Annotated in this window: 51 protein-coding genes, 1 riboswitch and 1 other annotated feature (1 of these 53 only partly in view); of the genes, 49 read left to right on the top strand and 2 right to left on the bottom strand. The window is 33.6% G+C overall.

The window, feature by feature from the left end:
- The first annotated feature begins 260 nt into the window (after positions 1–260).
- From rsgA to EXD82_RS05705, 15 genes are all read left to right on the top strand, one after another.
- Positions 261–1142: a ribosome small subunit-dependent GTPase A gene (gene rsgA / locus EXD82_RS05775; RefSeq protein ID WP_142535970.1), complete on the top strand. Its 882-nt coding sequence runs from the start codon at positions 261–263 to the stop codon at positions 1140–1142.
- 1 nt (position 1143) lies between these two features.
- Entirely contained in the window at positions 1144–1797 is a 654-nt protein-coding gene (rpe, locus tag EXD82_RS05770; RefSeq protein WP_142535969.1) for a ribulose-phosphate 3-epimerase, read from the top strand.
- Positions 1798–1954: 157 nt separating this feature from the next.
- Complete coding sequence (locus tag EXD82_RS05765) at positions 1955–2608, top strand: thiamine diphosphokinase (protein WP_142535968.1); 654 nt, start codon at positions 1955–1957, stop codon at positions 2606–2608.
- 125 nt (positions 2609–2733) lie between these two features.
- A complete protein-coding gene (locus EXD82_RS05760; protein WP_142535967.1) occupies positions 2734–3369 on the top strand; it encodes an HAD family hydrolase in 636 nt (211 codons plus the stop codon).
- A gap of 45 nt (positions 3370–3414) precedes the next feature.
- On the top strand, positions 3415–4956 hold the full coding sequence (cls, locus tag EXD82_RS05755) for a cardiolipin synthase (protein ID WP_142535966.1): 1542 nt from the start codon (positions 3415–3417) through the stop codon (positions 4954–4956).
- 227 nt (positions 4957–5183) lie between these two features.
- Positions 5184–5891, top strand: coding sequence for a response regulator transcription factor (locus EXD82_RS05750; RefSeq protein ID WP_142535965.1), 708 nt, complete (start codon positions 5184–5186; stop codon positions 5889–5891).
- Positions 5866–8268 (top strand): sensor histidine kinase, encoded by a 2403-nt coding sequence (locus tag EXD82_RS05745; RefSeq protein ID WP_142535964.1) that lies wholly within the window; start codon positions 5866–5868, stop codon positions 8266–8268. Before EXD82_RS05750 ends, EXD82_RS05745 begins: the two co-directional genes overlap by 26 nt.
- A 99-nt stretch (positions 8269–8367) precedes the next feature.
- Positions 8368–8505: riboswitch (FMN riboswitch) on the top strand.
- Between the two features lie 150 nt (positions 8506–8655).
- Positions 8656–9306 carry an ECF transporter S component gene (locus EXD82_RS05740; protein WP_142535963.1) on the top strand — a complete coding sequence of 217 codons (651 nt, stop codon included), beginning with the start codon at positions 8656–8658 and terminating at the stop codon, positions 9304–9306.
- 84 nt (positions 9307–9390) lie between these two features.
- The gene (locus tag EXD82_RS05735; protein WP_142535962.1) at positions 9391–9717 is read left to right on the top strand and encodes a putative heavy metal-binding protein; all 327 of its coding nucleotides are present in this window, start codon (positions 9391–9393) and stop codon (positions 9715–9717) included.
- A gap of 78 nt (positions 9718–9795) precedes the next feature.
- Positions 9796–9999 (top strand) — a binding site (T-box leader).
- Between the two features lie 47 nt (positions 10000–10046).
- Positions 10047–10745: a 5'-methylthioadenosine/adenosylhomocysteine nucleosidase gene (locus tag EXD82_RS05730; RefSeq protein WP_142535961.1), complete on the top strand. Its 699-nt coding sequence runs from the start codon at positions 10047–10049 to the stop codon at positions 10743–10745.
- 115 nt (positions 10746–10860) lie between these two features.
- On the top strand, positions 10861–11862 hold the full coding sequence (gene trpS, locus EXD82_RS05725; RefSeq protein WP_142535960.1) for a tryptophan--tRNA ligase: 1002 nt from the start codon (positions 10861–10863) through the stop codon (positions 11860–11862).
- Between the two features lie 179 nt (positions 11863–12041).
- Positions 12042–12377 (top strand): PadR family transcriptional regulator, encoded by a 336-nt coding sequence (locus tag EXD82_RS05720; protein ID WP_142535959.1) that lies wholly within the window; start codon positions 12042–12044, stop codon positions 12375–12377.
- Positions 12364–13047 carry a hypothetical protein gene (locus EXD82_RS05715; RefSeq protein ID WP_142535958.1) on the top strand — a complete coding sequence of 228 codons (684 nt, stop codon included), beginning with the start codon at positions 12364–12366 and terminating at the stop codon, positions 13045–13047. The genes EXD82_RS05720 and EXD82_RS05715 overlap by 14 nt, the downstream gene beginning before the upstream one ends.
- 110 nt (positions 13048–13157) lie before the next feature.
- Positions 13158–13631: a signal peptidase II gene (gene lspA / locus EXD82_RS05710; RefSeq protein WP_142535957.1), complete on the top strand. Its 474-nt coding sequence runs from the start codon at positions 13158–13160 to the stop codon at positions 13629–13631.
- On the top strand, positions 13621–14550 hold the full coding sequence (locus EXD82_RS05705) for an RluA family pseudouridine synthase (RefSeq protein ID WP_142535956.1): 930 nt from the start codon (positions 13621–13623) through the stop codon (positions 14548–14550). Before lspA ends, EXD82_RS05705 begins: the two co-directional genes overlap by 11 nt.
- Positions 14551–14731: 181 nt before the next feature.
- On the opposite strand, the gene rpmB is transcribed toward EXD82_RS05705, so the two are convergent.
- On the bottom strand, positions 14732–14920 hold the full coding sequence (rpmB, locus tag EXD82_RS05700) for a 50S ribosomal protein L28 (protein ID WP_142535955.1): 189 nt from the start codon (positions 14918–14920) through the stop codon (positions 14732–14734).
- A gap of 320 nt (positions 14921–15240) precedes the next feature.
- On the opposite strand from rpmB, the gene EXD82_RS05695 reads away from it, so the two are divergent.
- The 9 genes from EXD82_RS05695 (at position 15241) to EXD82_RS05655 (ending at position 23709) form a co-directional block, all read left to right on the top strand.
- Complete coding sequence (locus EXD82_RS05695) at positions 15241–15591, top strand: Asp23/Gls24 family envelope stress response protein (RefSeq protein ID WP_142535954.1); 351 nt, start codon at positions 15241–15243, stop codon at positions 15589–15591.
- Positions 15592–15606: 15 nt separating this feature from the next.
- Positions 15607–17229: a DAK2 domain-containing protein gene (locus EXD82_RS05690; protein ID WP_142535953.1), complete on the top strand. Its 1623-nt coding sequence runs from the start codon at positions 15607–15609 to the stop codon at positions 17227–17229.
- 150 nt (positions 17230–17379) lie between these two features.
- Positions 17380–19443 (top strand): ATP-dependent DNA helicase RecG, encoded by a 2064-nt coding sequence (gene recG / locus EXD82_RS05685; protein ID WP_142535952.1) that lies wholly within the window; start codon positions 17380–17382, stop codon positions 19441–19443.
- Between the two features lie 58 nt (positions 19444–19501).
- Complete coding sequence (gene rsmD, locus EXD82_RS05680; protein WP_142535951.1) at positions 19502–20065, top strand: 16S rRNA (guanine(966)-N(2))-methyltransferase RsmD; 564 nt, start codon at positions 19502–19504, stop codon at positions 20063–20065.
- Complete coding sequence (gene coaD / locus EXD82_RS05675; RefSeq protein ID WP_142535950.1) at positions 20058–20561, top strand: pantetheine-phosphate adenylyltransferase; 504 nt, start codon at positions 20058–20060, stop codon at positions 20559–20561. The genes rsmD and coaD overlap by 8 nt, the downstream gene beginning before the upstream one ends.
- A gap of 2 nt (positions 20562–20563) precedes the next feature.
- Positions 20564–21052 carry a hypothetical protein gene (locus tag EXD82_RS05670; protein WP_142535949.1) on the top strand — a complete coding sequence of 163 codons (489 nt, stop codon included), beginning with the start codon at positions 20564–20566 and terminating at the stop codon, positions 21050–21052.
- A gap of 89 nt (positions 21053–21141) precedes the next feature.
- Positions 21142–22332, top strand: a complete 1191-nt coding sequence (locus EXD82_RS05665; protein WP_142535948.1) for a coenzyme F420-0:L-glutamate ligase — start codon at positions 21142–21144, stop codon at positions 22330–22332.
- Between the two features lie 150 nt (positions 22333–22482).
- On the top strand, positions 22483–23001 hold the full coding sequence (locus tag EXD82_RS05660) for a hypothetical protein (protein ID WP_142535947.1): 519 nt from the start codon (positions 22483–22485) through the stop codon (positions 22999–23001).
- 144 nt (positions 23002–23145) lie between these two features.
- Entirely contained in the window at positions 23146–23709 is a 564-nt protein-coding gene (locus EXD82_RS05655; RefSeq protein ID WP_142535946.1) for a hypothetical protein, read from the top strand.
- Positions 23710–23756: 47 nt separating this feature from the next.
- Here the strand turns inward: EXD82_RS05655 and EXD82_RS05650 are convergent, their stop codons facing one another.
- Positions 23757–25052, bottom strand: a complete 1296-nt coding sequence (locus EXD82_RS05650) for a nucleotidyltransferase (RefSeq protein ID WP_142535945.1) — start codon at positions 25050–25052, stop codon at positions 23757–23759.
- A 180-nt stretch (positions 25053–25232) separates the two neighbouring features.
- Between EXD82_RS05650 and EXD82_RS05645 the strand changes: the two genes are divergently transcribed.
- The 25 genes from EXD82_RS05645 to dxs all read left to right on the top strand — a co-directional run.
- Positions 25233–26429 carry an acetate/propionate family kinase gene (locus EXD82_RS05645; RefSeq protein WP_142535944.1) on the top strand — a complete coding sequence of 399 codons (1197 nt, stop codon included), beginning with the start codon at positions 25233–25235 and terminating at the stop codon, positions 26427–26429.
- Positions 26430–26536: 107 nt separating this feature from the next.
- Positions 26537–27070 carry a YceD family protein gene (locus EXD82_RS05640; RefSeq protein WP_142535943.1) on the top strand — a complete coding sequence of 178 codons (534 nt, stop codon included), beginning with the start codon at positions 26537–26539 and terminating at the stop codon, positions 27068–27070.
- Between the two features lie 13 nt (positions 27071–27083).
- A complete protein-coding gene (gene rpmF / locus EXD82_RS05635) occupies positions 27084–27260 on the top strand; it encodes a 50S ribosomal protein L32 (protein WP_142535942.1) in 177 nt (58 codons plus the stop codon).
- Positions 27261–27540: 280 nt separating this feature from the next.
- Positions 27541–28095 (top strand): transcription factor FapR, encoded by a 555-nt coding sequence (gene fapR, locus EXD82_RS05630; RefSeq protein WP_142535941.1) that lies wholly within the window; start codon positions 27541–27543, stop codon positions 28093–28095.
- 15 nt (positions 28096–28110) lie between these two features.
- Positions 28111–29133 (top strand): phosphate acyltransferase PlsX, encoded by a 1023-nt coding sequence (gene plsX / locus EXD82_RS05625; protein ID WP_142535940.1) that lies wholly within the window; start codon positions 28111–28113, stop codon positions 29131–29133.
- Between the two features lie 26 nt (positions 29134–29159).
- Positions 29160–30146 (top strand): beta-ketoacyl-ACP synthase III, encoded by a 987-nt coding sequence (locus EXD82_RS05620; protein WP_142535939.1) that lies wholly within the window; start codon positions 29160–29162, stop codon positions 30144–30146.
- 12 nt (positions 30147–30158) lie between these two features.
- Positions 30159–31088: an enoyl-[acyl-carrier-protein] reductase FabK gene (gene fabK, locus EXD82_RS05615; RefSeq protein WP_142535938.1), complete on the top strand. Its 930-nt coding sequence runs from the start codon at positions 30159–30161 to the stop codon at positions 31086–31088.
- 15 nt (positions 31089–31103) lie between these two features.
- Complete coding sequence (gene fabD, locus EXD82_RS05610) at positions 31104–32033, top strand: ACP S-malonyltransferase (protein ID WP_142535937.1); 930 nt, start codon at positions 31104–31106, stop codon at positions 32031–32033.
- A gap of 23 nt (positions 32034–32056) precedes the next feature.
- The gene (gene fabG, locus EXD82_RS05605; RefSeq protein ID WP_206668149.1) at positions 32057–32803 is read left to right on the top strand and encodes a 3-oxoacyl-[acyl-carrier-protein] reductase; all 747 of its coding nucleotides are present in this window, start codon (positions 32057–32059) and stop codon (positions 32801–32803) included.
- 108 nt (positions 32804–32911) lie between these two features.
- Complete coding sequence (gene acpP / locus EXD82_RS05600) at positions 32912–33136, top strand: acyl carrier protein (protein ID WP_142535936.1); 225 nt, start codon at positions 32912–32914, stop codon at positions 33134–33136.
- A 16-nt stretch (positions 33137–33152) separates the two neighbouring features.
- Complete coding sequence (fabF, locus tag EXD82_RS05595; RefSeq protein WP_142535935.1) at positions 33153–34397, top strand: beta-ketoacyl-ACP synthase II; 1245 nt, start codon at positions 33153–33155, stop codon at positions 34395–34397.
- A gap of 236 nt (positions 34398–34633) precedes the next feature.
- On the top strand, positions 34634–37012 hold the full coding sequence (locus EXD82_RS05590; RefSeq protein WP_142535934.1) for a C69 family dipeptidase: 2379 nt from the start codon (positions 34634–34636) through the stop codon (positions 37010–37012).
- Positions 37013–37265: 253 nt separating this feature from the next.
- Positions 37266–39245: a fructose-1,6-bisphosphatase gene (locus tag EXD82_RS05585; RefSeq protein WP_142535933.1), complete on the top strand. Its 1980-nt coding sequence runs from the start codon at positions 37266–37268 to the stop codon at positions 39243–39245.
- A 254-nt stretch (positions 39246–39499) separates the two neighbouring features.
- Positions 39500–40633 (top strand): DUF3798 domain-containing protein, encoded by a 1134-nt coding sequence (locus tag EXD82_RS05580; protein ID WP_246082016.1) that lies wholly within the window; start codon positions 39500–39502, stop codon positions 40631–40633.
- A 61-nt stretch (positions 40634–40694) separates the two neighbouring features.
- Entirely contained in the window at positions 40695–42278 is a 1584-nt protein-coding gene (locus EXD82_RS05575) for a sugar ABC transporter ATP-binding protein (protein ID WP_142535931.1), read from the top strand.
- Positions 42265–43329, top strand: coding sequence for an ABC transporter permease subunit (locus EXD82_RS05570; protein WP_246082015.1), 1065 nt, complete (start codon positions 42265–42267; stop codon positions 43327–43329). The genes EXD82_RS05575 and EXD82_RS05570 overlap by 14 nt, the downstream gene beginning before the upstream one ends.
- Positions 43311–44336, top strand: a complete 1026-nt coding sequence (locus EXD82_RS05565) for an ABC transporter permease subunit (protein ID WP_142535930.1) — start codon at positions 43311–43313, stop codon at positions 44334–44336. The genes EXD82_RS05570 and EXD82_RS05565 overlap by 19 nt, the downstream gene beginning before the upstream one ends.
- A gap of 180 nt (positions 44337–44516) precedes the next feature.
- Positions 44517–44858 carry an Asp23/Gls24 family envelope stress response protein gene (locus EXD82_RS05560; RefSeq protein ID WP_142535929.1) on the top strand — a complete coding sequence of 114 codons (342 nt, stop codon included), beginning with the start codon at positions 44517–44519 and terminating at the stop codon, positions 44856–44858.
- Between the two features lie 54 nt (positions 44859–44912).
- Entirely contained in the window at positions 44913–45419 is a 507-nt protein-coding gene (gene nusB, locus EXD82_RS05555; protein ID WP_142535928.1) for a transcription antitermination factor NusB, read from the top strand.
- The gene (locus tag EXD82_RS05550) at positions 45406–46368 is read left to right on the top strand and encodes a Kae1-like domain-containing protein (RefSeq protein WP_142535927.1); all 963 of its coding nucleotides are present in this window, start codon (positions 45406–45408) and stop codon (positions 46366–46368) included. Before nusB ends, EXD82_RS05550 begins: the two co-directional genes overlap by 14 nt.
- A gap of 2 nt (positions 46369–46370) precedes the next feature.
- Positions 46371–47717, top strand: a complete 1347-nt coding sequence (gene xseA / locus EXD82_RS05545; protein ID WP_142535926.1) for an exodeoxyribonuclease VII large subunit — start codon at positions 46371–46373, stop codon at positions 47715–47717.
- Positions 47717–47941 (top strand): exodeoxyribonuclease VII small subunit, encoded by a 225-nt coding sequence (gene xseB / locus EXD82_RS05540; protein WP_142535925.1) that lies wholly within the window; start codon positions 47717–47719, stop codon positions 47939–47941. Before xseA ends, xseB begins: the two co-directional genes overlap by 1 nt.
- Before the next feature lie 21 nt (positions 47942–47962).
- Positions 47963–48850, top strand: coding sequence for a polyprenyl synthetase family protein (locus tag EXD82_RS05535; protein ID WP_142535924.1), 888 nt, complete (start codon positions 47963–47965; stop codon positions 48848–48850).
- A 21-nt stretch (positions 48851–48871) separates the two neighbouring features.
- On the top strand, positions 48872–49309 hold the full coding sequence (locus EXD82_RS05530; protein WP_142535923.1) for a divergent PAP2 family protein: 438 nt from the start codon (positions 48872–48874) through the stop codon (positions 49307–49309).
- A 23-nt stretch (positions 49310–49332) separates the two neighbouring features.
- A protein-coding gene (dxs, locus tag EXD82_RS05525) for a 1-deoxy-D-xylulose-5-phosphate synthase (RefSeq protein ID WP_142535922.1) crosses the window boundary here: on the top strand, positions 49333–50984 show its 5' portion. 220 nt of this gene lie beyond the right edge of the window; the window shows 1652 of its 1872 coding nt (coding positions 1–1652); its start codon is at positions 49333–49335; the stop codon falls past the right edge of the window.

The following is a 50984-nucleotide window of genomic DNA, read 5'->3' as shown; positions in this document are numbered from 1 at the left end:
GGCAGGCAATTCCTGCCACTCTGCACTCTTTACAAATGCAGGGAGCTTTTCGTTTCTAAAAATATGTTTATATATGTACATGTTTATACATATTTGTATATATTTTTAACAACTACATAGTTGCTCCTTTATCGATATTAATAACAGCTATATTATACCATCTAAAATGAAAAAATTGTCCTATTATGTTATATAAAAGGCGACTAATACCTGAAAATGTGCTATCATATATAGAGAAAGAAATTAATTAGGAGGTATTGATGCTTAAAGGAAAAATAATAAAAGGTCTAAGCAGTTTTTATTATGTTGATACTGAAAATGGTCTATATGAATGCAAGGCCAGAGGTGTTTTCAGAAAGAAAAAGATAACCCCTCTTGTTGGAGACAATGTAAGTATAAGTATTGTCGATGAGGAGAATAAAAAAGGTGTAGTTGAGGAGATAGAAAAAAGGGATACAGAACTTGTAAGACCGCCTATTGCAAATGTTGACAAGGCTCTTATAGTGTTTGCTGTTGTAGATCCAAAGCCAAACCTTTCACTTCTCGATAGATTTATAGTGCATGCCGAAAGAGAAGGGCTTGAGATAGTCATAGTGTTTACAAAATCAGATCTGGATGACGGAAGTCTTTCAAATCTTGTTGAGATATATGAAACTACAGGATACAGAGTTATACCTGTAAGTAGTGAAAAGCATCAGAACATAGATAAGATAAGAGAAGAACTGAAGGGCAATACTGTTGTGTTTGCGGGTCCTTCAGGAGTTGGAAAATCAAGTCTACTAAACGAAATAGATGAGAGTTTCCAGTTAAAAACAGGTTCTGTCAGTGAAAAAATAGGTCGTGGAAGACATACGACAAGACATGCAGAACTTCTGAAACTTGAATGCGGAGGAATGGTTGCCGATACTCCGGGATTCAGCTCTCTTGAACTTGACGGTATAGAAGAGATGGAACTAAAGGAATATTTTATCGAATTTGACGAGTATGATGAATGTAGATTCGGTTCTAAATGTGTCCACGAAAATGAGCCTGGATGTGCTGTAAAACAGGCGGTTGAAGATGGAGAAATATCTCAGAGGAGATATGATAGTTATATACAACTACTAAATGAAATAAGACAAAAGAACAGCAGGAGGTATTAATATGGTTAAATTAGCACCATCAATATTATCAGCGGATTTCGCAAGATTACTTGAAGATGTAAAGAAAGTTGAAAAGGCAGGATGTGAGTATCTTCACATAGATGTTATGGACGGTCATTTTGTTCCAAATATAACTCTTGGACCTGGAATTGTAAAATCACTTAGAAAAGATGTAAATATGGTATTTGACGCACATCTTATGATAGAAAATCCTGACAAATACATAAAAGAGTTTGTAGATGCAGGATGTGATATAATAACAGTTCATGTTGAGGCATGTACTCATCTTCACAGAACTATACAGAACATAAAATCATACGGAATAAAAGCTGGAGTTGTTTTAAATCCTGCAACTTCTCTTGATACTATAAAATATGTTCTTGATGATGTAGATATGGTACTTTTAATGTCTGTTAACCCAGGATTCGGAGGACAGTCATATATACCATGTGTGACAGAAAAAATAAAAGAGCTTAGAAAAATGATAGACGAAAGAGGACTTAACGTTGAAATAGAGGTAGATGGTGGAGTTAAACCATCTAACATAAAAGAAGTTGTAGACGCTGGTGCAGATGTTTGTGTTGCTGGTTCTGCAATATTCGGACATGAAGATATAGACGAGGCTGTAAAAGCTCTTAGAGAAAACGCAAAATAATATCAGATAAAAATGAAATATGAAATAGAGCAGGCAGTTGATACTGCCTGTTTGATTTTATTATATTATTCAGATAGAAAACATATTAAAATTAATATCTGATATAATTAGAAAATTCTATTTGATAAGGGATTTTCCTGAAATGGAGTGAAGTATTTTGAAAACATGTATTTTTTTAAACGGAGTAATAGATGACTACTCTGTTATAAAAGAAAAAATTGAAAAAGAGGATTATTCATGTATAATATGTGCAGACGGCGGTGCAAACCATGCATATAAACTTGGTATAATTCCTGATTATATAATAGGTGATCTCGACTCTGTATCACCGGAAATAGTAGAATATTATAGAGAAAACGGTGTTGATTTTAAGGAACTTCCAGAGAAAAAGGATGAGACGGATTCAGAGATATGTATATATCTTGCAAAGACATTGGGAGCTGATAGTATAGATATATATTCTGCACTTGGTGGAAGAATTGATCATACACTTGCCAATGTAAAACTTCTTTATTATATTAAAAACTACGGTATTTTCCCTAGAATTATAAGTGAGAATGAAATAATGTATGTCATTGAAAATGAAAGATTTATACTTTCAGGAAATGCAGGAGATACAGTATCTGTGATACCGATAAAAGGTGATGCAAAAGGTATGACACTTGAAAAACTTGAATATCCACTCGATAATTTCGATATGGAATATGCAAAACCTATGGGAATTTCAAATGTTATGCTGGAAGATGAATGTATTATAGAAATAAAAGATGGTGCAGCTGTGATTGTCAGAAATACTGTACCTGTAAAATAAACCCAAGCTGTACTGGCACATAGTCAATACAGCTTTTTTATAAATAAATTATATTGAATGATTTTTCAGATGAATATGATATAATAGGCTATGTAGCTATCAGAATATATGTATTGGAGGAAACTATGAAAAAAGTAGATTCAATAATTTTTGACCTGGATGGAACTTTATGGGACACTAGAGATGCTGTTGTAAATGTATGGAATGAAGCATTCAAAGAATATGGGGTAGATCTTGTAATGACAACTGAATGGATGAACCAGCTTATGGGTTATCCATGTGGAGAGGCTATGGATATGATGCTTGAGAGCCTTTCTGATGAAATGAGAAACAGAATAAAAACAGAATGTGCAAATCTTGAAACATCAAGAATTCTTGAAAAAAGACTTGGAATAGTATTTGATGGTGTTGAAGAAGTTCTTGAAAAACTTTCAAAGGATTATAGACTTTTTATTGTAAGTAACTGCCAGTGTGGATATATAGAGGCATTCTTTGAAATAAATGGTCTTGGAAAATATTTTGAGGACTACGAAAATGCAGAGAGAACAGGTCTTAGCAAAGGTGAAAACAACAGACTTGTAATAGAAAGAAACAACCTGAAAAATCCTATATACATAGGAGATACTCCTGGAGATGCAAAAAGTGCAGAAGTAGCGGGTATTCCTTTTGTATATGCTAAATATGGATTTGGAAAGGTCGAAAAATTTGATCGGGAAATAAATGATATAAGAGATCTTCTGGAACTCGATATTATTAAATAATCCCGTTTTGAAGCAGAGGTATGTCTGCGGAGAGAAGGTGTAATAATGAAAAAACTTCTGAGAGTAATATTCGGAAGAACAACAATGACTATTATACTTATGCTTGCTCAGATTGGAGTAGTTGTATATGCATACAATGTAATGAAATACGATGTAAACTCAATACTGGGCGTATTAGATGTAGTAGCACTTTTAATGGTTGTATATATAATAAACAGAAAAAATGACAACCCAAGCTTTAAACTTGCATGGCTTCTTCTTATAATTGTATTTAAGCTTTTCGGTGCACTTATGTACATATTTGTAAGGCTTCAGCTTAGTACAAAGATAATGGCTGTAAGGATAGGAAATCTCATAGAAAAGACGAGAGGACTTCTGAAACAGAACCACCATGTAATAGAAAAACTGGAAAAGGAGAGCAGAAATATAACAAATTTTGCTCAGTATATGTATGGAATAGCAGGAGGATTTCCTGTATATAATAACTCTACAGTAAAATACTTCCCTCTTGGAGAAGATAAGTTTGAGGAGATGATAAAGCAGCTTGAAAAAGCTGAAAAATTTATATTCCTTGAATATTTTATAATAGAAGAGGGAATCATGTGGAATACTATACTTGAAATTCTGAAAAGAAAGGTTCAGGAAGGCGTAGAGGTAAGACTTATGTATGATGGAACATGCTCTATTGCACATCTTCCATATAACTATACAAAAAGAATGGAAAAACTTGGAATAAAATGCAAGATGTTCAATCCAATAAAACCAATTCTTTCAACACATCAGAACAACAGAGACCACAGAAAAATACTTGTAATAGATGGAAAGGTCGGATTTACAGGAGGAGTAAACCTGTCTGATGAATACATCAACAAAAGAGTAGTCTATGGACACTGGAAGGACAATGCAATAATGGTCAAAGGTGAAGCTGTAAAATCATTTACTGCAATGTTTCTTCAGATGTGGAATGTATCTGAAATAAACGATGAAGAGTTTGACAGATATATAGATCTTGACTATTCAGAATTTGAAGGAATAAAGGATGGTTATATAATTCCTTATGGAGATAGTCCGATGGATGGGGAAAATGTAGGTGAGCAGGTATACATAGATATACTTTATCATGCGCATAAATATGTCCATATAATGACGCCATATCTTATAATAGACAATGAAATGCTTATGGCTCTTAAATATGCATCAAAAAGAGGTGTTGATGTAAAAATAATCATGCCTCATATTCCAGACAAGGAATATGCATATGCTGTTGCAAGAACATATTATGCGGAACTTATCGAGGCAGGAGTTGAAATATATGAATATACTCCGGGATTTGTACATGCCAAAACATTTGTATCGGACGATGATACAGCCGTAGTAGGAACTATCAATCTTGACTTTAGAAGTCTGTATCTTCACTTTGAATGCGCAACATATATGTTTAAAAACAGTGAAATTATAAATATAGAAAAAGACTATCTGGCTACGCTTGAAAAATGTCAGAAAATAGATATAGAAAACTGTAGAAAACAGAATATACTAAGAAAGGTGACAGGAAGAGTCCTAAGACTTATAGCACCTCTTATGTAAAACATAGACATTATCTCTTTTGAGATAGTGTCTTTTTTTTATTTTTTTTAGAAAATCTTTAACAATATATACTGTGCGTCTTTAGGTTTAATGAATATAATGTGAATATAGAAAAGGAGGAGAGTAGATGATAAAATCATCGGCATTAAACAATTCATCTGAAACTTATATATTGTATAATGGATATAGGAAAAATTTTGAAATGACAAAACGAAGGAGTGAGACATATGGAAAGTTACAGAATATTAGTGGTTGAAGATGAAAAGGAAATAGCGGATGCAGTTGAAATATATCTGAAGAATCAGGGGTATACAGTTATGAAAGCTCCAAATGGGCTTGAGGCACTGAATATTGTTGAATCTGAAGAAATACATCTTGCAGTTGTAGATATAATGATGCCTGTAATGGACGGAATAACATTTACAATGAAAGTGAGAGAAAAATATAATTTCCCTATAATAATGCTTTCTGCAAAATCAGAAGATGTGGACAAAATAATGGGACTTAATATAGGGGCAGATGATTATATTACCAAGCCTTTCAAACCTCTTGAACTTCTGGCAAGGGTAAATTCACAGATAAGAAGATATACAAAATATATGAATATGAACTCAAAAGAAGAAACAGTAAATGAAAATATATACACTACAGGGGGGCTTGAACTGAATGACGATACAAAAGAAGTATTTGTAGACGGAAACCATGTAAAAGTTACTCCGATAGAATTTAAAATACTTAGTCTTCTTATGAGAAATCCGGGAAGAGTGTTCCCTGCAGAAGAAATATACGAAAGAGTGTGGAATGAGGCTGCAATAAGTACCGATACAGTTATGGTACATATAAGAAATATAAGAGAAAAAATAGAGGTGGATCCTAAAAATCCACGATATTTAAAGGTGGTGTGGGGAATTGGATACAAGATCGAGAAAATCTAAATCAGGAAAATTCAAACTAAATATTATACTTGTACTTATTCTATTAGTAGCATCAATAGCTATGGTTTCGTCGTATCCTAATATAAATAAGACATCTCTAATAGATAAAAGCAAGGTAGGTACAGAAGAGTTTGCAAATTATATATCAGAATTGATGTACCCAATATATTATGATATGAAGAAAGAAACGGGCGAAATGTCTGATCCGTCAGCATTTATTTTAGATGACAAGAAACTCGATGAACTCTCAAAAGATTATGAAATTTCAGATGATTTATATTATCATAATGATGAAAATTATGTTGAAAAATATGAAGAATACATGAATAAAGAAAAATCTTCTAAAATGACAGAAGAAGAGAGAACAGCTGTAGAAAAATACCTTATAAAAGGAAGTATATCTTCATTAATGGGAGATATTGTAAAATCAGATACACTTGAAAATAATGGATATAATGTTTTGAGTATAGATAGCTATAATAAGAACAATAAAAAGTCATCTTCAACAAATAATGAAATAGAGAAATTCAGAGAACTTATTCTGAATGAAAAGAAGACTAATGAAGAAGAAAATAAACTATATGAATATCAGGAAGGATATGTATTTTATGCGGTGCTGGATTTTGACCAGAGTGGAAATCTAAAAATACCATATATAAAAGGTATGAGTGCAGATACTTTAAAAGAGGTAATAGACAAGAAACAGAATAAAAATAATATATCTGTTTTAGCTCTTGAGAAAAAATATACTGGTGAAGAGTATACAACAAATCTTCCAAAAGTTAAAAATGCTGTTTTTACGATAGCATTAAAAGGTGATATAAACCTTCTTGCATCAAATCTTGGACCATATGGTGTGGGAGAAGGAAGCAATCTTTCTTCAATACTTACAAATAATATTGGAAAATCAGTAGTTGGAGTTATGATGATAGGGCTTACAATATGTGCTGTGTTGTTTGCAATAGGTCTTTTGATTTCAAGGAAAATAAGTGAAAATATAATTTTTGTAAAAAGCTTTATAAATATGCCTGTAGAATTAGCAGTATTTATAGGTATTATAATTTCGAGTATACTTGTTCAGATAGCGGCAAATCCTATAGTAATGGCTGTACCAAATGATATATCTGCATGGTTGAATATACGAGGTATATCAGAAGAGGTAATATCTACAGTAATGGTAATTGCAAATGTAGTATATTGGTTTGTTCTTTTCATGTTCTGTATAATAGCAGGTGCATATCTGAGATCATTATTCTCAAAAGATAACCGAGAGCTGGTGAAGAAAAAATCAATAATAGTAAAACCAATAAGATGGACTATAAGACAGATAAAAATGTTTGTACATTGGATTGAAAATCTAGACCTTAAAAAAGGATTAGACAAGCCACTTCTTATAATAGTCGGTATAAACCTTCTATGCATAACAATCATGTGTATATTCTGGGGATTAGGTATAATCATAGCGATTATATACTCTATACTACTATTCAGATTTATGAAATCAAAGGCTACATCTGTACACAGAGATTATCTGAGACTTGAAGAAATGACAGAAAATATAGCTGATGGAAACTTCAATATGGATACAAAAGAGGACCTTGGAATATTCAACCCGATAAAAGAAAATCTTGGAAATATACAGACAGGATTTAAACGTGCAGTAGATGAGGAAGTAAAAAGCCAGAGAATGAAGACAGAGCTTATAACAAATGTATCTCACGATCTGAAAACACCTCTTACATCTATAATCACATATGTCGATCTTCTGAAAAAAGAAGGTATTACAGATGAGGAAAAAGAAAAATACATAGATGTTATAGACAGAAAATCACAGAGACTTAAATATCTGATAGAGGATTTGTTTGAAGTAAGTCGCTCTACAAGCGGAAATATAGAACTGAATCCTGTAGATGTTGATGTTGTATCACTTGTAAAACAGACTGTGTTTGAACTTGACGACAAAATAGCAGCTTCAGGAGTTGACATAAGAACAAGATTTTCAAATGAAAAAATAATTGCAAGATTAGACAGTATGAGAACATTCAGGATATTCTCAAACCTTATATCAAACATATCAAAATATTCTATGTACGGTTCAAGAGCATATATTGAAGTTGAGGATATGGGAGATAAGGTTTCTATAGAATTCAAAAATATATCAGCAGAGGAAATAGATGGAGATGTGGAAAATCTTTCTGAAAGATTTGTCAGAGGAGACAAGTCTAGAAATACAGAGGGAAGCGGACTTGGTCTTGCAATAGCAAAAAGTTTTACAGAACTGCAGGGAGGTACATTCAAGCTTAGTTCAGATGGAGATTTGTTCAAGGTAAGAGTAGTATTTCCAAAGAAAAGCACTATAGAAAATAATAAAAAATAGTGTATCGAATAAGCGATAAATCAGAAAATGGTGAAAATTAATATTTGATTTTAATTTGAGTATGTGTTAATCTATATCTAGACAACTGAATCGAATTTAAGATGTCTTCAGGGCAGGGTGAGATTCCCGATCGGCGGTGATAGTCCGCGAGCACGTTGTGCAGGAGCTGGCAGGTTCAGCTCAGGATTTGGTGAAATTCCAAAACCGACAGTATAGTCTGGATGGAAGAAGATGTGTTAATATTGAGAGCAATACCGATTTTGATGTACTTTAAATTAAAAAGATGCTACACCATATTTGAAGATATTGAACGAGATTGACATAAATATAACACCTGAGAGACTCTTAGAGACTTTCAGGTGTTAATTTATTTTGAGGAGGTTCAATATGAACAATTTAACAACAAGAAAACTTACAACAATAGCGATGCTTTCTGCGCTTGGTTTTGCAGCAGTTGCATTTATAAGAATCCCGATGGTTCTTTTCCTTGAGTACAGTCCAAAGGACGTAATAATAGTTCTTGGAGGATTTATATGGGGGCCTTTTACAGCAATAGCAGTATCTCTTATAACTTCTCTGATAGAGCTTTTTACAATAAGTAGTGATGGTATTATAGGATTTATAATGAATGTACTTGCCAGCTGTTCTTTTGCATGTACTGCAGCTTTTATCTACAAAAAAGACAGAACACTTAGAGGTTCTATAATAGGTCTTGTTTCAGGTACACTTGCTATGACAGTTATGATGATAATATGGAACTACCTTGTAACTCCTATCTATCTTGGATATCCTAGATCTGCAGTTGTGGAGCTTCTTGTTCCAGCTATACTTCCATTCAACCTTATAAAAGGTGGACTTAACTCAGCGATAGTATTTCTTATCTACAAACCTATAGTAACAGCACTTAGAAAAACTGTTATGAAAGACGACCTTATAACTGTTGAAAAAGGTAAAGTTCATCCAGGTATGGTAATAGTTGCAGGTGTTGTAATAGTTACATGTATAATGGTTGTTCTTGCAATGAGAGGAATAATATAATAAAAAATTAAAGGATTATATAATAATATGTCGTATAGTATCCATATAGAGAATGGAATACAGTTCTCAGAAGGAGGAAAGAGTATGATAATAACTACAACGCCATCTGTAGATGGATATAGAATAGTAGACTACAAAGGTATAGTTTATGGAGAGGTAGTATCAGGAGTAAACTTCTTCAAAGATATTACTGCAGGACTTAGAAATGTGTTCGGCGGAAGATCAGGTTCATATGAAGACGAGCTTAAAAAAGCCAGAGAAGAGGCACTTTATGAACTAGAGCAGAGAGCTTCTGCAATGGGAGCAAATGCAGTTGTCGGAGTGGATACTGACTATGAGGTTCTTGGAGCAGATAATGGTATGCTTATGGTTACTGTGTCAGGAACAGCTGTTGTTATACAGAGAGATTAATACGATATAAACTATGGAGAAGATGTTTTACTTGACATCTTCTCTTTTTGAAGATACTATAAAAATATAGTATTAATATATAAGTCTGTGACGGGAAGTAGTAGTATATCCGATTCATATACAGAGAGTCGACGATGGTGAGAGTTTGGCAATGATAGGATTTATGAATGGATCCCCGAGATTCCTGGAGGAAATACAGTATTTCAGGACGCTTATGCACGTTACGCAAGAGAGGCACAATTTGTGCAATTTAGGTGGTACCACGATAATATCGTCCTATGCTTCGGCATGGGACTTTTTTATTTGGAAATTTATACAGGAGGTAGGATATGAATAAAATAGGAATAATCGGTGCTATGGATGAGGAAGTAGTACTTCTTCTTGAAAAAATAGAAGAGGCTGAGAAGATATCAAAAGGTGGACTAGACTTCTATGAGGGAAAACTTAGAGGAAAAGATGTAGTAGTTGTAAAATGTGGAGTAGGTAAAGTAAACTCTGCTATGTGTACTCAGATGCTTATAAGTGAGTTCGGAGTGGATGCACTTGTAAATATAGGTGTTGCAGGAGCTTTACATGATGAGCTTGATGTAAATGATATAGTAATATCTACAGATGCTGTTGAGTACGATATGGATACTACTGCTTTTGGAGATCCAAAAGGAGTTATACCAAGAATGGACTGTTCAGAATTCAAGGCAGACGAAAAACTTTCAGATGCAGCATACAATGCAGCTGTAAAAGAAAATAAAGGACATAAGGTTATGAGAGGTAGAATAGCGACAGGAGATTTATTTGTCGCTGATATGGCTGTCAAAGAAGAACTTGTAAATGACTTTAACGCTTACTGCTGTGAAATGGAAGGAGCAGCAATGGCACATGTATGTTATCTGAACAAAACTCCTTATGTAATAATAAGATCTATGTCAGATAAGGCAGATGGAAGTGCCGAAGTATCTTTTGATGAATTTGCCAAAATAGCGGCTGTAACATCTGCAAATATAGTAATGGATATGCTTGAAACTCTTTAATAAAAGAAAATATCTATAAAAATATTAATAAGAAAATTTCAATAAAATATAAATTATATAACTGGAAATTGATTAGCAAACAAGTATGAATAATTCATAGAAAGGAATGATACAAATGGATGAAAAGAAAATAATATTCAGTGGTGCTCAGCCATCTGGTAAGATGACACTTGGAAACTACCTTGGAGCTATAAAAAACTGGACTGAACTTCAGAACGAATACGAGTGTTTCTTCAGTGTAGTAGACCTTCATGCGATAACAGTTCCACAGGAGGCAAAAGTACTTAGAGAAAATGCAATGAAACTTCTTGCACAGTATATAGCATGTGGACTTGATCCAGAGAAAAATACTATATTTATACAGTCTCATGTAAAAGAGCATCTTGAACTTATGTGGGTTTTAAACACTATGACATATATGGGAGAGCTTAGCAGAATGACTCAGTTCAAGGACAAGTCTCAGAAATCTGAAGCTAACCTGAATGCAGGTCTGTTTACATACCCTGTTCTTATGGCAGCAGATATACTTTTATATCAGACAGATCTTGTTCCTGTTGGTGATGACCAGAAACAGCATCTTGAGCTTGCAAGAGACCTTGCAAACAGATTCAACAACAGATACTCACCTACATTCAAAATACCTGAAGGGTATTATCCAAAAGGTGGAGCAAGAGTAATGAGTCTTCAGGAACCTACAAAGAAAATGAGTAAGTCAGACAGCAACGAAAATGCGTTTATACTTCTTGAAGATGATCCAGATACAATAAGAAGAAAAATAAAAAGAAGTGTTACAGACTCTGAGGGAGTTGTAAGATATTCTCCTGAACAGCCTGGTATAAAAAACCTTCTTGATATATATTCAGCTCTTTCAGGAAAACCTGTTGATGAGATCGTAAAAATGTACGAAGGAAAAGGATATGGAGACTTCAAAACAGATACAGCAGAAGTTATAGTAGGAGCATTAGAACCTATGAGAGAAAAATATCTATATCTTTTAAACAATAAAGATTATCTTGAAAAAATATACTCAGAGGGCGCTCAGAAGGCAGAAGCAAAAGCAAGAAAAACTCTTAGAAAAGTATATAGAAAAGTTGGATTCCTTGAAAGAAAATATTAATATTTTATATGAGATTAAAGGCAGTGCATATGTTTGTGTATTGCCTTATTTTTTTTGTCTGAATATGCGGTTTAACATTCGAAAATAGAGATTTTTATGTGTTTTGAAATTTGATTTATATACTATCTTGTATTACAATATAGTTAGGTACTATGTAATACAAGATAGGTGGTGATACGATGATAACATCACAGATGCTAAAGGGAACTCTGGAAGGATGTATCCTAAAAATAATAAGCGAGAATGAAACATATGGATATGAGATATCCGAAAAATTAAAATCATACGGATTTGAAAATATTTCTGAGGGTACTATATATCCTATGCTTCTGAGACTTCAGAAAAATGGAATGATAGAGGCGGAATACAGAGAATCATCTGTAGGTCCAAAGAGAAAGTATTTTAGAATAACAGATGCAGGAATATGTGAGATAGAGAACTTTTATGAGAGTTGGAGCGAGCTTTCAAAGGCGATAAATAATCTATTTGGAGGTGTAGGTTATGAAAAAGAATAAATTAAAAGAACTTCAGTATTACAACAATAAGCTGGATGAAATGATAAGTGAGGAGAATCAGGCGGTATTTACAGATATTGTATGTTATATAAAAATTGCCGATATATCGGAGTACAACCGGGAAGTTGTCAGAAGGGATATATCAGAGATGATTATAGATGCACAGAACAGAGGTGAAAATATAGATGATGTTATAGGAGGAGATTATAAAGAGTTTTGTGACAGTATAATAGAATCGCTTCCGAAGAGGACTGCAAAAGAAAGAATCATAGAGTTTTTTGATATAGTGTGTTTGTCATTATCTATGCTTTCTTTGATAAATATATTTTTATCTCCAGATACATGGAAAATGGCAGCAGATTTTATAAAAGGTGTGAAGCCTGATTTAACTATGGAAATTTCATACGGATTTTTCGTATCGACAGCGGTTATAGTAATAGTTGCCTATATGATTATAAGATATATTTGCATGAATGTATTTGTAGAGAAAAAAGAACCAGGAAAAATGACTTCAGCTTTATATGGTGTTTTTGTAGGATTAGCTTTGGTTTTGTTTTCTATTATCGTAGATCATATTCTAAAAGGAGCAGTTTTCACTGTTAATATATTTTTATTTGCAGCTTTTGCAGCAGCTCTGTATGTCGTACATATTGTACTTGAAAGGATATAGGGTGATATATTAACATAGTAAATTCGTACAAAAACTATATGTATAAAGTTGCACAATAATAAAATATAATATAAAATCGATATATAATACTGGTAGAAAGGGGTTAAAAAGTGATATACGAGATTATAATAGCTATTCTTATAGCTATAGATCAGGTTATAAAAGTACGGGTATTAAACGGGCTTAAAACTGTAGGAACAATACCTATAATAAACGATGTTTTTCATTTGACATATGTAGAAAACAGAGGAGCAGCTTTTGGTATGCTTAAAAATCAGCAGTATTTTCTGGCATTGGTGGCACTTATAGCTACGATAATAGCACTTGGCTATCTTCACAAAAACAGAGAAAGAATAAATATAGTAGGAAAAGCTTCAATAATAATGATAGTTGCCGGTGCTATAGGAAACCTTATAGATAGAATAAGGCTGGGATTTGTAGTTGATTATTTTGACTTCAGAATAATATGGCAGTATGTTTTCAACTTTGCTGATGTACTTATAGTGTGCGGAACAATACTTTTATGTATATATGTGATATTATATTCAGATGAGAAAAAGATAGAGGTGAAGCATGGAAAATAATGATATAAAAACATTCCTTGTAACAGAGGAAGAAGAAGGGGATAGACTGGATGTTTATCTTTCTGAACAGTTTGGTGATATGTCCAGAAGCTATATACAGAAGATAATAAAAGAAAAAAAGGCTGAAGTGAACGGAAAGGTTCAGAAAGCAAAATATCAGGTAAAAGAGGACGATAGAATTTCAATAGAAATACCTGCACCAAAAGTGCTGGAGGTAGAGCCTCAGAATATACCGATAGATATAGTATACGAAGATGACGATGTAATAATAGTAAATAAACCTCAGGGAATGGTAGTGCATCCAGCTCCTGGAAATTTTGATGGGACACTTGTAAATGCGATACTTTATCATTGTGGAGAGAATCTTTCTTCTATAAATGGAGTAATAAGGCCGGGAATAGTTCATCGTATAGACAAGGATACATCGGGAATACTTATGATTGCAAAAAACAACAATGCACATAATAGTCTGGCTGAACAGCTGAAAGTACATTCAATAAAGAGAGAGTACGAATTTATATGTCATGGAGTGTTCAAGGAAGACAAGGTGACAGTTGATAGACCGATAGGAAGAAATCCAAAGGACAGACTGAAAATGGCAATAGTTCCAGATGGAAGAAATGCTGTAACGCATTTTGAAGTTATAGAAAGATTCAACGGTTATACTCATGTCAGAGCTACTCTTGAAACGGGAAGAACTCATCAGATAAGAGTTCACTCGATGTCGATAAATCATCCACTTGTTGGAGATCCTGTGTATGGACCAAAGAATCCAAAACACAAGTTCAAATTAAATGGACAGATGTTGCATGCCAAAAAACTAGGATTTATCCATCCGACTACAGGTGAGTATATAGAATTCGACTCTGAACTTCCGGATTATTTTAAGGAACTTATAGAAAAGCTTAGAAAACTATAATGATGGTTTTGAGCGAAAAACTACAGATGAAAATACTGTAGAACTGTAATTGTTAAAAGAAAAAAATAAAAGTATAGGGATTTGTGACGTCGCAGGAAACTGCGCAAACAAATCCCTATACTTTTATTAAAATACAATAAAAAATGGCCTATCAAAGATAGACCATTGAATTATCACCGAACTAAGCTCTTTCAACTTTTCCAGAACGTAAACATCTAGTACAAACTTTTACTCTTTTTGGAGTTCCGTCCACTATAGCTCTAACAGATCTTAAGTTTGCTGACCAAGTTCTTTTGTTGTGTTTATTTGAGTGTGATACTTTATTTCCTGAATGTTTTCCTTTACCACATACGCTACATACTCTTGACATTTTCCGTACACCTCCTTAAAAAATGAATAACTATATTAAAGACTAAAAACATATATATATTATCATAAAAGATAATGTATTGCAAGACAAAATTGCACAAGGCACACAATGTATTGAAGAATCTGTGCCTATAATATAAAATATTATATATATAAAATCACCTAAAGTAAAGAGCAATATTGAAAATAAAACTAAATTATACTCAACTGCTTTAAATAAGAGCGTTTTTGTAGTATTATATGTTTGTAGAGTACTATTTTGAGGTATAAAAATAAGATAGTATTGATTTATAAAATTAAAAATCAGAGGAGGTTCATAGTATGACCGCTAAAATAATAAACGAATATGGATGCATAGAGATAGATAAACATGTAATAGCACAGGTCGCATACAAGGCGGCTATGGAGAGCTACGGACTTGTAGGTCTTGCGTCTAGAACAAAGGGAATAGTTGAACTTTTAAAAGGGGAAAACGCAACAAAGGGTGTAAAAGTTGAAGAAGCAGAAGATAATGCCGTAGAAATAGAGCTTTTTGTAGTTATGCAGTACGGTGTAAATATATCAACTGTTGCAAACAACATAATAGATAAGATAAAATATACAGTTGAAAACACTGTCGGTGTAAAAGTAAACAAAATAGATATAAATGTACAGGGTATAAGAGTAAAATAGTTTAGGAGGAAAATAATGACTGAATATATAAAAGCTAAGGCATTCAGAGAGATGTTTGTTTCTGGTGCTGCTAATCTTCAGAATAATAAAGAGCTTGTAGACAAGCTTAATGTTTTCCCTGTTCCAGATGGGGATACAGGTACAAATATGTCTCTTACAATATCTTATGCAATGAAGGAACTTGCAAAAGTTGAGGAAGAAGATATAACAAAAGTTGCAAAGGCAATGTCAAAAGGTTCTCTTATGGGAGCAAGAGGAAACTCTGGTGTTATATTATCTCAGATAATAAGAGGTATAGCAAAGGCTGTAGACGGAAAAGAACAGCTTACAACTATGGATATGGCAAAAGCATTCAAAGGAGGAGCTGATACAGCATATAAAGCTGTAATCAAGCCGGTTGAAGGGACTATACTTACAGTTATAAGAGAAACTGGGGATTATGCTGTAAAACTTGCCAAAAAAGAAAAAGATATAGAAAGATTCCTTGAAAGAGTTACAAAAGAGGCAAACAGATCTCTTGATAACACTCCAAATCTTCTTAAAAATCTTAAAGATGCAGGTGTTGTAGACTCAGGGGGTAAAGGTCTTGCTCTTATAATAGAAGGTATGTATCTTTCTATAAAAGGAACGCCGGTCAAAGCTGAGTCACAGGCTGAAAAAGCTGCAGCAGCAGTTTCTGTTCCACAGGCAGGAGCTCACACTGATGAAGATATAAAATTTGGATACTGCACTGAATTTATACTTGAATCAGACAAAATAGATGATACAGGAATAAGAGATATAATGCTTGGATATGGAGATAGCCTTGCTGTAGTTGGTGATGAGGGAGTTATAAAAGTTCATGTTCATACAAATGAGCCAGGAAATGTACTTCAGGAAGCATTAAAATATGGACAGCTTCTTACAATAAAAATAGAAAACATGAGAATGCAGCATGAACATATACTTAACGAAGAAAGTGCACAGGCACCTGCAGAAGAAAAAGAATTTGCATTTATTTCTACTTCTATGGGAGATGGTCTTGCAACTATATTCAGAGATTTTGGAGTAGACCACATAATAGAAGGTGGACAGACAATGAATCCAAGTACAGAGGATTTCATGAAGGCTATAAACAGTATAAATGCAAAAAACATATTTATACTTCCAAATAACAGCAATATAATAATGGCTGCAAATCAGGCAAAAGAACTTAGTGAAAAGAATATAATAGTAATACCTACTAAAAATATTCCACAGGCGGTAAGTGCTCTTGTATCATTCAATCCTGAAGCAACAGCAGAAGAAAATGAGTCAGCAATGACAGAAGCTCTTGAATATGTTAAATCAGGACAGGTTACATTTGCGGTAAGAGATACTGTAATGAACGGAATAGAAATAAGAGAAGGTAATATAATAGGTATAGCTGAAAAAGAAATGGCAGCTGCCGGTGATGAGGTTGAAGAGGTAACAAAAGAACTTATAGAAAAGATGTCAGATGAAGATACATCTATAATAACTCTTTTCTACGGTGAAGATGTTACAGAAGAGCAGGCAGAAGCACTTAGAGAAGAACTTGAAGCAAAATATGATGATATAGATATAGAACTTTATTATGGTGGACAGCCTCTATATTATTATCTGATATCTATAGAATAATAACAGAATATATAAAAGAAATTATATCCTGTGCATAATCATTTGTATAATGAGGTTGTACAGGATTTTTCTGTGTGATAAAATCAATCATACAGGATAAAAATTATGGATAATTCAGAATAAACGTATACAGACTACGGGTGATGCAATATGATAAACTTGATAAAGGAAAATGTACAATATGTAAAGGGAATAGGCCCTAAAAGAGCTGCAAAACTGAATAGGTTGGGAATATATACAGTAAAGGATTTATTGTATTATTTTCCGAGGCAGTTTGAAGACAGAAGTACAATAAAAAAAATAATTCAGCTTGAAGATGAGGAAAAAGCCACTATAAAAGCTGTTATAACAAATATAGAGAGCTATTCTCCTAAAAAAGGAATGGTTCTTACAAGGGTTGATGTCAAAGATGACACAGGCTTTGCAAAACTTGTTTTTTTCAACAGAGAATATATAAAGAATACATTCAGAGCAGGAGATGGAATCCTTGTATTTGGAAAGGTCAAAAGAAGCGGCAATTTTGTCGAACTAACATCATGTGAGATAGAATACCGGTCAAAGGATCCAAAAACAACAGGGAAAGTAATGCCTGTTTATCCTCTTTCATATGGTATAACAAATAGAGATATAAGCGGAATGATACGAAATGTATTCGATAGCAGAGAAATAGCTATTCCAGAGTATATGCCTAAACATCTGATTGAAAAATACAGGCTTTGCAGTATAGATTACGCAATAAAAAATATACATTTTCCAAAAGATAAAGCAGCACTCAAGGTTGCTTTGTATAGATTGATATTTGAAGAGCTTCTTATACTCCAGCTTGGACTTTTTATGTTCAAAGGAGGAAAAGGAGATGAAAAAGGAATAGTATTTGAAAACAGCGAAAAAGTGGAAGAAGTACTGAAAAGACTTCCATTTAAACTTACAGCCGCACAGACAAGAGCACTGAATGAAATAAATGCGGATATGTGTTCTGATATAGTTATGAGCAGACTTGTACAGGGTGATGTTGGAAGTGGAAAGACAGTGGTAGCAATGATTGCACTTGCAAACTGTGTATTCAACGGATATCAGGGAGCGATGATGGCTCCTACAGAAATTCTGGCACAACAGCATTTTGAATCATTTTCTGAAATACTTGAACCTATGGGAATAAAAATAGCATTGCTTACAGGAAGTGTGAGTAAGAAAAACAAGGAAAAAATGCTTTATGAAATAGCTTCTGGTGAAACAGATATAGTTATAGGAACTCATGCACTTATAGAAGATAATGTCGAATTTTCAAATATAGGTCTTGTTATAACCGATGAGCAGCACAGATTCGGAGTAAGACAGAGAGGAAGACTGTCATCAAAAGGTAAAAATCCGGATATGATGGTAATGACGGCAACTCCTATTCCGAGAACTCTTGCGCTTATACTTTATGGAGATTTGGATATATCGGTGATAGATGAACTTCCACCAGGAAGACAAAAGATAGAAACCATGGCTGTCGAGAAAAAGAAAAGGGATAAAGTATACTCAACTCTTGTCAGAAAAGAAGTAGACAAGGGAAGACAGGTATATATAGTTTGTCCGCTTGTTGAAGAAAGTGAAACTCTCGATTTAAAATCAGCGACGGAGACAGTTGAGGAACTTAAACATGAATATTTTCCTGATTTGAGATTGGGGCTTCTTCATGGAAAAATGAGACCATCTGAAAAAGATGAGATAATGAATGCCTTTAAAAATAAAGAAATTGATATACTGGTATCTACTACAGTAATAGAAGTGGGAGTAAATGTTCCCAATGCAACACTTATGATAATAGAAAATGCCGAAAGATTTGGACTTGCACAGCTACATCAGCTGAGAGGACGCGTGGGAAGAGGAAAACATAAATCATACTGTGTTCTTATATACGGATCAAAAAGCGATGTATGTGCAAAAAGAATGGAAATAATGGAAGATACAAATGATGGATTCAAGATATCAGAAAAGGACCTTGAAATAAGAGGTCCAGGAGAATTTTTTGGAACAATGCAGCATGGTGTTCCTCAGCTTAAGGTAGCAAATCTTTTTAAACATATGAAGATTTTAAAGACTGTGCAGCATGAAGCCAGAATTATGATTTCTGAGGATCCAAAGCTTGAAAAAGCGGAAAATAGAATGATAAAAAATGAAATAATGGAAAAATTCAGCAATATAAATGAAGATATATATCTTAATTAAAGGAAAACGATGAAATTACATTAAAGGATATGATAGAATATACAGAGAGGGGTAGTTTATGAGAGTAGTTTCAGGTAGAGCCAGAGGACTAAAACTTGAGGCTCCTAAAGATGATAGAGTAAGACCTACGACAGATAGGGTAAAGGAATCTATGTTCAATATAATAAATGAATATATAATGGACAGCAACGTTCTTGATTTATTTGCGGGAACAGGATCTCTTGGGATAGAATGTTTATCCAGAGGCGCTGAGAAATGTGTTTTTTCGGACAAAAGCAGAGACAGTATAAAAATAGTACAAAAGAATGTGGAAAAAGCAAGATTTCAAAGCGAAAGTCAGATTATAGTTTCAGATTATAAAGATACCATAGCCCTTATGGGAAGAAAAAATGAGAAATTTGATGTAATATTTATGGATCCACCCTATTATGAAGGACTTTTTGTGGATTGTATAGAAAGAATAGAAAAAGAAAATATTTTAGATGAAGATGGAATAATAGTTGTTGAGCATGATAAAGCGGACACTCTTCCTGAAAAAATCGGAAATATAGAGATGATAAAGGAAAAGAAATACGGAATAACACTGCTTAGCTTCTATAAATGGGGAGATATAAATGGATAAATGTACTATAAAAAAAGCTATATTTGCAGGTAGTTTTGACCCTATAACCAATGGTCATCTCGACGTTATAAGAAGAGCATCGAAACTTTTTGATGAATTTCAGGTCGGAATACTTGTAAATCCAAATAAAAAGACTCTATTCACTCTTGAGGAAAGACTAAAGCTTGTGGAAGAGTGTACCAAAGATATAGAAAATGTAAAGGTTATATCTTTTGAAGGCCTTTTGGTTAAGTATTGTGAAGAGAATGGAATACACGCTCTTGTCAGAGGAATAAGAAGTGCTGCGGATGTCGACTACGAACTTCAGATGGCGCATATGAACAGGGAGCTTGATTCATCAATAGAAACAATATTCCTGCCAAGCAATACGAAATTCTCTTTTATAAGCTCATCTCTTATAAAAGAAGTTCTTTATTTTGGTGCAGATATACAGAATCTTGTTCCAAAAGAGGTTTTAAGAGAATTAAAAATAAAAATGGAAAGAAAGGAAATATAACAATGCAGATTGAAGAATCACATATTTTTGAACTTATAAACGAACTTGAGTATATGCTTGAGGAGGCTCCTGCCACAAGATTTTCTCATGGAAAGTGTACAGTTGATAAAAATGATATGATGGATATAATAAGTGATATCAAAAGAGTTCTTCCAAAAGAAATGAGACAGGCAGTAAATATCGCAGAAGAGAGAAATGATATAATAAATACAGCTATAGAAGAAGCAAAAAAAATAATAGAAGATGCTGAAGAAAAAGCTGAAGAGATAAAAAAAGATGCCGAGGATGCTGTAAAAGAGTATATAGACAGTAGCAGACATGTTCAGGAAGCTGAAAGAAAATCATCTGAAATTGTAAGAAATGCAAAAGAATATGCCGAAGAGATGAGAAAAGGATCTGTAGAGTATGTGGATGGTCTTTTATATGAAGTCGAGGAGCATGTAGAGGCTATACTTCACGAAATAAGAAAAAACAGAGAAGGTCTAAAATAACATTGAATATAATTATCCGGAAATATTTTCGGATAATATAGAATAGAAATATCCAAAATAAATATTTACTTCAGAAAGGTGATATACTTATGGAAAGAAAAGTTGGTACAATATCAAGAGGTGTAAGAGCACCGATTATAAGAGAAGGGGACGATTTAGCAACAATAGTTGTAAATTCTGTTCTTGAAGCTGCAGCAAGTGAAAACTATGAAATGAGAGACAAAGACGTAGTTGCCGTAACAGAGGCAATAGTTGCAAGAGCTCAGGGAAACTATGCTACAGTTGATGATATAGCAGCTGATATAAAGGCTAAAACAGGAGGAGAAACTCTAGGAGTAATATTCCCTATATTAAGTAGAAACAGATTTGCAATATGTCTGAAAGGTATAGCAAGAGGTGTAAAAAAAGTAGTATTAATGCTTAGCTATCCTTCTGATGAAGTTGGAAACCATCTTGTAGATATAGAACTTCTTGATGAAAAGGGTGTAAATCCTTATTCAGATGTTCTTTCTCTTGAAAGATACAGAGAGCTTTTCGGAGAGAATAAACATACATTTACAGGTGTAGATTATGTAGATTACTATTCAGAGCTTATAAAAGCTGAAGGTGCAGAGGTTGAGGTTGTTTTTGCAAATAACCCAAAAGTTATACTTGATTATACAAAAAATGTTCTTACATGTGATATACATACAAGAAAAAGAACTAAAAGAATACTTAAAAATGCAGGTGCAGAAGTTGTTCTTGGACTTGACGATGTGCTTAATGCCCCAGTAAATGGAAGTGGATACAATGCAGATTACGGTCTTCTTGGAACAAATAAATCTACTGAGGAAAGAGTAAAACTTTTCCCAAGAGACTGTGATGTATTCGTAAACGAAGTAAGCAGACAGTTTGCTGAGAAAACAGGTAAAAAAGTTGAAGTAATGGTATATGGAGATGGGGCTTTCAAAGATCCTGTAGGAAAAATATGGGAACTTGCAGATCCAGTTGTATCTCCAGCATATACTCCAGGACTTGAAGGAACTCCAAATGAAGTTAAACTTAAATATCTTGCAGATAACAACTTTGCAAATCTTGAGGGTGAAGAACTTAAAAATGCTATATCTGAGTATATAAAAAATAAAGATGAGGATTTAGTAGGTTCAATGGTATCTCAGGGAACAACTCCTAGAAGACTTACAGACCTTATAGGTTCACTTTGTGACCTTACATCAGGAAGTGGGGACAAAGGAACTCCTATAGTACACATACAGGGATATTTTGACAACTTTACAAATTAATAGTATATGAAAATAAAAACCGTCGGAACAGATACCGGCGGTTTTGTATTTGTGGATATGTTCAAAAAAATTGTCTCTTCACTAAAATAATTCCGGTATTTGTGTTATAATAAACTGATAGTACATAATAAGGAGGAGCAAATATAAATTATGAAAAGAAAAATTGCTGTGATAATGGCTTCTGTGATGATGCTTTCAATGTTTATATTATCGGGATGCGGTTCATCTGATGATGAGAAAAAGGATCCGGATATACAGGTAAACGTAAGTGTTGCAGGACCTAATATAGAGGAATACAAAAATATAGAGATAGAGAATCTTAAGGAAATAAACAGAGAGGATTTCAAGGTTGTACAGATAGAGGTATATGCAGAATATAGTGAAAAATATTCTGATATGAAGATGACAGTTCCAAAATTCAAGGATAACTGCGGTATAGCCGATGATATACAGAGATACATATCAGGAGATTCATCTCTTAATGAGAATGATATAGACAGAATATCAAAATATGAAGAGAATTTTGTACTTTATACAAAAGGTATGACAGAAAAAGACATAAAGACTCTTTTAAATAAGCACAAACTTACTGTTGAATATAAAAATAGTGATGGAGAAACAGAAAAACAGGAAATAGCTCTTGGTGACAGTGCCAAATTTATAAAATAGATTATACTTTTGATTTAAGCAGGGTAAGAAAATTCTCTACTCTGCTTTTTTATTATAAAATTAAGATATAGTAAAAATATTGAAACAACTATATGTTTATGGTAAAATGGTATAAATTATATTATGGAGGGAGAATTTATCTTTATGAGTAAGTTAATAAGATTAATATTTTTAGGGGTTGTTGTATCCTTTCTTTTAATAGGTTGTTCTTCTAATAATGAAGAAAGTAAAGAAAAGGTAGAACAAAAGGAAGATGTAAAAGTTGAGGCAAATAATGATATGCCAGGAATATCAGGAACACAAGCATATGATATTATATTAAGTCTTGAGGAAACTGGAATTGAAAAGCCTAAAACTACTATTATAGATGATGGATATTCTTGGAATTCAGTAAATAGCGATTATTCATATGATATAAGAGCTAATAAAGATCATGAAATTGGATATGCATCATTTATGGTATTAAGAGGGGATGATTCTTATTTAGGTTTTTGTTCAACAATACCATCGGAAAAGGTTAATACTGAAGAGGCAAGAGAATGGGTAGAAAATAATATAGGAAATGAAACGGAAAAAGTATTTGGTGATGCTGTTTATGAATTAAGTATGGGAAATTTAGGTGCGATACTTACTATAAAGTCTGTTGATTGGGATAATTATATGGATGAAAAAATGAAAGAAGAACTGAGAATAGAAGAAGAAAATTAAATGAAAAAGCTCAAAGTTTAAAAATATGCGACTTTGAGCTTTTTTATTTAATAATCATTCTTTATATATATTGGTTTTATATAATAGTCCATAGAACCTTTGAGAAGCTCTCTTCTGTTTTTATAATATACAGAATTATATATATCAGTGCATTTGATGTCGTATTCCATCAGAAGTCTGAAATTTTCATCGTCCATAAAATGTTCTATCTCTGAAAACTTATTTATTATTTTTATATCAGATGATTTTTTAACTTCTCTTATAATATCTCTTCCTTTTTCGCCGAATGCAAGAATTCTCATATAAGGAATTTCTTTAAGAGACATAGCTTTCTTTACATCTTCTTTTTTTATTCCAAGAAGTATATTATTCAGGCATCTTTTTACTCTTGTCATTGTATATCTTTTTGTTTTTATCATAGATTCAAGTTCTGATATATTTTGGGCGGTGAGTGAAGCTTTCAGTATTCTGTTTTCAATTCCCTCTGATATTTCGAATATATCTGCAAGTATATTTCTATCTCTCAAAACTATGGTTATTATCTGTTCAAAAAAATCTCCTGAAAAAACAGGCAAAAATCCGTCATCAAGTTTTTTCTGAATAGTGACTGCAGTAGTTTCTGGAACACATCCTTTTATTATATCAGGAACAGAATGTAAGTCATCTGAAGCTGAAAAAGAATTCCTTATGGAAGTTGCAGATGCGATGGAGCTCTCTATTACAGGAGAATTATAAGATGAACTTATTCTCTCTATTGTAAAAGGAGATATATTACTTTTCAAAGATAGAAGAGCTTTCATATACTCAAGTCCAAGAATATTGTTTGATGAGTTCATAATGTTGATAAATTCATCTTTTTCAAAAGATACATTATCACATGAAGTTTCATTTATATAGTCGTAAAGAGCCAGAGATCTAGCAGTTGCAAACAGCATTCCGGATTTTACATACTCTGAAAGTTTCTGTCTGAAAGACTCCGGTTCTGATGAAAGTATTTTTGCTGAAGCTGAAAGAACTTCTGTATTTCCGGCTTCACTTCCAAAGCATATGGAATTGATACATGAAAGTGAATTTAAAAGAGCAGCTGCACCATATGAGAAAATTTCAGCACTCTGTGTAGCGTATAGAGAGGGAAGTTCTATTACAAGATCTACTCCGGATTTTACTGCGGCTTCGGCTCTTGTAAATTTATCGAAAAGAGCAGGTTCGCCTCTTTGTACGAAATTTCCGCTCATTACAGCTACAACCGCATCTGCATCAGTAATCTCTTTTGAAGATTTCAGATGATATAGATGACCATTGTGAAAAGGATTGTATTCTACAACAACACCTGTAATATTCAAAATAGTGCACCTCCTGTCAATTTGATTGCTTCTAATATAACATAAATACAACAAATAATCTTTATTTTTATACAAAAAAATGATATATTAATAATGTTAATTGTGTTTTTATGTATATAATAATATCCGGTGAATTTCCGGGAAATATCAAATCACAGAAAAAATTTGGAGGTATTAATAATGAAAGTATTAGTATTAAACTGCGGTAGTTCTTCATTAAAATATCAGTTAATAGATATGAATAATGAATCAGTTTTATGTAAAGGTCTTGTTGAAAGAATAGGAATAGAAGGTTCTGTTCTTAAACATGAAAAAGACGGAATGGACGAAAAATATGTTGTTGAACAGCCAATGAAAGACCACAAGGACGCTATAAAACTTGTTCTTGATGCAGTTGCAGACGAAAAAGTCGGAGCTGTTAAAGATATGAAGGAAATAGATGCAGTAGGACACAGAGTTGTTCATGCAGGTGAAAAATTTGCTTGTTCAGTAGTTATAACTGAAGAAGTTGAAGCAGCATTAAAAGAGTGTATAGATCTTGCACCACTTCACAACCCAGCAAACCTTATGGGAATAGATGCATGTAAAGCTATATTACCAGATGTTCCAATGGTAGCTGTATTCGATACTGCATTCCATCAGACAATGCCTAAATCATCATACCTATATGGACTTCCTCACGAGTTATACACTAAATATGGTGTAAGAAGATACGGATTCCACGGTACTTCTCACAAGTATGTATCTCAGAGAGCAGCAGAAATGCTAGGAAAAAATATAGAAGATGTTAAAATAGTTACTTGCCATCTTGGAAACGGTGCTTCAATAGCAGCTGTTGACGGTGGAAAATGTGTAGATACTTCTATGGGATTCACTCCACTTGAAGGACTTATAATGGGAACTAGATGTGGTGATATAGACCCTGCCATAATACCATTCTTAATGAGAAAAGAAGGATTAGACGCAGATGCAATAGATAAATTAATGAACAAAGAATCTGGTGTATACGGAATGACTGGTATATCTTCAGACTTCAGAGATATAGATGCAGCAGCTTCAGAAGGAAATGAACTTGCTCAGGCAGCTCTTGAAGCTTATGTTAAAAAAGTTCAGAAATACATAGGTGCATACGCTACTGAAATGAACGGACTTGATGCAGTTGTATTTACAGCTGGTGTTGGTGAAAACTCTATAACAATAAGAGAAAGAATAGCATCTAACCTTGAATTCCTAGGAATAAAACTAGATGTTGAAGCAAATAACGTAAGAGGAAAAGATACTGTAATATCAGCAGCAGATTCAAAAGTTAAGCTTCTTTTAATACCTACAAATGAAGAGCTTATGATAGCAAGAGATACTCTAGAGCTAGTAAAATAGTATAAATAAACTATTTTGTAGCAAAAAAACAGCCTATCAAGTAAAAATACTTGACAAACAAATTTATGATTTGTATAATAATTAGGTAAATGCAATGAGGTGAGCTTATGATAGTTAATATTGAAAAACTGAGCAGAAAAGAAACTGAAAGAGTTGACTTCAAATTCTGTGAAGAAGCTGATTCAATTTCGTGCTGCGATGAGATTTATAAACTGGCTTCACCTGTGGAGGTCGAAGGTAAGATTTCCAGAAACAATAAAGGTCTGTATATAAATGCAGATGTATCTTTTACTGTAGCAGACAAGTGTTCAAGATGTCTTGAAACAGTGGATATACCTCTTGAATATAATATACAGGGATTTATAGTAAATGAGGACGATTATACAGAGGATGACTATGAAGACTATGATGCTTTTTTAATAGACGGAAGAAGTGAAGTCGATATTATGGATATAATAGCCCAGACTATAGACTTCAACATGCCTCACAAGGTTCTCTGCAGGGAAGACTGTAAGGGTCTATGCCCTGGTTGTGGTGCAAACCTCAATGTAGAGGATTGCAGATGCAGTGAAAAAATAAATGACGAGGATAATATAGATCCGCGTTTTGCTAAATTAAAAGAATTACTGAAAAATGAGTAAGGAGGTGTCATAAATGGCAGTACCAAAGAGAAAAACTTCTAAATCAAAAAGAGATATGAGAAGAGCAGCTAACTCAAAAATGGTTGCACCAGGTTTCGTAGAATGCCCACAGTGTCATGAACCAAAATTACCACACAGAGTTTGTACAGAATGTGGATATTATAAAGGTAAAGAAATCGTAGAAAAATAATCTGAATAAGATATAGATAAGGCAGTGCAGCAATGCACTGTCTTATTTTTTTGAAAAAATAAACATATTTTTAGTACCTGTTTATAATATAAAACCTCATAATTATGACCTGATACAAAAGGTGTGATATAATAAATAATGGGGTAATGTACATCTGAGAAAAGGATTTTTCAATATGTATAGGCAAAAAATAAAAAATAGGTATTGAAAATTTTTAATAAGTAACATATACTACTATTAGTAGCTGGTTATAAAACTGGCTATAAAATTTGGAGGCAGCATGAAAAAGAAGAGAGCTGAAAGACAGCATGAACTTTTAGAAATACTTAAAGCAGATCCGTTTTATACAGACGAGGAACTTGCTAACAGATTTGAAGTGAGTATTCAGACTATAAGACTTGACAGAATGAGCTTGAACATACCTGAGCTTAGAGAGAGGGTAAAGCTTATAGCAGAATCTCAGGAAACAAAAGTAAAAACTCTGGGAGTAAAGGAAATCACAGGAGAGATAATAGATCTTTCTGTTGGAGAAATAGGAATTTCCATGCTTGAAATCACAGAGGATATGATTTACTCAAAAACCGGAACACTAAAGGATCATTATATATTCTCGCTTGCCGAGTCGCTTGCGATGGCTATAATAGATGCTCCTAAAGTAATAATGAGGGTTGCAAACATAAAATGTCTGAAACTGATTGAAAAAGAAGACAGACTTATAGCAAAGGCTGAAATCTACAGAGAAGTAGATAGAAAGCATTATATAAAGGTTGTAATAAACAACAGGGATCAGGAACAGATATTCAGAGGAAAATTTATATTTGAAGAGATTGATTAGCGGGAGGAAATGAATATGAGAATAGTAATAGACGGAATGGGTGGAGATAACGCGCCTTTATCTACAGTAAAAGGAGCTGTGGATGCAATAAAAGAATATGGTGTTGATCTTGTTATTACAGGAGATAAGGAAACACTTGAAAATGAATTTTCAAAATATGAATTTGACAGAAGCAGACTTGAGATAGTACACACAACAGAAAAAATTGAAAATGAAGACAAACCTGTTAAGGCTATAAGAGCCAAAAAGGATTCATCAATGGTTGTAGCTCTTAAAATAGTAAAAGATGGGTATGCCGATGCAATAGTATCTGCGGGAAATACAGGGGCACTTCTTGCAGGAGGACTTTTTGTGGTTGGCAGAATAAAAGGAATAGACAGACCTTGTCTTTGTCCGGCAATACCTAATATAGATAGAGGTATGACAATAATAGCAGACGGTGGAGCAAATGCTGACTGTAAACCTAAAAACCTTGTTGAATTTGCTGCGATGACAGATATATACGCAAAGAAAGTTCTTGGAATAGAAAATCCTAGAATAGGACTTGCAAATGTCGGAGCTGAAGAGGGCAAAGGAAATGACCTTGCAAAAAAATCATTTGAGGAACTTAAAACTATTGATATAAACTTTACAGGTAATATAGAGGCAAGAGATGTAATAAACAATGTTGCAGATATAATTGTCTGTGACGGTTTTACAGGAAATATACTTCTTAAATCAGCCGAGGGTGTTGCAATTTCAGTAATGAAAATAATCAAAGAAGCTCTTATGTCCAGTACAAAGGCAAAAATAGGAGCACTTCTTATAAAAGATGAACTTAAAAATATAAAGAGTTTCATGGATTATTCTGAATATGGTGGAGCACCTCTTCTTGGGGTAAACGGTGGAGTTATAAAGGCACATGGAAGCTCTGATGCAAAAGCCATAAAAAATGCCATAAGACAGGCTATAAAATTTGCAGAGGGTAATGTGGTTGAAGATATAAAATCTTTTATAACTTCTTATAACGAGAAGCAGGCCGGTGATGAGGAGAAATAAAATCACTACGGAGGACTTTTAGATTTATGAATATAAAAGCGGGTATAGTAGGAGTCGGAAGTTATGTACCTAAAGAAATACACGATAACTTCTACTTCGAAAAGATAATGGATACATCGGATGAATGGATAAGAACCAGAACCGGTATACGTGAGAGAAGAGTGGCTGATGAAAGTCAGGCTACTTCAGATCTTGCATCAGAAGCGGCAAAAAGAGCTCTTGAAGATGCAAATATAAATGCTGAAGATGTCGACATGCTTATAGTTGCCACTGTATCTCCAGATAAAATACTTCCATCTACTGCATGTATAGTTCAGGACAACATAGGTGCTGTAAATGCTTCTGCATTTGACATCTCTGCTGCATGTTCCGGATTTATATATGCTCTCAATATAGCAAAGCAGTTTGTGGAAAATGGGGTATACAAAAATGTACTTATAATAGGAGCTGAAACTCTTTCAAGATTCCTGAACTACGATGACAGATCAAGTTCGATTCTGTTTGGTGATGGAGCTGGAGCGGCAGTAATAGCACCGGTTGAAGGAAAGGGTATAATGTCTGCCTGTATGGGTGCCGACGGTTCAGGTAAGGATTATCTTGATATACCTGCAGGAGGATCGAGAAATACAGCCAGCGAAGATACTGTAAATTCAAATCTTCACAAAATAAGAATGGCAGGAAGCGATGTTTTCAAATTTGCAGTAAGAAAAATGGCAGAAACTTCACTTGAAGCCATAGAAAAGGCTGGTCTTGGTCTGGAGGATATCGACTACCTTATACCACATCAGGCAAATATAAGAATAATAGAGGCATCAGCCAAAAGACTGAAGCTTGGAATGGACAAGGTATATGTAAATCTTGATAGCTACGGAAATATGTCTGCAGCGTCTATACCGGTTGCTATGGATGAAGCATACAGAAAAGGAAAGCTTAAAAAAGGTGATACAGTTGTTCTTGTGGGATTTGGTGGAGGTCTTACATGGGCAGCCTCAGTACTTGAATGGTCAAAATAAGGAGGACGATATATGAATAGAATATGTGAAATACTGAATATAAAATATCCTGTTATACAGGGAGGAATGGCATGGGTTGCTGATGCATCTCTTGCCGGAGCAGTTTCAAATGCCGGCGGTCTTGGAATAATAGCTGCCGGAAATGCTCCAAAAGAAGTAATAAAAGAACAGATAAGAAAATGCAGGGAGATAACTGATAAGCCGTTTGGTGTAAATATAATGCTTATGTCTCCGTTTGCAGATGATATGATAGACCTTGTTATAGAAGAAAAGGTTGAAGTTATAACAACTGGTGCAGGAAACCCTGCAAAATATATGGATAGACTTAAAGAAGCAGGAATAAAGGTAATACCTGTTGTTCCTACAGTTGCTCTTGCTCAGAGAATGGAAAAAGTGGGGGCATCAGCTGTAGTTGCTGAGGGAACTGAAGCTGGTGGTCATATAGGAGAACTTACTACTATGGTTCTTGTACCACAGGTTGTAGATGCTGTATCTATTCCAGTAATAGCAGCTGGTGGAGTTGCAGATGGAAGAGGAATGGCGGCATCATTTGCCCTTGGAGCAGAAGGTGTACAGATAGGAACAAGATTTATATGTTCTGATGAATGCAGTGTGCACGAAAACTACAAAGAACTTGTACTTAAAGCAAAAGACAGAGACGCAATAGTTACAGGAAGACCTACAGGACATCCTGTAAGAACTCTTAAAAATAAACTTGCAAAAGAATACTTAAAACTTGAAAAAGAAGGTGCTCCAGTTGAAGAACTTGAAAAATTAGGAGCAGGTGCACTAAGAATGGCTACTATAGAGGGAGATAAAGCAAAAGGATCTTTTATGGCAGGTCAGAGTGCAGCAATGGTAAATGATATAAAACCATGTTCAAAAATAATAGAAGATATATTAAAAGAGGCAAAAGAAATAATGCCTTCTATAGAACTTTAATCGGAGGTTATTATAATGGGGAAAACAGCATTAGTATTTCCTGGACAGGGATCTCAGTATACAGGAATGGCTAAAGATCTTTATGAAGGAAATGAAACAGCAAAAAAAATAATAGACCTTGCGGATTCGGTTCTTGACTTTGATCTTAAAAAAATGATGTTCTGCGAGGAAATGAGCGAAGAACTTTCAAAAACAGAAAATACTCAGCCTGCAATGGTCGCACACAGTATAGCGGCACTTGAGGCGTTAAAGGAAATAGATGATATAAAATTTGATGCATGTCTTGGACTTTCACTTGGAGAATATGCAGCGCTTACAGCAGCGGGTGCAATGAAGTTTGAGGATGCAATAAAACTTGTCAGAAAAAGAGGAAAGCTTATGGCAGAAACTGTTCCTGCAGGTGTAGGAGCGATGGCTGCTGTAATAGGATTTGACAGAGAAATAATAGAAAAAACTGTGGCTTCAGTTACAGATGGAGTTGTAGAGGTTGCAAACTACAATTCTCCTGCTCAGATAGTTATATCAGGTGAAGATGCTGCAGTTGAAAAGGCTATAGAACTTCTGAAAGAAGCTGGAGCAAAAAAAGTTATAAAGCTTAATGTCAGTGGACCTTTCCATTCTTCTATGCTTAAAGAAGCTGGAGAAAAGCTTTCAAAAGAGCTTGAAAATGTAGAAATTGTATCTCCAGAAGTATCAGTTGTAGCAAATGTAAATGCAAAATACTATGGAGATAATCCAAAAGAGCTTCTTGTAAAACAGGTATATAGTTCTGTAATGTGGGAAGATTCGATATCTATGCTTATGGATGAAGGTTTTGATAGATTTATAGAAATAGGGCCAGGAAAAACTCTTAAAGGGTTTATAAGAAAGATAGGTTCTAAAAAGGGAGTTAAACCGGAAATAATAAATATAGATACTCTTGAATCACTAGAGCAGTTCAGATAAAAAGTTTTATAAGGAGATTAATTATGATGGATTTCAGTGGAAAAACAGCGATAGTTACAGGTGCATCTAGAGGTATAGGAAGTGCAGTAGCGGTAAAACTTGCTCAGGCGGGTGCAAAAGTTGTACTTGTATATACATCAGAATCAGATGCGTTAAAGGAAACAATAGGAAAAATTGAAGAAGCAGGTGCAGAATATATATGCAGAAAATGCGATGTATCAGATGCGGCTGCTGTAAAAGAAATGGTTGATTCTCTTGTAAAGGAAGTAGGAAGTATTGAAATACTTGTAAACAATGCAGGTATAACAAAAGACGGACTTCTTATGAGAATGAAGGAAGAGGATTTCGACAGAGTCATAGATGTAAATCTTAAAGGTGTTTTCAATATGACAAAATGTGTTACAAAATATATGATGAAGAAAAGATATGGAAAAGTAATAAATATGGCATCAGTAGTTGGAATTACTGGAAATGCAGGACAGGCTAACTACAGTGCGTCAAAAGCAGGTGTTATAGGATTTACTAAATCTGTTGCAAGAGAGCTTGCTTCAAGAAATATAAATGTAAATGCAATAGCACCAGGATTTATAGAAACAGATATGACAGCTGTACTTCCTGAAGATATAAAAACAGGAATGCTTTCAGGAATACCAAAAGCTAAATTTGGAAAACCTGAAGATGTAGCAGATGCTGTAATGTTCCTTGCAGGAGATATGTCTGACTATATAACAGGTCAGGTGTTGAATGTAGACGGCGGAATGGTAATGTAATTATTCTGAAAAGCAAATAAAATGCGGTTATTAAATCACGATGTTATCATTTGATACTCATTTGATTTAAATATAAATAAAATAAAAATAATTTTGGAGGAAAGAAATATGTTTGATAAAGTAGTAGAAATAATAGTTGATCAGTTAGGTGTAGAAAACGAAGGAATAACAATGGAAACTTCATTAATGGAAGATCTTGAAGCAGATTCATTAGACGCTGTTGAAATAATAATGGCTCTTGAAGATGAATTCGGTATAGAAATACCAGATACAGAAGCTGAAGGATTCAAATGTATAGGAGATATAGTTAAATACATAGAAGCAAATAAATAGGACCTGGAGGTACAGGATGGATAAGAAAAGAGTAGTAATAACAGGACTTGGATGTGTCAGCCCTGTAGGAACAGGCAAGGAAAAGTTCTGGAATAATATAAAAGCCGGTGTATGTGGTATAGGAAAAGTTACTAATTTTGATGCTTCAGAGTATCAGACTCAGATAGCAGGAGAAGTTAAAGACTTTAATGCGGAAGATTTCATCGGTAAAAAAGAACTTAAGAGAATGGATAGATTTACTCACTTCGCAGTAGCTGCATCAAAAATGGCGGTTGAGGATTCTGGACTTGACACAGATTCAGTAGATAAAAACAGAATGGGTGTAATAATAGGAACTGGTATCGGTGGAGTTGAGACAATAGAAAAACAGCACAAAATTCTTCTTGAAAAAGGAAACAGAAGAGTAAGTCCTTTCTTTGTACCTATGATGATAGGAAACATGGCGGCAGGTCAGGTTTCAATAGAATTCGGTGCAAAAGGACCTAATACAAATGTATGTACAGCATGTGCATCAGGAACACATTCTATTGGGGATGCTTTCAAAATAATACAGAGAGGTGATGCAGATATAATGATATCTGGTGGATCAGAAGCCGCTGTAACAGGACTTGCATTCTCAGGATTCTGTAATATGAAAGCGATGTCTACAAGAAATGACGATCCCGAACATGCTTCAAGACCTTTTGACAAAGACAGAGATGGATTTGTAATGGGTGAAGGATGTGGAATACTTATTCTTGAAGAATTGGAACATGCTAAGGCAAGAGGTGCAAAAATATACGGTGAAATGGTAGGATATGGTCTTACAGCAGATGCATATCATATGACAACACCTGCAGAAAATGGAGAAGGTGCTGCAAGATCTATGCAGATGGCTATAGATGATGCAGGAATATCTCCATCGGAAATAGATTATATAAATGCTCACGGAACATCTACATACTATAATGACCTTTATGAGACTATGGCTATAAAGAGTGTATTTGGAGAAGATGCATATAAACTTAGTGTATCTTCAACAAAATCAATGACAGGTCATCTTTTAGGTGCATCTGGAGCAATAGAAGCGGTAGTATGTGCACTTTCAGTGTCAGAGGACTTTGTTCCTCCTACAATAAATCTATGTGAAGCGGGAGAAGGTCTTGACCTTGATTATACTCCTAATGTAGGAAAAGAGAAGAAAATAAATTATGCTCTTTCAAATTCACTTGGATTTGGTGGACATAATGCAACAATAGTTATTAAAAAATTTGATAAATAGTCTATAATAAGGTAGATTTGGAAAAGTTTAAATCCATATCTACCTTTATTTTTTTAATAATGAAAAAAGTTAGAAAATAATGAAAAAATATATTGAAATATTTTCTAAAAGCAGTATAATATACATTAACACTGTGAACGGGATAAAAAAAGTGATTACCAGTCGCTTCCTGTTTGCCAGAAAAACCATAAAAAACTAAAAAACCAAAAGAGAAAACTTAATAGGAGGAGTAAAAAATGAGTATGAAAAAAGCAGCATTTTCAGTGGCTCTGACAGGAACTATGCTTGCAGGTTCTGCAGCATCTGCCAGTGCATGTATGGGAGTATATGTAGGAAAGGATGTATCAGAAACAGGTTCGTCTTATATAGGCCGTTCTGAAGATATAGGGGAATTCCATACAAAAATATTTGAAGTTCATCCAGCTGAAGATCATGAAGTTGGAGAAGTTTTTGAGGATGCATATGGATTCTCGATGAAATATACAGAGGAGAACTCACACACATATAGATATTCTCTTGCAAAAGATACTCCGGAGTATGGAGAAGGTGACGAAGCCTATGCCGAGGTAGGAATAAACGAGAACGATGTTGCAATAACAGCAACAGTTTCAACAGCTTACAACGAAAAGGCAAAGGCAGCAGACCCACTTGTCGATACAGGAATATGTGAAATATCCATGACTTCAATAATGCTTGGACAGGCAAAAACAGCAAGAGAGGCTGTAGAAATACTTGCAGAAATAGTGGATGAGCATGGTTCAGGAGAATGTAATACAATAATGATAAGTGACCCTAATGAAACATGGTATATGGAAATTGTATCTGGTCATCAGTATGCGGCTGTAAAAATGCCTGATGATGTAGTTGCAGCAATACCAAATATGATGCTTCTTGGAACAATAGATGTAAATGATAAGGAAAATGTAATAGCATCAGATGAGCTTGTATCACTTCCAAAAGAAAAAGGATTCCTTGAGGAAGTTGATGGAAAAATACATGTAACAAAAACATATGGAGCTGTAGATCCAGGAAGAGGACAGCTAGACCGTCTTTATCAGGGAGTATATTATCTGAATTCGACAAAAGCAGATGGAATGTCCATAACAAGTGGAGAGAATGGCACAAGCCTTGCGCAGAATGAAGATGGAACGTTTGGACCTTATGATTTAATGTTCAGTCCATCATCAAAACTTTCTACAGATGATGTAATGGATTTCCTTGGATACAGAGGGGAAGGCAGTAAAATGAATTCAAATGAGGATTCATCTATATATGCAATAGGAAATAACAGACAGGCGGAATGTCATGTGCTTGAAATGCGTGAGGGAATGACTGAAGGACTTGCGGGCGTTGAATGGCTGGCAATGTCAAGAGCTGAGTTCTCTGTATATCTTCCATTCTACGGCGGACTTATAACTGATACATGGGGAGGATATAAATATACAGGAGGAGAATCTTGTTATGATGATGAATTCAATTCCACTGTAGATTCTATATACTGTGCATTTGCAGAACTTAACAGTCTTGCCGATGATAACAGAGATAAATATGGAACAAAAATAAAAGAATACTGGGATAAATATCAGAATGAGCTTATAGAACAGCAGAAAACAGTAGATACAGAATTGCAGGCTCTTTATAAAAAGGATCCGGAACTTGCACAGAAAAAAGCTACAGAACTTGGAATAAAAATAGCAAAAGATGCATATAAAGTTGCTGATGGTATGCTTAAAGAGCTTAATAAATTCATAAAAGACGGTAAAAGTGGAGTATTTACACCATCTGCACTTACTGAAAATGTAATGCCTGATTATTCACTTGATAGAGTTATGGATGACGTAATAGGGGTAAATAGATATGAAACTGCAGCAATGCTTGCAGATAAAGCCGGAGACTACGATACGGTAATACTTGTAAATTCTGACAAGACAATGTCTGATGGACTTTCTGCAGCGGCTCTTTCAGGAAAACTTAATGCACCTATAATACCTGTAAAACAGAATAAAATACCGGATGAGGTCAAAGAACAGATAGAAAAAGCAAAAAATGTATATATAATAGGTGGTACAAATGCAATTTCAGAAAATGTTGCATCTCAGCTTTCAGATAAAAATGTTAAAAGAATAGCAGGAAAAAACAGATTTGAAACTTCTGAGAAAATAGCTGATATGATAGGAAGCTATTCACATGCATATATAGTAAATGGTGTTACAGGAGATGCAGATGCAATGAGTATATCATCTGTAGCAGCAAAAACAGGTTCACCTATAATTGTTACAGATGGTAAGACAAGTGATGCAGCTAAAAAAGCTGGTACAGAATATACTGTAATCGGTGGAACAAAGGCTGTATCTGAGTCAATAGAAAATAAATACTCTGCTGACAGAATAGGTGGAGCAACAAGATACGAAACAAATAAAATGATAATAAATAAATATTATTCAGATTCTGAAAAAGTATATGTTGCAAACGGAGAAACTCTTATAGATGCACTTTCAGCATCGCTTATAGCAAAAGATAATGGTGTAGCTCTTGTAAACAGAAAAAGTGATAAGAGTGTACTTGCAGATAAGAAAGTGGTTCAGGTCGGAGGATTTGATTACATAATAGAATAAAATAGTGAAAAAGGATGAATTATACTTTTGAGTAATTCATCCTTTTTATATTGGTGTAAAAAATAATACAGTATAAAAGTTGGTATAGAATCTATATGAACAAAGAATAGTCAGATTAAATAGTGCTATTATTACTTATAAAAATAATCAAAAATACTGATAAATATACCTAACAACACAAATAATACATCATAAATAATAAATAATATGATATAATCAACCTATAGAATGACTTTTATGGGGGTATATTGTTATGGCTATGAATATAAGTGATAGAGAAATATATGAAAAAATTGATTATCTGAAACTGCTATCAAAACTTTATCCAAGTATATCAAAGGCAAGTACAGAAGTTATAAATATGGAGGCGATACTGAATCTTCCAAAAGGAACAGAACATTTTATAACAGATATACATGGTGAATATGAACCGTTTGTACATGTTCTGAAAAATGGTTCAGGTACTATAAAAAGAAAGATAGATGAGCTTTTCGAAGGTGAGCTTATGGAGTCAGAAAGAAGAAAACTTGCAACTCTTGTGTATTATCCTGAACAGAAACTTGAGTGCATGGAAGCTGAATATGAAAACATAGAAGACTGTTACCGTATAAATATGTACAGACTTATCAAGCTATGCAAATATACTTCTAGTAAATATACGAGATCAAAAGTAAGAAATCTTCTTCCGGATGATTTTAAATATATAATAGAAGAACTTCTTCATGAACATATGAATGGAGAACATAAGGAAAAATACTACAGAAGTATTATAGAAAGTATTATAGAAACAGATAGAGCAAGAGAGTTTATAATTGCCATAGCAGAGCTTATACAGAAGCTTGTTGTTGCAAGACTTCATATAATAGGAGATATATTTGATAGAGGGCCAAGACCGGATATAATTGTTGATAGACTTATGAATCATCATTGTGTAGATATACAGTGGGGAAATCACGATATGTTATGGATGGCAGCAGCTGCTGGAGAAAAAACATGTGTTGCAAATGCGCTTAGAATTTCAGCGAGATATGCGAATCTTGATGTCGTAGAGGATATATATGGTATAAATCTTTTGCCTCTTGCAACTTTTGCAATAGAAACATATAGAGATGATCCATGTCTTGAATTTATGCCTAAGATAAGTGATGAAGAGGTATCTACGACAGAAAAAAGTCTTATGGCAAAAATGCACAAGGCTATAAGTATAATACAGTTCAAACTTGAAGGTGAAATAATAAAAAGAAGACCTGAATTCGAAATGAAGCACAGACTTCTTCTTAATATGGTTGATTATGAAAATGGTACTATAAATATAAAAGGAAAAACATATAAAATGAAAGATATGTATTTTCCTACAATAGATCCTAAAAATCCATATGAACTTACAGATGCTGAAAGAAATGTAATAGACAGAGTTACCGCATCATTTAAAAGAAGTGATAAACTTCAGAGACATGTTGAGTTTTTATTTTCTAAAGGAAGTATATTCCTAAAAGTAAATTCAAACCTTCTTATACATGGCTGTGTTCCTCTTAATGAAGATGGAAGTTTTATGTCTATGAGAATCAAAGGAAGGGAATACAGTGGAAAAGAACTTATGATTCAGATGGAAAAAACTGCCAGAGAAGGGTATTTCTCAAAAGAAAATACAGAAGAAAAACAGTATGGACTTGATATTATGTGGTACATGTGGACAGGAAAATGTTCATCAATATTTGGTAAAGATAATATGACTACATTTGAGAGATATTTTATAGAAGAAAAAGAAACTCATACAGAGAATAAAAACAGCTACTATTCTCTTAGAGAAGACGAGGATGTATGTAAAAAAATATTTGATGAGTTTGGACTTGATATAAATGATTCTCATATTATAAACGGACATGTTCCGGTAAAATCAAAAAGTGGAGAAAGTCCGATAAAAGCAAATGGTAAAATACTTGTAATAGATGGAGGTTTTTCAAAGGCATATCAGTCAAAGACAGGTATAGCAGGGTATACTCTTATATACAACTCTGTAACTATGCAGCTTGTATCTCACCAGCCATTCAGTTCTATGGAAGAGGCAGTAAATGATGAATCTGATATTCTCTCAACTACAGTGGTTGTTGAACATAAGTCAAAGAGAAAGCTTGTAAGAGACACTGATGAGGGAATAAGAATGCAGAAAGAGATTGACGATCTGAAACTTCTTCTTCGGGCTTACCAGAGAGGTATAATAAAACAGAGATAGTTTAAAAATAATTTATTTTGCATTGTATATAAAAATAACAATTCATTTTATGTAAATATATTATTAAGTAAATTTATATAAAATATAAATAAAATAAATGTGTTATATAAAATATTTTAGTATAAAAAAACATTTGTAGGAAAATGTTAACAATAGTTTATTTCTATAATCAAAATAGTTTTTATCAATGTGAAAAAAGTATGAACCTGTGATAAAATCTAATGGAAATAGTAAATCACAGGAGGATTTTTAAAATGTTTAAAAAGATTTTAGCTCTTGGATTATCATTATGTATGATGATAGGAGCAGTAGGATGTTCTGGTGGTGGAAGTGAAGATGCTTCAGCCGGAGATGATTTTAAAGTTGGTATAGTAACTCCAACACTTTCTGTAAGTGAAGATGAGTACAGAGGTGCTGAAAACATGGTTGAAAAATACCCAGGTAGAGTAGAGCATATAACATTACCTGAAAACTTCAATACAGAAATAGAAAATGCAATAAGCCAGATAGTAAGTCTTGCAGATGATGAAAAGATGAAAGCAATAGTTGTTGTTTCTGGACAGTCAGGACTTCTTCCAGCATTACAGCAGGTTAAAGAAAAAAGACCTGACATAATAACTATAACAGCTCCAATATGGGATGATCCTGATATGATGAGCCAGTATGTAGATGTGAACCTTGATGCAAACTGGGCAAAAAGAGGGGAAACTATAGTTACACTTGCAAAAGAAATGGGATGTAAGACATTCATACATTATTCTTTCCCAACACATCTTTCAAAAGAGTCAGTTGCAACAAGAAGAGATAAAATGAAAGAAACATGTGAAAAAGAAGGACTTGAATTTGTTGAAGTTATGACTCCAGACCCTCAGACAGGTCAGGGTGTAGCAGCTATGCAGCAGTTCTTAAGAGAAGATATACCAAGACAGATAGAAAAATATGGTACTGATACAAATATATTCGGTTCTAACTGTCCTATGTACGATGTAATATTAGATGAAGCATTAAAACTTAAATTCTGTGTTGCTGAACAGTGCTGTCCAACTCCTACACAGGCATATCCAACAGTTTTAAATCTTGAAATAGCAGAAGAGGATTCTCAGAACTATGATAAGATGAACGAAATGATATCTGAAAAAGTAGATGCTCAGGGAATGAAGGGAAGACTTGGTGGATGGCCAATGCCTATGACAGTTTTCCTACCAGAGTATGCAGTTGAACTTGGAATGGAAATGGTATCAAAAGGTCTTACAAAAGAAGATGTTTCAAATTCAGAATATCTACAGAATTTCGCAAAAGAAAAATTCGGTATAGATACTCAGTTTGAAAAATTAAAAGATAATACAGATAACTATCAGTTAATGGTAATGGATCAGATAGTATATTAATAAATAATAAATTACCCCAGGGAGGATTTTCTGCCTGGGGTTTTTGGCTAAAGGAGAAAATATGATAAAAACGGTAAATCTGAGTAAAAAATTCTCCGAAATATACGCTCTGAAAAATATAAATTTTCATCTTAAAAAAGGAGAAATACATGGTATTGTTGGCGCAAATGGATCGGGGAAAAGTACCTTTTTAAATGTCCTTTTTCAGGATAGAAATATTTATAAAACAGGTGGATATGAAGGAAAAATATTTTTTGAAGGAAATGAACTTGAAATAAATACAACAAAAGAAGCTATAGATATTGGAATGGGAAAAGTATATCAGGAGTTTGCTCTTGTAAATAGTATGGATATAGCTTCAAATATTAAAATAAATAGTTCATGTAAAATTCCAGCATCTGAAAAATTAGGAAGAGATTTTTCTTATATAGACAAGAAAAGAAATATTGAAGAGTCTGAATTGATGATGAAAGAATTCGGAATAGAAAACATTGATGTAAAGAGAAATATAGATTCATTAAATGTAAGTATGAAGCAGTTTGTAGAAATAGCAAGAGAGGTAAGCAACAGAAAATTGAAAGTACTTTTTCTTGATGAACCTACAGCATCTTTGAATAAGGAAGACGTGGAGATATTTAAAAAGATAGTAAGAAATCTTAAGGAAAAAGGTGTTTCTATAATATTTATATCTCATAGATTAGATGAAGTAGTGGATTTATGTGATACTGTTACTGTATTTAGAGATGGTGAAATTGTTTCATCATATGAACGAAAAGATTTTGATTCAGAAAAAATTGCAATAGATATGATAGGTAAAAAAGTATCAAAAGTGGAAAAAAACAGAGAAGAACATTTCACAAGCGATGAAATAATTTTAGAACTTAAAAATCTATCGATAAAAGAGAAAAACAGAAGTATTAATGATGTTAATCTTTCTGTAAAAAAAGGTGAAATAGTAGGTATAACAAGTCTTGCAGGACATGGTCACACAGAAATATCATATGCTGTCATGGGAATATTGAAAAGTAAAGGAGATATTATATATAAGGGCAAGAAGTTAAATACAGAAAAAACTGACAAAACTATTGCAGATGGAATAGTTATGATACCTGATGAAAGAAAAGAAAGAGGATTACTTCTGGAAAGTAATATTTCTGATAATATTGTATATACTGCATGTTACAGCAAAAACAGATATTTAAAATATCCATCTTTAAAAGGTCTATCTCCTTTTGATAAAAAAATGATTGATAAGGATGTAAAAGAATGTATAGAAAAATACAATATAAAATGCAGTTCTAAAGATCAGAAAGTAAAAGAGTTAAGCGGTGGAAATCAGCAGAAAGTATGTATTGCAAGAGCAGTAATAACAGAGCCGGAAGTACTCTTTGTAAGTGAACCTACAAGAGGAATAGATATTTTTTCAAAGGAGATAATCCTGAAAACACTTATAGATATAAATAAAGAAAATGGGACAACAGTAATTGTATCCTCAAGTGAAATCGATGAATTGAAAAGAATATGTGATAGAGTAGTTATTATGTATGAGGGTAGAATATTTGATATACTTTCTCCTTATGAAGACGATGAAGTATATAGTCTTGCAATATCGGGAAAAAGGAGGGAAGATAATGGAAAAATTTAAAAATTTAAGTATAAAAGGAAATATAAAAGCACCTCAGATTATAATAACAATATATCTTCTTATTATGCTTTCTTTTATGTCAAAAATAAATATACCTCTTTACTCTCTTTTTAATGATTCCCTTGTGAAGTTTGGTATGAATTTTGTATTAGTGTTATCTTTAATTCCTATGATGAAATGCGGAGTTGGCATGAATTTTGGAATGGCAATAGGAATCATAGCCGGACTTATAGGTATGTGTTTTTCTATAGAATTGAAACTTACAGGTATAGTAGGATTTTCAGCAGCCCTTATGGTTACGGCTTTATTTGGATGTATGTTTGGATATATCTACTCAAAAGTATTGAATAGACTGAAAGGCAAAGAAGATGTAATAGGAATGTTCTGTGGATATTCTTTTGTTTTTATAATGAATATAGTCTGGACAGTATTTCCTTTCAAAAATAGAGTAATGTTATATCCTATAGGAGGAAAAGGATTAAGACCTAAAATATCATTGGAGCTTTATTTTGATAAGATTCTTGATAATTTTATGAAGATAAACATAGGTAAAATTATAATACCTGCAGGATTATTGATATTTGTAGCGTTTATAACTGCTATAATGATTTTTTATTTCAAAACAAAATCGGGTAAAACAATGGAAGTAATAGCTGAAAATGAAAAATTTGCAGAACTTTCAGGTGTAAATATAAATAGATATAGAACGCTTGCAATTATTTTATCTACAGTAATAGCGGGTATAGGTATATGTGTATATACGCAGAGTTATGGTTTTGTACAGCTTTATGATGTTCCGTTGAATTTTGCTTTTCCAGCGGTATCAGCGATACTGATAGGTGGAGCATCAAGAAAAAATACAACGATTATACAGGCTATTGTAGGAACATATCTTTTTCAGACGACGTATCTTCTTTCTATACCAATAGCAAATGCAATTTTAATGCCGGAACTTGCTGAAACACTAAGGATGATAGTAAGCAATGGAATAATACTATATGCATTCATCTGTGAAGGGGGGGAAAAAGGATTATGGAAAAAGAAAAAGTAGTAAAATTTGCAAAAAAGAATATAGTTCCTCTTACCTTTGTAGTACTTTGTATAGTAATGATAGGAATATCAGGCGTTGGATTTAATTTTATTTCCGGAGAATTATATAGAAGAATTGTAAGAAATACAATAATGGTACTTGCGTTGGTAATACCTATAACAGCAGGTATGGGTATAAATTTCTCTGTTATAATTGGAGCACTGTGCACACATTTTGCGGCACTTATAGTTGTAGACAGACAGATTGAAGGAGTAGCAGGTATAGCGGCAACACTATCAGGTGGTCTACTACTTGCATTTATATGCGGTAATATAATAGGTATAATACTTAACAGAACAAAAGGAAGAGAGATGATAACAAGTCTTGTTATAGGACTTCTTGGAACCAGTATATATACACTTGTATTTCTCGCAGGATATGGAACTATTATAAAACCTCATAACCCTAATATAATATTGTCTACGGGAATAGGTATACAGACTATGGTAGATCTTATGCCACTAAAAGTTGTAATTACCGAACATCCATATATACCGATAATATTTATATTATTGGCAACAATTGCTGTGAAATATATTTCAGGAACTGACTTTGGAAATAAATTAAAAGTAATCGGAGACAATATGAACAATGCATATGCACTGGGAATAGATGTAGATAGATACAGAAGATATGCAATAGTTATATCAACTATGCTTGCATCTATAAGTCAGCTTATGTTTGTATTGAATATAGGAAGTATAAATGTATATACAGGCCATTTGAATGTCGATGTATTTGCATGTGCATCTATACTTGCAGGTGGAGCAACTCTTAATAGAGCAAGTATAAAAAATGTGTTTGTAGGAATAGTGCTTTTCCATACAATGTTTATAGTTTCACCTATGGCAGGAAAAGTAATGTTCAGCAATGTTGCAATAGGTGAATATTTTAGAAGTTTTGTTGCATACTCGACAATAGTATATTCGCTTATTATGAATATGAAAAATGAAAAGAGTACTGAATAAATTATAAAAAATAATTGTATATTATATATCACCACATCATTTTTTGGATGTGGTGTTTTCGATGTATATGATTTTAATATTTAATATCGTGTTGTAAAGTATAATATTATTTGGTATTATTATAATGATAGAATTAATTTAGTATAGAAAGATTTCCTAACAGCAGGAGGTAAATATAAAATGGAAAACAATAATTGCGGACAGATAAAGATATCAAATGAAGTCGTTGCAACAATAGCAGGTCTTGCAGCTCTTGAGGTTGAAGGAGTTGAATCATCTCAGAGTCTTACAGACAAGATACTAAAAAACAACGGAGTAAAAATACTTATAGAAGATGAACTTGTAACACTTGATATAATGCTTGTAGTAAAATTCGGAGTTTCAATACCGGATATAGCATTCAAGGTACAGGAAAATGTAAAAAATGCAGTTGAGAATATGACTGGACTTGAAGTATCTCAGGTAAATGTTCATGTTCAGGGTGTAAGCTTTAAAAAAGAAAAAGAGGAAAAGAAAAACTAATACGGGCCCTCTGATTATTCAGAGGGTTTTTAAATAATGTACAGGAGGGTATTTATGAAGGTTTCTATGATAAAAAAGGTAACTTCCAGAGAATATATGATGAAATTTTTCTATTGTCTGGATGTTCTTAAAGAAGAAAGAACTTCTCTTTTTGAAAAAGCTGAGGAGTTTATGAAGGATAATGAAGAATTTATAATAAACAGATTTGAAGAGCTTAAACTTCAGAATTCAGAATCTGCTGATGCTCACGAGGAGTCACCAGCATTTGAAGACTGCCTTGATAAGGTATATATAAGAGATTTATGCAATGAATACGAAGAAAACTCAGAGGAAATAGATGCTGTTATAAACAGATATGCAAACAACTGGTCTACAGACACAATGCCAAAAGTTGATGTTGCCATACTTAGAGTTGCTGTTGCTGAAATAACATATATGGATGCCATCCCTGACAAGGCTTCTGTAAATGAGGCTGTTGAAATGGCTAAGCTTTACTGTGATGATAAATCTCCAAAATTCATAAACGGTATACTTGGAAGTTATCTGAATGACAGAAAATAATATAATAATAGGAATCGATACAAGCTGCTATACAACGTCTATAGCAGCTATATCTTTAAATGGAGATATTATATTCAATGAAAAGACAATGCTTTCAGTGAATGAAAACAGTATAGGTCTAAGACAGAGTGAGGCAGTTTTTCAGCATATAAAAAATATAGGGGTTATGTCGGATAAAATAAAGGAAAAACTTGATGGATATAATGTCTGTGCAATATGTGCATCGGAAAAGCCGAGACCAGTAGAGGAGTCATACATGCCTGTGTTCTCGGTTGGACACAGTTTTGCAAAGTTGAATTCAGCTTCAGGAGGATATCCGGTATATACTACAACACATCAGGAAAATCATATAAAGGCTGCACTTTATAAAACAGAAGGAATAACAGAAGAAAAGTTCATATCAGTGCATATGTCTGGTGGAACAATGGAAATTTTACTTACTGAAAAGAACGGATTTGGATATAGAGTAGAAATTATCGGCGGAACAAAGGATATAAGTATAGGGCAGCTCATAGATAGAGTAGGTGTAAAGCTTGGGTACAGATTTCCTGCAGGGGCTTATATAGACAAAGAGGCTATCAACTATAGTGGAGAAATAAAAAGCGGCCTAAAAACATCTGTAAAGGATGGATACATGAATATTTCAGGACTGGAAAATCAGGCAATGAAACTTATAGAGAATGGAGAAAGTGTAGGATATACTGCAAAGGCTGTAATGAACGCATCGATAAAATCTCTTGAAAAAGCACTTGTATATCTTTGCGATAAGTATGATATTTATGAAATACTTTTTGCGGGAGGAGTTGCCTCAAGCCGATATATAAGAAAAAATCTTTCATATAGATTAAACAAAAAAGGTGTTAAAACCATATTTGGAGAACCTCAATATTCATCAGATAATGCAGTTGGGTGTGCTATAATAGGATTAGAAAAATATTTGGAGGATTAAAGATGAAATTAAGGGCACTCGAAATAAGCGAAATAAATTCATATATGAAAAAAGTGATTTCATCTGATCCGCTGCTTTACAATATAAGAGTAAAAGGTGAAATATCTAATTTCAGACCAAATAAAAGCGGTCATGTGTATCTGACTCTAAAAGATGAAAATTCAAAGCTGAAGTGTGTAATATTCAGTAGCGACTATGATAGAAAAATGGAACTTGAAGATGGAATGAAGATAACTGCTTCAGGAAGAATATCTGTATATGAAAAAGACGGTTCATATCAGCTTTATATAAAAAAGATAGAAAAAGAAGGTATTGGAGACCTTCATGCCGAGTTTGAAAAACTTAAGAAAAAACTTTACAAAGAAGGGTTATTTGATGATAGGTTTAAAAAACCTATTCCTAAAATGCCGCATAATATAGGCGTTGTAACATCCGAAACAGGTGCGGTTATAAGAGATATAATAAATGTTGTAAAAAGAAGATACCCTAAAATAGGTATAAAATTATATCCTGTATCTGTGCAGGGAGATAAATCTGCAGTTGAAATTGTGAAAGGAATAGAATTTTTCAACAGAATGAAGAATGTGGATACAATAATTGTAGGAAGAGGCGGTGGATCAATAGAGGAATTATGGTCATTTAATGAGGAAGTAGTTGCAAGAGCGGTATTTGCCTCAGAGATACCTATAATATCAGCTGTAGGCCATGAAATAGACTATACAATATGCGATTTTGTATCCGATATGAGAGCTCCAACTCCATCTGCAGCAGCAGAAATCGCAACTCCAAGTATGGATGAGTTGATATATAGACTTGATAATTCGGGTAAAAAATTATCTGATGAGATTGGTACGATAATAAAGTTTAACAAAAGTAATATAGAAAATATGAAAAAAAGAATAATATCCGGAGTAAAAGATGGAGTGATATATCTTTCAAGATCAGAGCTGGATAATATATCCGGGAAAATAAGAATGTCGGTTTCATCAAAACTGGATATTGAGAGACATAAAAGTAACGATATATCAGAAAAAATAAATACCGCCATAAATCAGAATATAATAAGAGAAAAGAAAAATAAAACAGATAACATTTATAGTGAACTTGTTTCAACATTTGAAAATTACATAGATTATAAAAAAACAAAACTAGAAAAAACAGGAAGCGTATTTCATAGTCTGAGCCCCCTTGCAACAATGGATAGAGGTTTCAGCATAGTGAAAAAAGATGGCGATAACATAAATTCTGTAGAGGATATAGTACGCGGTGACAGAATAAGTGTTATAATGAAAGATGGGGAAGCAGACTGTACAGTTGAGTCTGTATCTTTAAACAGAGAGGTGAAATAATGGACATAGATAAAATGAGCTATGAAGAAGCCTATTTGGAGCTTGAAAATATTTTAAGAGCACTTGAAGACAGAAATACAGGTCTTGATAAAGCTCTTGAAATGTATGAAGAAGGAATTGCACTTTATAGAAGGTGCAATATGCTTTTGAATGAGGCTGAGCTTAAAATAAAGAAATTTAATGAAGAGGGAATAGAGGAAGATTTTAATATAGAGAACAAATAATAATATTTTGGAGGAACTGTTATGGAGTTTAAATCTGAACTAAAGAAAAAGGCTGTATATGCAGAAGAAATACTAAAAAAATATATGCCTAAAGAAGAAGGTTATCAGAAAACAATAATGGAGGCTATGAATTATAGCCTTAATTCAGGAGGTAAAAGATTAAGACCGATTCTTACTCTTGAAGCATGTGCAATAGCTGGCGGTAATGTAAAAGATGCAGAGCCTTTTGCAGCTGCAATAGAAATGATACATACATATTCGCTTATACACGATGATCTTCCGGCACTTGACAATGATGATTTAAGAAGAGGTAGAGCGACAAACCATAAAGTATTTGGAGAAGCAATGGCCATACTTGCAGGGGATGCTCTTCTTAACTATGCATTTGAAACAATGCTTAAGACATCTATAGGAAAAGAAAATCCCGAAAGATATCTTAAAGCCATAAATGAAATAGCAGAGGGTGCAGGTATATATGGAATGATAGGTGGACAGGTAGTTGATGTTCAGAGTGAAAATATCTCAATTCCTATGGAAAAACTTGAGTATATACATAGAAACAAGACAGCTGCAATGATGGTAGGATGTATGAGAGCAGGAGCACAGATTGCAGGTGCGGATGAAAGAAAAATTGAATGTATAACTGAATACGCTGAAAATATAGGGCTTGCTTTTCAGATAGTGGACGATATACTTGATATAGTAGGAGATGAGTCTGTAATAGGAAAACCTGTTGGAAGTGACATAGAGAATCATAAATCGACATATCCATCTCTTATAGGACTTGAAGAATCAAGAAAAAAAGCAGAAGAACTTATAGAAAAAGCAAAATCTTCAATAGCAGAAATAACAGATGAAACAGAATTTCTTTTTGGTCTTGCAGATTATATAATATCTAGAGATCATTAAATCTGAGGGGATGTGTTTATAATGGAATATCTTATAGAATTTATCAATAATAAAGCACTTCTTATAAGTATATTTGCATGTTTTATAGCTCAGGTTATAAAAATATTCACAGGAGACAAGCTTGTTGATTTGAAAAGAATAACAACATCAGGTGGAATGCCGAGTTCACATACATCATTTGTGGCAAGTCTTTCAACCATAGTAGGTATAGTTGAAGGGTTTGACTCTACAAACTTTGCAATATCTCTTGTTTTTGCACTTATAGTTATGTATGATGCTACAGGTGTAAGAAGAGCGGTTGGAAAACAGGCAGCTATACTTAATCAGATGCTTAATGATATTCAGCATGGAAAACATATAAAAAATGAGGAACTGAAGGAACTGATAGGACATACTCCTTTTGAGGTTCTCGGTGGTGCAATTCTAGGAATAGTCATAGCACTTATGTTTATGCTTTAGTTTATGTGATTGGGGGCAACAAAATGTATAGATACCTTGATAGGATAAATTCACCTGAAGATATCAAGTCCATGAAACCGGAAGAACTTGATGGGCTTGCAAAGGATATAAGAAAATTTCTTGTAAAATCAGTATCAAAAACAGGTGGACATCTGGCTTCAAATCTTGGTGTAGTTGAGCTTACAATAGCTCTTCATAGAGTATTTGACAGCCCAAAGGATAAAATTGTATGGGATGTTGGACATCAGGCATATGTACATAAAATTATAACTGGAAGAAAAGAAAAATTTGACACACTTAGACAGTATAATGGTCTAAGCGGATTTCCAAAGGAGAAGGAAAGTGTACATGATATTATAGATACAGGACATAGTTCCACTTCGATATCTACCGCTCTTGGTCTTGCATGCGCAAGGGATATAAAGGGTGAAGATGGTGCCGTTATAGCGGTTATCGGCGATGGCTCAATAACAGGTGGTATGGCTATGGAAGCTCTTAATCATCTTGGATATATAAAAAAAGACATGATTGTAATACTTAATGACAATGAAATGTCTATAGATAAAAATGTAGGCGGAATGTCTACGTATATGTCAGGACTTATAAGAGATTCAAGGGTTCATAAAGTGAAAGGTGAGGTAGATAAATTCCTCAATATAACAAATGCGGGAAATATGATTTCAAAAACTGCATCAAAAATTACAGATAGTATAATGTACAGTTTTGTACCACAGGAATGTGCTTTTTTTGATTCTCTTGGCGTAAAATATTATGGTCCTATTGATGGACATAATATAGCAGATCTTGAGGCCTGTCTTAAAAATGCATCAAAAAGAAAAGGACCGACCCTTCTACATGTAATAACAAAAAAAGGAAAAGGGTATAGAGATGCAGAGGCACATCCGGATCTTTATCATGGTGTATCTTCATTTGATATAAGAGATGGTGTGAAAAAGACATCGTCAGATACTATTTCAGCAGCGGTTGGAAGGAAACTTACTGAAATGGCAGATAAAGATAAAAGAATAACGGCTATAACAGCTGCTATGCCTTCAGGAACAGGAATGAATATATTTGGAGAAAAATATCCGGAAAGATACTTTGATGTTGGAATAGCTGAGCAGCATGCAGTATCTTTTGCCACAGGACTTGCAAAAAACGGCATGAAACCATACTTTGCAGTATATTCTTCATTCCTGCAGAGAGCATATGACCAGATTGTGCACGATGTATGTATAACCGGCAAAAATGTAACTTTTCTTATAGATAGAGCAGGACTTGTCGGAAATGACGGTGAGACACATCATGGAGCGTTTGACCTTTCGTATCTGAATATGATACCGGGAATAACTGTTATGGCACCGAAAGATACAGAAGAACTTATGAATATGATGGAACTTTCATCTGAAATAGATGGACCTTCTGCAATCAGATATCCAAGGGGAAATGCATATTATCTAAAAACAGGAGAATATGGAAAGCTTGAAATTGGAAAATCTGAAATTATAAAAAAAGGAAAAGATATGGCTATTATCGCTATAGGAGATATGGTTGGAAATTCAATTGAAGCAGCAGAGATTTTATCTGAAGATAGTATAGATGTCGAAGTAATAAATGCCAGATTTCTAAAACCTTTGGATGAAAAAATGATTGATTATGTATTTGAAAAGTTTGA

This window comes from Peptacetobacter hominis, from assembly GCF_006861675.1.
Lineage (GTDB): Bacteria > Bacillota > Clostridia > Peptostreptococcales > Peptostreptococcaceae > Peptacetobacter > Peptacetobacter hominis.
The sequence above is the reverse complement of the archived record's forward strand: the minus strand, read 5'-3'. Positions and strand labels throughout refer to the sequence as shown.

Excerpts from the sequence above, each read along its gene's own strand:
- rsgA (WP_142535970.1), top strand. The coding sequence starts at position 261 with ATGCTTAAAGGAAAAATAATAAAAGGTCTAAGCAGTTTTTATTATGTT.
- rpe (WP_142535969.1), top strand. The coding sequence starts at position 1,144 with ATGGTTAAATTAGCACCATCAATATTATCAGCGGATTTCGCAAGATTA.
- EXD82_RS05760 (WP_142535967.1), top strand. The coding sequence starts at position 2,734 with ATGAAAAAAGTAGATTCAATAATTTTTGACCTGGATGGAACTTTATGG.
- cls (WP_142535966.1), top strand. The coding sequence starts at position 3,415 with ATGAAAAAACTTCTGAGAGTAATATTCGGAAGAACAACAATGACTATT.
- EXD82_RS05750 (WP_142535965.1), top strand. The coding sequence starts at position 5,184 with ATGGAAAGTTACAGAATATTAGTGGTTGAAGATGAAAAGGAAATAGCG.
- EXD82_RS05740 (WP_142535963.1), top strand. The coding sequence starts at position 8,656 with ATGAACAATTTAACAACAAGAAAACTTACAACAATAGCGATGCTTTCT.
- EXD82_RS05735 (WP_142535962.1), top strand. The coding sequence starts at position 9,391 with ATGATAATAACTACAACGCCATCTGTAGATGGATATAGAATAGTAGAC.
- EXD82_RS05730 (WP_142535961.1), top strand. The coding sequence starts at position 10,047 with ATGAATAAAATAGGAATAATCGGTGCTATGGATGAGGAAGTAGTACTT.
- trpS (WP_142535960.1), top strand. The coding sequence starts at position 10,861 with ATGGATGAAAAGAAAATAATATTCAGTGGTGCTCAGCCATCTGGTAAG.
- EXD82_RS05720 (WP_142535959.1), top strand. The coding sequence starts at position 12,042 with ATGATAACATCACAGATGCTAAAGGGAACTCTGGAAGGATGTATCCTA.
- EXD82_RS05715 (WP_142535958.1), top strand. The coding sequence starts at position 12,364 with ATGAAAAAGAATAAATTAAAAGAACTTCAGTATTACAACAATAAGCTG.
- EXD82_RS05705 (WP_142535956.1), top strand. The coding sequence starts at position 13,621 with ATGGAAAATAATGATATAAAAACATTCCTTGTAACAGAGGAAGAAGAA.
- rpmB (WP_142535955.1), bottom strand. The coding sequence starts at position 14,920 with ATGTCAAGAGTATGTAGCGTATGTGGTAAAGGAAAACATTCAGGAAAT.
- EXD82_RS05695 (WP_142535954.1), top strand. The coding sequence starts at position 15,241 with ATGACCGCTAAAATAATAAACGAATATGGATGCATAGAGATAGATAAA.
- EXD82_RS05690 (WP_142535953.1), top strand. The coding sequence starts at position 15,607 with ATGACTGAATATATAAAAGCTAAGGCATTCAGAGAGATGTTTGTTTCT.
- recG (WP_142535952.1), top strand. The coding sequence starts at position 17,380 with ATGATAAACTTGATAAAGGAAAATGTACAATATGTAAAGGGAATAGGC.
- rsmD (WP_142535951.1), top strand. The coding sequence starts at position 19,502 with ATGAGAGTAGTTTCAGGTAGAGCCAGAGGACTAAAACTTGAGGCTCCT.
- coaD (WP_142535950.1), top strand. The coding sequence starts at position 20,058 with ATGGATAAATGTACTATAAAAAAAGCTATATTTGCAGGTAGTTTTGAC.
- EXD82_RS05670 (WP_142535949.1), top strand. The coding sequence starts at position 20,564 with ATGCAGATTGAAGAATCACATATTTTTGAACTTATAAACGAACTTGAG.
- EXD82_RS05665 (WP_142535948.1), top strand. The coding sequence starts at position 21,142 with ATGGAAAGAAAAGTTGGTACAATATCAAGAGGTGTAAGAGCACCGATT.
- EXD82_RS05660 (WP_142535947.1), top strand. The coding sequence starts at position 22,483 with ATGAAAAGAAAAATTGCTGTGATAATGGCTTCTGTGATGATGCTTTCA.
- EXD82_RS05655 (WP_142535946.1), top strand. The coding sequence starts at position 23,146 with ATGAGTAAGTTAATAAGATTAATATTTTTAGGGGTTGTTGTATCCTTT.
- EXD82_RS05645 (WP_142535944.1), top strand. The coding sequence starts at position 25,233 with ATGAAAGTATTAGTATTAAACTGCGGTAGTTCTTCATTAAAATATCAG.
- EXD82_RS05640 (WP_142535943.1), top strand. The coding sequence starts at position 26,537 with ATGATAGTTAATATTGAAAAACTGAGCAGAAAAGAAACTGAAAGAGTT.
- rpmF (WP_142535942.1), top strand. The coding sequence starts at position 27,084 with ATGGCAGTACCAAAGAGAAAAACTTCTAAATCAAAAAGAGATATGAGA.
- fapR (WP_142535941.1), top strand. The coding sequence starts at position 27,541 with ATGAAAAAGAAGAGAGCTGAAAGACAGCATGAACTTTTAGAAATACTT.
- plsX (WP_142535940.1), top strand. The coding sequence starts at position 28,111 with ATGAGAATAGTAATAGACGGAATGGGTGGAGATAACGCGCCTTTATCT.
- EXD82_RS05620 (WP_142535939.1), top strand. The coding sequence starts at position 29,160 with ATGAATATAAAAGCGGGTATAGTAGGAGTCGGAAGTTATGTACCTAAA.
- fabK (WP_142535938.1), top strand. The coding sequence starts at position 30,159 with ATGAATAGAATATGTGAAATACTGAATATAAAATATCCTGTTATACAG.
- fabD (WP_142535937.1), top strand. The coding sequence starts at position 31,104 with ATGGGGAAAACAGCATTAGTATTTCCTGGACAGGGATCTCAGTATACA.
- fabG (WP_206668149.1), top strand. The coding sequence starts at position 32,057 with ATGATGGATTTCAGTGGAAAAACAGCGATAGTTACAGGTGCATCTAGA.
- acpP (WP_142535936.1), top strand. The coding sequence starts at position 32,912 with ATGTTTGATAAAGTAGTAGAAATAATAGTTGATCAGTTAGGTGTAGAA.
- fabF (WP_142535935.1), top strand. The coding sequence starts at position 33,153 with ATGGATAAGAAAAGAGTAGTAATAACAGGACTTGGATGTGTCAGCCCT.
- EXD82_RS05590 (WP_142535934.1), top strand. The coding sequence starts at position 34,634 with ATGAGTATGAAAAAAGCAGCATTTTCAGTGGCTCTGACAGGAACTATG.
- EXD82_RS05585 (WP_142535933.1), top strand. The coding sequence starts at position 37,266 with ATGGCTATGAATATAAGTGATAGAGAAATATATGAAAAAATTGATTAT.
- EXD82_RS05580 (WP_246082016.1), top strand. The coding sequence starts at position 39,500 with ATGTTTAAAAAGATTTTAGCTCTTGGATTATCATTATGTATGATGATA.
- EXD82_RS05575 (WP_142535931.1), top strand. The coding sequence starts at position 40,695 with ATGATAAAAACGGTAAATCTGAGTAAAAAATTCTCCGAAATATACGCT.
- EXD82_RS05570 (WP_246082015.1), top strand. The coding sequence starts at position 42,265 with ATGGAAAAATTTAAAAATTTAAGTATAAAAGGAAATATAAAAGCACCT.
- EXD82_RS05565 (WP_142535930.1), top strand. The coding sequence starts at position 43,311 with ATGGAAAAAGAAAAAGTAGTAAAATTTGCAAAAAAGAATATAGTTCCT.
- EXD82_RS05560 (WP_142535929.1), top strand. The coding sequence starts at position 44,517 with ATGGAAAACAATAATTGCGGACAGATAAAGATATCAAATGAAGTCGTT.
- nusB (WP_142535928.1), top strand. The coding sequence starts at position 44,913 with ATGAAGGTTTCTATGATAAAAAAGGTAACTTCCAGAGAATATATGATG.
- EXD82_RS05550 (WP_142535927.1), top strand. The coding sequence starts at position 45,406 with ATGACAGAAAATAATATAATAATAGGAATCGATACAAGCTGCTATACA.
- xseA (WP_142535926.1), top strand. The coding sequence starts at position 46,371 with ATGAAATTAAGGGCACTCGAAATAAGCGAAATAAATTCATATATGAAA.
- xseB (WP_142535925.1), top strand. The coding sequence starts at position 47,717 with ATGGACATAGATAAAATGAGCTATGAAGAAGCCTATTTGGAGCTTGAA.
- EXD82_RS05535 (WP_142535924.1), top strand. The coding sequence starts at position 47,963 with ATGGAGTTTAAATCTGAACTAAAGAAAAAGGCTGTATATGCAGAAGAA.
- EXD82_RS05530 (WP_142535923.1), top strand. The coding sequence starts at position 48,872 with ATGGAATATCTTATAGAATTTATCAATAATAAAGCACTTCTTATAAGT.